This is a genomic window from Noviherbaspirillum malthae (assembly GCF_015352985.1).
Lineage (GTDB): Bacteria > Pseudomonadota > Gammaproteobacteria > Burkholderiales > Burkholderiaceae_D > Noviherbaspirillum > Noviherbaspirillum malthae.
Genome location: NZ_JACYXF010000042.1, coordinates 1 through 51,401 on the forward strand (window position 1 = coordinate 1; position 51,401 = coordinate 51,401).

Here is a 51,401-nt window from a genome sequence, read left to right on the forward strand (position 1 = left end):
ATGCCCATGAGCATGAGCTTGGCAGCCGACAGGACGATGAAGGTGATGACGAACAGGATCAGGCCGAGCGCAAACAGCGACGACACGTGCAGCGTCGATTCGGCTTCGGCGAACTCGTTGGCCAGCGTGGAAGCGATGCTGTTGCCGGCGGCAAACAGCGACCAGGACAGCTTGTGGGCATTGCCGATGACAAACGTCACCGCCATGGTTTCGCCGAGCGCGCGGCCCAGGCCGAGCATGACGCCGCCGACGACGCCGGTCTTGGTATAGGGCAGCACGATCTTGCGCACCACTTCCCAGCGGGTGCAGCCCAGGCCGTAGGCCGATTCCTTGAGGACAGCCGGGACGATCTCGAAGACGTCGCGCATGACCGAGGCGATGAAGGGGATGATCATGACGGCCAGAATCAGCCCGGCGGTGAGGATGCCGATGCCCATCATGGGGCCCTGGAACAGGTGGCCGATAAGGGGCAGCTGGCCGAGGGTGCTCTTCAAGAAGGGCTGGACGTGGTCGCCGAAGAGCGGGGCGAAGACGAACAGGCCCCACATGCCGTAGATGATGCTGGGCACGCCGGCGAGCAGTTCGACGGCGGTACCGAGCGGACGGCGCAGCGAGGCGGGGCAGATCTCGGTGAGGAAGAGCGCGATGCCGAAGCTGATGGGAAAGGCGATGAGCAGCGCGATGAGCGACGTGGCCAAGGTGCCGACGATGGCGATGAGGGCGCCGTACTGGTCGTTGACCGGGTCCCATTCGACGGTGGTGACGAAGGTCGGGCCGAACTCCTTGAGCGCCGGCCAGGCGCCGATGATCAGGGAAACGATGATGCCGACCAGGACGATCAACACGCTCAATGCAAACAGAAGCGTGATCTTGTGAAAGAAAAAATCCTGGAGACGTTGCCGGCGCATTGTCGATGCGAGCGGGACATGTGTGGCGACCTTGTTTGCCGCAGCGCTGGCCATTCCGGACCTGGCATGTGCGACGGTAGTGGACTCAATGCTCATGACGATCGCCTTGGACTGGACTCTGGGTAATTCGCTGGAAGGCTTCAACGATACCCGGCAAATATGACTTGGCGATGACGTTGCCGGCCATGCCGTCACGGATACTGCCTGCGACGGCAAGCCCTGTAATTGAATTGAAATATTTCCTGAATAAAATTCATGTCTTTGCAATGGCAGGATTTTCCGGACATCGTCTTGGTCGAGGCATTCACATCGTCAGCCGCAAGAATCAAAGCGTTCCTGTTCAGCACGAAAGGGCTGGCGGTCTTCGTATTGATTGTCACCATGCTGTTCCTGGCAGCGATCTGGATCATCACCTTTGCGCTGATCGATAATGAAAGGCGCGTCGCCGTCGAACGCTCAGCGGTCGAAAGCGAAAACATTGCCTCCATCGTGGCGGCCAGCCTGGACGAGGTTCTGGGACGCGCGCTGCTCTATGCGCAGCTCGGCGCACCCCGCGCGACAGGCGAGCGCCTGTCGCCTCCTTCGTCCCCTCTCAGCCCTCTCGCGTTCGGTGACAGGGCATATCTGCGGATCGCATTCTTCGCTCCTGACGGCAGTCTTTCCTATTCGTCATCGAAACGTACGACCGAACCGGAGCTGGCCGCTTTCACGCAGCGCAGTCTTGGCGGCATGGCCTCTCCGGAAAAAGACCTGATCCTGATCGAAGCGCAGGCTGTCGCCAATCAGCACGCCGCGTGGCGGGTTCCCCTGGCAGTACCCCAATGGGAGGACGGCAAGCTGACCGGCGTCATGGCCGCATTCATCGACCTCGGCTATTTCCTGCAGCTTTACAAGGATGTCGACATCGGCAGCCATTCCAGCATCGAGATCATTCATCATAACGGCGCGCAGATAGCGGAATTGCGCAATGCCATGCTCTCTTCCGGCCTGCAATATCCAACTGCCGACCACGGCGCCATGCTGGCTTCACCCGAAGAGAAGGGAGCGGTCAGCATGCTTCACCCCGCCACTGGCCAGATGGTCACGGGCGTCTTTCGCAAGCTGACGCGGGAGCCGCTGCTGATCACTGTCACGCGGGAGCAGTCGGCGATTCTCGCGGACCTGGACTCCCGTCATCGCAACTATCTGGCACGCGCGGGACTGATGTCGCTCGGGCTGGTGCTTTCCGCGGCGGCGCTGGCGGTGCTCGCGCGGCGGCAGCGCTTTCTGTACACGGATCTGACCCGGTCCGAGCAGCAGAAGCAGGAACTGATCGAGCAGCTTCAGGAAGAGAAAGACCGCGCCTATGCGCTGGCATCGCAGGACTATCTCACCGGGCTTGCCAACCGCAGGATGTTTCATGAACTCGCATCGGCCGAGCTGGCGCGGGCCAAGCGCAGCCGCAAGGCCTATGCGCTGCTGTTTCTCGACCTGGACAAGTTCAAGGCCATCAACGACACGCTGGGACATGGAATCGGCGATCTGCTGCTGCAGACGGTGGCCGAACGGCTGCGGCATTCGCTGCGCGCCTATGATCTGGTCGCGCGGCTTGGCGGAGATGAATTCGTCATCCTGGTGTCCGAACTGGAATCCGAGGAGCAGGTGACGCGCATCGCCTCGAAGCTCATCGAAGTCATTTCCGCTCCTTATCCGAATCTTGCCGGCCATGATCTCGAAGTCGGCACCAGCATCGGCATCGCGCTCTGTCCGCGCGACGGGCACGACATCGAAACGCTGCTCTCGCACGCGGATGCGGCGATGTACAGCGCCAAGCACATCGGCCGCGGAACCTACCGCTATTACGACGCATCGCTCAATATTTCGTCGGCCCGGCAGCTTGAACTTGCATCACGCTTTCGCCGTGCCATCACGGACGGCGAATTCCGCCTGCACTTCCAGGCCAGGGTGGAGCTGGAGCATTACCGGCTGGTGGGGCTGGAAGCGCTCGTTCGGTGGGCGCATCCGGAGCACGGCCTGATCTACCCCGGCGAATTCATCCCGCTGGCAGAGGAAAGCGACGTCATCATCGCGCTGGGCAACTGGGTCATCGATGCCGCCTGCCGGCAGATCGGTGCCTGGCGCGATGCAGGACTGCCGGTGGTGCCGGTGGCCGTCAACATGTCGGCCAGACAGCTGAACGACCCTGCGCTGGCGGAACAGATCATCGCCACGCTGGACAGGCATGCGGTTCCGGCCGACCTGTTCGAAATAGAAGTGACCGAAAGCGCCTTTGTCGACAACATGGACATCGCGCAGAGCATGCTGGAGCGGCTGGCCCGGCATGGCGTCAAGGTGTCGCTGGATGACTACGGCACCGGTTTCTCCGGCCTGACCTACTTGAAAAAGCTGCCGATCACGGCAGTCAAGATAGACAGGTCCTTCGTGCGCGACATCCGCAACGACACCAACGATGCAATGATCGTTTCCTCCACCATATCGCTGGCGCACAACCTCAAGCTGCAGGTGGTTGCGGAAGGCGTAGAGACGAAGGAACAGGTCGTCCATCTGAAAACCGCCGGATGCGACCAGGTACAGGGTTTTTATTTTCAGCGACCTTCGGCCGCCGATACCATCGAGCCATTATTGAGACGCGGTCATTTTGAAATTCTATAAATCCATGCTGCACAGCATTCTTCGTGCATGGGGCCCCGGCCTGCGTGTACTTGCGCTGCTGGTGCCAATTATGCCGCTGGGGCCGATGCTCGGCATCGCCGAGGTTTGGGCTGCCGCTTGCGAACGGCCGGCGCGGATCGTCTATTCCATGGTGCCCGAGTCGGAACCCAGGGAAGCGCTGGCTGCCTTCACGCCCATCCTGAACGACTTGCGCGAGAGCCTCGGCATTCCCGTCGACACCGCCGTTCCCTCATCCTATGCCGCCGTCGTGGAGGGTCTTATGTCCGGCGCCATCCATGTCGCTCGCCTCGGACCGGCGTCATATATCGCCGCGCGCAAGGCCGATCCCGGCCTGAAGGCATTTGCGACCTTCTCCCGGAAGGCAGGCGCGTTCGGAGGCGAAGGTCCGTTCTATCATTCGCTGCTGATCGTCAGGAGCGGCGGCAGGTTCTCCGCACTGCGATCGCTGCAGGGAATGCGGGTCGCACTGGTCGATCCCGACAGCACCTCGGGCGCAAGACTGCCGCGCCGATTGCTGCCGAAGACGACCGGCATTTCTCTTGACCGGTATTTCAGGCGCGTGAGCTATGCGGGCGACCATGCGCAGGCCGCGCTCGCCGTACTGAAACAGGAAACGGATGCCGCCTTCGTTTCCAGCACCCAGCTATCGGCGCTGGTCGAAGCGGGTAAGGCGTCGGCTCAGGATTTTCGCGTGCTGTGGCGTTCCCCTCCCATCCCCATGGATCCCTTCGTCTATCGGGACGGACTATGCGAGGACATCAAGGCCAAGATACGTAACGTCTTTTACCGCCGCGACGGCAGGCTGCCAGATGCCGGGTTGAAGAGCATGGATGCGACCCGCATCCTGCTGCTCGGCGACGAGGCTTTTGACATCCTGCGCGACGTGCTTTGACACGCCGTGCAGCCGGCCTCCAGGTTTCAGATCAGTCCTTAGAAACCAACTGCCGCTCCCCGAAAGAACGTATCGGCCAGATTCCGCAGCACCGCCGCGCTGTGCGTGCCTTCGATGGCGGCGTGCGCCGCCTGCAGATAGTCCTGCACCTTGCGCTGCGCGCTGCGCACGCCGATGCGGGCGACGATGTTGGTGCCGTCGTCATCGACGTCCTTGATGTCGTCGAACATTTGAAAGGCCAAGCCGAGGTTGGTGGTAAAGCGCATCACCTTCTCTTCCTGTTCAGGCGTCGCATGGCTGACCAGGCAGCCTGCTTTTGCCGCGGCCTGGAACAGGATGCCGGTCTTGAGCTGGTGCATGTCGGCGACGGCGGCGGGGCTGGGAATGCCGCCCTTGGCCTTCAGGTCGATATACTGGCCCAGTGACAAGCCGTTGGGCCCGACCGTGGCACACAACAGCTGGATCAGCTGGAGCCTGAGGTCGCCGGCGAGCTTCTCGTGCGAAGCAATGATGCACTGGCTCTGGGTCAGCAGCGATACGGCCGCCAGTATCGTGAGGCTTTCTCCGTATTCGACATGGGTGCACAGCCGGCTGCGCCGCTCGCGGTCGTCGTCCATGCAGGGCAGATCGTCCAGGATCAGGGATGCGCAGTGAATCATCTCGATAGAGCACGCCACCTGCATTGCATCCTCATGCGCACCGCCCAGGTAATCCGCCACTGCCAGGGTCAGCAGGGGCCGGATACGCTTGCCGGGGGCGAGCACGCTATAACGCATTGCGGCATTGACCGGAGAAGAATGCGTCGAGGCAAGCAGTTCGTCCAGACGGGAATTGACCAGCGAACGGGATTCGGCCACCCAGTCCTGCTCGGCGCTGACAGGAAGGTCGTTGGCTAACATAGATACGGGAACTGCTTGTCAGTGATGGGCATACCGTTCTCCTCCTGTCTGTGTTTCCCTGTGCGGATTAATCGGTTTAGCGGCTTAGCGGCTGTAATCCCCGGCGTCGCCAAGATCGTTCGGGTCGTTGCGGCGCGCATCCCGGTTCTTCTCGACGTCGACATGCGCCGGATCGGTGAAGCCGGTGGCATTGCCGGTGCCTGTGCCGCGTCCGGTCGACTCCTGTTTCGGAGGCAATACCGAATTGTTCCCGATGTTCAGGGGGTGCTTTGCATCGTGCTTATGCTGGCCTTGCTGGCGGTCACTGTTTTGCATCTCGATTTCCTCATGATCGTGCCGGAAGGCAGCGCGGAATCAGGCATGCTTGCCGGCTTTGTTACGATTCGCGCCCGCATGCATTCCATTCAGCAAATAAGAAGTGGCATGCTGCGGAGCCCGCGCTTCGCAGTTAGACATCTAAGATCAAAAAGGTTTGTTGTTCAAGACAAATCATGAACAAATTTGGAGGGCAGAGATTGACGGCCGTCAGGTTTATTTATAAGTAACTCCCACACGATTGCTGAGGCTTCACTATAATCCACGCTGAACCGCACCTGCGATCCACAAGGGTCGACCAGCCCAGCCCCGCTGCTCCGACCCGACGCCGCGAAAAACGGCCATGCCGGATCCGTTCAATCAGTAGAAGAACAATGTATTGTGAATCTTGCAATGTTTCATGGCGACATTGCACGATTGTGGTCTATCCATCAAAATCGCTTTCACTTATTGCAAGACAACACTGCTGATGACGACTGACGACCGTACGAAGCTTATCTCCCGGCTTTTGGCCTTGGATGCGTCGGCACAGGGATCCCCGGATGCCATCGCGGACCGTGCCGTCTGGCTCTGGGAAAGATTGGCTAATCGATTAATACCGCTTATCGGGCAGATGGGGTTCGAATCCCTGTATGCTCGCGCTGTTCATTTTTCGCAATCCGAATGCCGCAGCATCTCCATTTACACACTTGGACAAGAAACTGGCTTTCTTCAGAAACTCAGGGAGGACCTTCTGTGTCTGGAGTATGACATTGCCGCACAATGCGTGACGGTTTTGCTGACCAGGTTCATCGAACTCGTGGCGGCGATGATTGGCGAAGCATTGACGGGACATATCCTGCAGTCCGCCTGGGATGAACACAGCGCCCGGTGCGGCACGAGGGGAGTTTCAGAATGACAAAAAAAGTAACGCTTGAAAAACTGCCTACCGGCGTTCCGGGACTGGACACCTTGCTGGCCGGCGGAATCCCCAAGTACTCGTTCAACGTGATCACCGGCAGCCCTGGCAGCGGCAAGACGACGCTGGCTCATCAGATCATGTTCGCGCTGGCCAATCCGAAGCGAAAGGCCCTGTTCTTTACCGTCATGGGCGAGCCGCCGCTGAAGATGCTGCGCTACCAGCAGCAATACAGCTTCTTCGACCCCGGCAAGGTCGGCCCCTCCATCCGTTATCTGAATCTGGCGGAAGACCTGCAGAAGGAAGGCTTCGACGGGGTGCTGGACCGCATCCTCAAGGAAGTGCGCGACTTCGAGCCGGAACTGATCTTCGTCGACTCCTTCAAGTCCGTCGTGCAAGCGACCAAGGACACCGTACAGAGTACGGCCAGTCTGCAGTATTTCGTGCAGCGCCTCGGCATTCACCTGGCCAGTTGGCAGGCAACCACCTTCCTGCTCGGCGAGTACGCCGAAGCGGCGCAGGAAGAGAATCCGATCTTCACCGTTGCGGACAGCATCATTCACCTGAGCCAGGAGTTCGAAGAGGATGAAATGGTGCGCAAGATCGGCGTGATCAAGATGCGCGGCACCGCCCACCAGACCGGCCTGCACCGGTTCCGGATCACGGACCACGGTCTGCAGGTGTTTCCTCGCCTGCTCGGCGGCATTGTTGCCAGCAGACACAATGCGCCGCGTGCAAAAAGCCTCGGCCAGCGGCTGTCCACCGGATGCACCGGCCTGGACGACATGCTCGACGGCGGACTGCCCGCAGGCTATTCCACCATCGTCCTGGGTCCGCCGGGCTGCGGCAAGACGATGCTGGGCACGTCTTTCCTCGGGGCCGGCGCCCGCATCGGGGAACACGGCATTATCGTGTCGTTCGAACACAGCTTGTCGCATTCGGTCAATACGCAGCTCGACGCCCTGATCGAGCAAGGCAGCGTCACCGAAGTACGCCTGACGGCGCATGACCTGACCGTCGAGGAATTGATCAGCGCCCTTCTCGATGCGGTGGATCGCACCGGGGCCAGGCGCATCGTCATCGACTCGCTGTCGGCGCTGGAACTGGTGATCGCGCCCCAGTACCGGCCGCAGATGCTGGAGTCGCTGTACCGGATGCTGACGCACCTGCATGCGCGCGCCATTACCGTCATGATGATCAGGCATGTTGTGAACATGACGCAGCCCGTGTTCTCGCAGGGAGACTTCATCGTCGACGCCATCATCGCCATGCGCTATGCCGAGATCGATTACAAGCTGGTCAAGCTCATCTCGGTTCCCAAGCTGCGCGCCAGCCGGCACAGCGCCGAGGTGCGCAGCTTCAAGACCACCGCGGATGGAATCGAGCTGGTCGATTCGATCTGATGCTGACGGTGCAGCCAATGCAAGGGATTCAAGAAAAAGGACGCCGCATCGTGACGCATCGTGATCGTGATACACCATGAAAAATGAATCGAATCCCGGTCTGCAGGATGACGTACGGGTCAGGCAGGCGATAGACAGCGTCGTGCAAGCCGTTCGCGGCGGTGGAAGCGGAAGCGAGGAAATACAGTCCCTTCTCGTGCTGGTGTCCCAATTGCGGGAGGCGAACCAGAACCTGGTGCTGGCCGCGGTGAAGGCGCAGGTCCAGCGGGAAACGGCCGAAGCGCGCAACCGGCAGCAGAACGAATTCCTGGCCATGCTTGCGCATGAACTGCGCAATCCGATCGCCCCCATCGGCAATGCCGCCAGCCTCCTCGAAAAGATCACGGCGGCCCATCCGCTTCTGCCGAAGATACAGGGCGTCATCAGCCGGCAGGTGAGCCACATGGCGCGCCTGATCGACGATCTGCTCGATGCATCCCGCATCACCAGCGGCAAGGTCAGCCTGGAAAAATCCAGTATCGCGGTCAATGAAGTGCTGAATCGCGCGCTTGAAGTCGTGCGTGCCACCATCGACCAGCGGCGCCAGCAGCTCATGGCCGAACCGCTCGACACCGAGGTGATGGTCGAAGGCGATCTGATCCGCCTGTCACAGGCACTGAGCAACATCCTCGTCAATGCCTCCAAGTTCACGCCGGAAGCGGGCGAAGTCAGCGTGAGCATGAAACAGCAGGGCGATGCCATCCATATCCTGGTGCGGGACAACGGCATCGGCATCGAGCCCGAACTGCTGCCGCATGTCTTCGAACTGTTCCGCCAGGGACCGAGGACGCTGGCCCGCAGCGAAGGCGGGCTCGGCATCGGGCTGTCCGTGGCGAAGGCGCTGGTGGAAATGCACGGCGGCAGGATCAACGTTCACAGCATGGGACGCAACCTGGGCAGCGAATTTACGATCGTGCTGCCCGTCGCACAGTCGGGACCGCCAGGAACGGCCGGCGCGGAGCCGGCTCCTCTCACGGCATCTTCCGCCTGCCGCCGCATCCTTCTCATCGAAGACAATCCCGACACGGGCGCCACGCTGCAGCTGCTGCTCGAACTCAGCGGCCATCAGGTCACCGTCGCGCTCGACGGACTGAGCGGCGTGTCACTGGCGAAAGACGGCAGCTACGATGTCGTCATCTGCGATATCGGACTGCCCGGCCTTAACGGCTACGGCGTCATCACCCAGATCAGGCAGCATCTGGAAAGACGCCAGCCGTATGCGATCGCCGTTTCCGGCTATGGGCAGCCGGAAGACCGGGCCCGCGCCATCAATGCCGGCTTCGACGAGTATCTGGTCAAGCCGGTGAAGACGGAGACGGTGCTGGGACTGATTGCTGCGCAAGACGCAGTGTGATTCCGCAGACCATCGAGCAGCGGGACCAGCGCGGAATGACTTGCCGCAACAGGCTGATGGAAGTATGCACTTCGGCTGCGTGCTGGTTACGATTTGTTTCCTGAGGAAAACATTTATTCCCTCAACTGCTATACTCGGCGACAAATCGCACGGATAACCTCCTTCGTCGCCTCGCTGATTTCCAACAATCAAAAAAGCCCAAACCAAGCTGCGGGAAATCTGTCACACCAATTATTGTTTTGAGAATTCAGGGGATGTCTTTGACCGGAGACCTGTCAGCGAGTGAGCAAGCCTTGCAGCTCATCGAGCAGGTTGCAGATATCGCGTTCATCATTACTGATGCCGAAGGAGTCATTACCAGCTGCTCGGCCGGTGCGGAACAGCTTACGGGCTGGACTCGGGGCGAGATCGTCGGTCAGCCTGCCGCCGTGATATTTTCACCCGAAGACCGGGCTGCCGGCATTCCCGGCAAGGAAATGGAAACCGCACGGCGCAACGGCGCCGCCGCCGATGTCCGCTGGCTTGTCGCCAGGAACGGAGATCGCTTCCTTGCCGAGTGCAAGCTGACGCCGCTGAGGACGCCCGACGGTCATATTGCAGGCTATGCGAATACCCTGCGCGATATCACCTCGGCAGGCAGGCTGCAGGAAAGCGAAGCGAAATTCCGGGCGATGGTCAATGCCACGCCGCACATGGTGTGGTCCTCATTGCCTGACGGGACCGGGGACTACTTCAACGAACGCATGACGGCGTTCACCGGCATGCCCGAGGAGCGGCTGTACGGTCACGGATGGGCCGACCTCGTGCATCCTGATGACCGGGCATCCGCCATCAGCGCCTGGATGGCTGCATTGCAAAAGGGAGAGTCGCTGTCCATCGAATTCCGCTTCCGCCATGTTTCGGGCGAGTACCGATGGGTACTCTGCCGCGGCGAGCCGGTCAAGGATTGCGCCGGGAACATCATCAGATGGATAGGCACCAATACCGATATCCATGCCCGGAAGACCGCACAAGCCAGGCTGGCCGAAAGCGAGGAGCGTTTCCGCATACTGGCCACAACGACGGCGCAGGTCGTCTGGATTTGCGATGCCAAAGGCGAAGTTGTGCTCGACTCCGCTTCCTGGCGAGCCTTCACCGGCCAGACGGAAGCACGGTTGAGAGACCTGGGTTGGATCGACGCCTTGCATCCCGATGATCGGGAAAGGACGATGGAAGCCTGGACCCGGGCGACTCGTGAACGGAGCCTCTATGAACTCGAATGCCGCGTGCGCCATGCCAGCGGCGAGTACCGCTGGATGCTGAATCGCGCCGTCCCCCTGCTGGACAGCGACGGCTCGGTCCGGGAATGGGTGGGAACCTGCACCGACGTGACGGACAAGAAGCAGACGGAAACCGCGCTGAAGGAAACGCGGAGACGCCTGGACGCGACGCTCGTCGCCAGCGAGGTCGGCACTTTTGCTTGGAACATTCAATCCGACCAGGTGTTCGCCGATGCGAGCCTGATGCCGCTGCTCGGGGTGACGGAGCAGGACATCCAGGGAGGCCGCGCCGAAGCCTACCTGAAGGCCATTCATCCCGACGATGTGAACGCGGTCAGGAAAGCCCTTGAAGGCGTCGTCACCTCGGGCAAGACATATCAGGCCGTCTATCGTGTCGTGCTGGCTCCGCACGGCGAGCAGCGCTTCGTACACGCACGCGGCAAGGTGGAGTTTTCAGCCGACGGCAAGCCGTCATGGCTGACGGGAATCGTCATCGACGTGACGGCATTGAAAGCGGCCGAAGTCGAACTGCGCCAGAAGGAACAGCAGTACCGTGCCCTGTTCAACTCCATCGAAGAAGGCTTCTACATCGTCGAAATGGTCTTTGATGAATCGGGCCGGGCCGTCAATCACCGCTACCTGGAAGCCAATGCCAGCGTTGCGCGCATTACCGGAATCCAACATGCCGCCGGCAAGCTGGCGACCGACCTGATTCCGGAATACGACCCGGCATGGCGCGAGCTGTTCCTCAACGTGCTGGAAACCGGAGAACCGGGGCAAGCGCTGGTCGAAGTGTCAAGGTGGGGGAAGTGGCTGGACTTCTCCGTGACCCGGCTTGGCGAGCGCGCCGAGAACAAGCTGGCCGTCCTCGTGCGCGACATCACCGAGCGCAAGCGGCATGAGGATGCGCTGCGCTTTCGCGAAGAACGCTACCGCGCGCTGTTCAATTCGATTGACGAAGGCTTCTACATCATTGAACTGATCCGAGATGACGCGGGCAAGGCGGTCGACTACCGCTTTCTCGAAGCCAATCCCGCTGCGGAACGGCATAACGGGCTGCGCAATCCGGTCGGCAAGAGGCTCAGTGAAGTCCTTCCGTCGCCCAAGCTGGAGTGGGTCGCGCGTTATGACAATGTTGTCAGGACGGGCGAGCCCGAGCGGTTCAGCGACTATTCGCCGTCACTCGGGCGCTGGTTCGACATTTCCGTGTCGCGGCTCGGCGATGCGTCCAGCCGGCAGGCGGCCATCCTGTTCAACGATGTCACCGAGCGCAAGCACAACGAGGAAAAGCTGCATCGGCTCGCCGCCGATCTGCGCCAGGCCAACCAGCGGCAGAACGACTTCCTGGCGACGCTGGCCCATGAGTTGCGCAATCCGCTGGCGCCCATCCGAACAGGGCTTGACCTGATCCATGCCGGCATGGAGGTATCGCCGCCGGTGGCGAAGGTCCATGAAATGATGGACAGGCAGGTCAATCATCTGGTCTATCTGATCGATGACCTGCTCGACCTGGCACGCGTCAACAGCGGCAAGATCGTATTGAAGAAGTCGCGCAGCCCGCTCAAGGAAATTGTTCGGCATGCGATCGAAGCCAGCATGCCCATGATCAATGCGAAGGGCCATCATCTTGAAACTGAGATCGTGGAGGAACCCATCTGGGTCGATGCGGACATCAACCGTCTGCGGCAGGTGATCGGCAACCTGCTGACGAATGCGGCCAAGTACACGCCGCACGGCGGCAATATCATGCTGTCCCTGCAGCGAAGAGACAGTGAAGCGCTCATCAGCGTGTCGGACAACGGCATCGGCATCGCGGCGGAAGATATCCCGCATCTCTTCGACATGTTTTCGCAGATAGGACGCGGACTCGGCCATGCCGAGGGCGGGCTGGGCATCGGGCTGAACCTGGTCAAGCGGCTGACCGAAAAGCACGGCGGGTCGGTATCCGTATCCAGCCCCGGTCTCAACCAGGGCAGTACCTTCACCATCCGCCTTCCTGTCGCGCAGCGCGGCACCGATGGGATGGCGGCAGAGACCTCGCAGGAGAACATGCCTGCGGCAAGTGCCTCGCTGCGTGTCCTCGTGGTGGACGACAACATCGATGCCGCCCAGCTGCTGAAGGAACTGCTTGCGGTGAACGGCCACACCGTGCGGCTGGCGCATGACGGCGCGGAGGCCCTGGAAGCCGCGCGGCAGTTCATGCCGGACCTGGTCCTGATGGATATCGGCATGCCGAAAATGAACGGTTACGAGGCGGCGAGTGCGATGCGCGAGGAGCCGGGCCTGCAGCACGCCGTGCTGGTCGCGGTGACCGGATTGGGTATGCAGGCCGACGAAGCAAGATGCCTGTCCGCCGGTTTCAACCATCACCTTGCGAAGCCGGTCAGTCTTGCCAGACTGGCTGAATTGATCGCACAGGTTCAATGACTGCGCTTGTCATGTTGCGTCTTGATCGGGGGACGCGAGACGCACGACAATGACGGACGAAACCCTTCCTGCGAATTCGCCCTAAGCAAAAGATACCCGGGGCGCGACCGGCTGGGTCTCCGACGGCGGCAGCGGCCTCGAAACGAAGTATCCCTGGATCTCGTCGCACTGCAGCGACTTGAGCACCCTGGCCTGTTCGACCGACTCCACGCCTTCGGCCACCACTTTCATGCCCAGCGAATGCGCCATCGTGATGATGGCGGTATAGAACACCTTGCCTTCCCTGGATTGTTCAAGCTGCGCGGTGAAGGCCCGGTCGACCTTGAGGACGTCGAAGTCCATGCGCTGCAATTGCGACAGCGATGAATAGCCGGTGCCGAAATCGTCGACCAGAAGGGTAATGCCCATGTCGCGTATGGAGCGGATGGCCGCCGATACGCTTTCGCTGTCGCCCATCATCGACGATTCCGTCAATTCCACTTCGATCAGGGCAGGATCGATGCCGTGCCGTGCGATGCAGCCGGCCAGCGCCTGCGCCGGATTGGCATTCTGAAAATGGAGCGCGGAGACATTGACCGACACCGGCACCACCTGCCTGCCGTTCCTGGCCCAGAAGGCGAGCTGCGCGCAGACCTTGTCGATGACCTGTTCTCCCAGCCTTGCAATCAATCCGGCATCTTCGGCCAGCGGAATGAATTCGTTCGGCTCGATCAGTCCGCGGATCGGATGGTGCCAGCGCACCAGCGCCTCCATGCTGGTGGTGACGCCGCTGCTGGTGGAAACGCGCGGCTGGTAGTGAATCACCATCTGGTCGTGCTCGAGCGCATGCCGCAGCTCCATCTCCCGCTGGTGGCGCGAGCGCAGGCGCTCCGAGAAGTCCGCATCGAAGAAGCAGTAATTTCTTTTGCCTGACGTCTTGACCGAATACATCGCCATGTCGGCATTGTTGAGCAGCAGGGTGGCATCGGTGCCGTCCTTCGGGAAGACGCTGATGCCGATCGACACGCCGACGCCATACACGCCCTTGGAAATTCGGAAGGAGGAACGGAATGCGGCGAGAATCCGTTCGGCCACCTGGGCGGCATCGTCCGCGTCTTCCAGCGATTCGAGGATGACCAGGAATTCGTCGCCGCCGATGCGCGCGACCCTGTCCTGCGGGCGCACCGCGTCTTCCAGGCGCCGCGCCACGTTGCGCAGGATGTCGTCGCCGGCGTCATGGCCCATGGTGTCGTTGACGGTCTTGAAGCCGTCGAGATCAAGGAACAGCAAGGCCAGCATCGTTTTCTCACGCCCGGCGCGCTCGACTGCTTCAGGCAGGAAGGCATTGAGCCAGTGCCGGTTCGGCAGACCCGTGAGCGCGTCCTCGTTGCCGCGCTTCTCCAGTTCCGCCACGTGCGCCTTCATCTCGCTGATATCGCGCATGGTGATCGCCAGATCGTCATCCGGGCGCGACACGCGGATGTTGAGCCACTGCGGGCCCCTCAGGCGCAGATCATGCAGGTCGACCTCGCCTTCATAGAAGCGATGCTTCATGGCCTTGGCCATCATCTTCATCGTACGCTCGGCCGCCTCGCCCTGGTAGAGCGCCGACAGCCTGGCACCCAGCAAGACGCTGCGGCGAACATCGAGCAGCCGGGCCGCCCTGTCGTTGCAGTCGATGATCCGGAAATCTATCAGCCGCATCTGCTTATCGTAAATCGGCCGGGCGATGACGAAACCCTCGTTGCCCACTTCGGTCGCGGTACGATAGGTGGCCTGGACCGTCTCCACCTGATGCTTACGCCAAGCCAGGTGCAGCGACACGCCCATCGCAACCAGGGTAACGACGGCCAGCAGCGCGGTTCCTGCGGCGGCATTCCGGATGACGTCCCTGCGCCATTCCCGGTACGGCGCCAGCACCGCCTCCTGGTCCAGCCCGGCCATCGTGATCATTCCGTAATCGACGGTCGCCTGCCAGCCGACATACCGGCTGCGGCCGTCGACGAACCATGCGCTGCCGTCAAGGTGCCGTCCGTCCTTCCAGTCCTTCAGGGCGGGCTGCCTCAGCAAGGCTTGGCTCTTTTCGCCCGGCAGGAAAATGGTTTCTCCAATGCGCGCAAGCCTGACCCGTTCATCCGCGCTAAGGATGGCGAAGAAGCCGTACGTCTTCAGCGTGGTCTCGTCATAGGCGGAGGTGAAGTAGTCGGGAGTGACCGACACCAGGACGATGCCGTTGAAGCTGCCGTCCTCTGCGGACAGCCGGCGGGAAAACGGGACGACCGGAGTGCGCGAAAAGTTGCCGATGCGTGCCGTGCCGATATAGAACAGGTCTGCAGTCTCCAGATGCGCACGGAAGTAGGGTTCTTCCGCGATATTGACGCGCGCTGCCGAGGGAATGGTGCTGCTCACCAGATTACCGTTGCGGTCGATCAGGCTGATGAAAAAGCCGGATTCCATCGATTGCAGGCGCGGATGGCGGAACCTGGAAGGCTGGAAATTTCCGTTGGAGGTTTCCGATCCGTACTTGATAAAGAGCGTGAGCTGGTCCACCGCCTCAAGCGCCCGGAACAAATGGTTCGCATATGCCCTGCTGAGGATGCCGGCTTCATTGATTGCGTTGGCTTCGGCACTGGCTTGCTCTCTTTCAAGGTAGCCCAGCAGCACGCTCCATCCAATCAGCGCAAGAACGAGAGACTTGATCGGCCAGAACAGCAGCAGCCATCGTTTCCGCTTCATGAACCGCAGGTCGCCGAACGCGTCCCTGAGGCGCGCGGCGGATGTCTCGAACCGACCGGAAGATGCCATGGGCAGAACTCCATCGACACTGGACCAGAGGGTCTTACCTTACACCAGCGCCGGTCCTGCACCATTCCGGATCAGCGACTTTGCTTGATTTTCCACAGAGCGCGATTTTCCCGCAGGCGACGCGGCTGCGCAGGAACATGTCATGCATGCCTTGCTCTAATCAATTCGAATTTCTTTTGGTCACGCCTATGTCTTCGCAGCTCGGTCTGGTATGCATTACCCATTCGCAGGATGTGCGCTATCGCACCATCACCCGCAAGCGCCTGCTGCAGCACACCCATGATGTGCAGCAGAAATTACTGGAAGAAATCTATCGCGACAATCTGCAGCGTCTCGATACCGGCCTGCGTTATTGCGTGCAGGAAGGCATACGGCTCTACCGCATGCCGTCTTCGCTGTTCCCCTTCTCGGACGAGGACGTCGGCCGCGAGGTGCTTGCAAGATTGGCCGGTGTGGTGGGCCGCGTCGGCGACTGGGCAACCCGGAACGGCATCCGCCTCGTCATGCATCCGGACCAGTTCGTGGTGCTCAATTCCGATTCGGCCAACGTGGTGGCGAACAGCATCAAGATCCTGCAGATGCATGCCGACATCATGGATTTGCTGAACCAGCCGCGCTCGCCCTGGGCGCTGCTCGAAATCCATGGCGGCAAGTCGGCGCGCGGCCAGGCGCTGATCGACTGCATAGGCCGGCTGCCGGAAGCGATTCGTTCGCGCCTCGGCCTGGAGAATGATGAATATGCCTACGGGGCGCAGGAAATCTACGAGATCTGCAAGGCGAGCGGCGTGCCGATGGTGTTCGATGCGCATCACCATGTGATCAATGAAGGCCTGTCGAGTTACGAAGATCCGAGCGTCGAGGAAATGCTGCTCAAGGCGCGCGAAACCTGGCACGACCCGGCGCAGCAGCTGGTGCATATCTCGAACGGCCGCACCGCTTTCAACGACCGCAATCACTCCGATCTGATCGAAGTGCTGCCGTCCTCCTATGCGCAGGTGCCCTGGATCGAGATCGAGGCCAAGTTCAAGGAACTTGCGATTCAGAAGATCCGGCAGTCGGGTGTAGCGCGGCTTTAGAAAGACATGGAGAATCGCCGGTCTTCCAGTGCGGCCGAAGAAGGCCGCACTGTCCGAATATCACCGCAGTGAAATCACGTGCCCGAGCATTTATTGCTGTGCCAGGGGAATGGCGATGCCGATGACGGCATCCTCACCTGAGAAGCTGCCGCGATAAGTTGCCTTTCCCGTGGGCAGACTGATGCTGTACAACGATACGTTGCCATTTGCTTCCTTGAGCGAGGCAAGCCCTCGTACATCGACGGTGACGCCATCCCGAACCGTGCTGTAGATATCGAATCCGGCGGTTGCCGATACATCCTTGCCCAGCTTGCCGGTCGATGCCAGCGTTCCGTCATTGGGCGGTGATTGCAACGCGACCTGGTCCAGGCTGGTATCGATGACATAGAGGGTGGTGGCAGTCGACGGGTCGAGATCGTTGTTCGTGTAGGCGGCCGCGGTAACGCCGGAAGCATTGGGACCGGTGCCGTTGAGCGGTGTGGCCGGCGGGTAATCGAGCGGATCATCGACCAGCGTCACGCCTGCGGCATTGATGTTGTGCCTCAGGTTCTGGCCGGTATCGCTAACGATCCGCAGGCGATCCGCCGCCGGATTGAAGTCGACTCCGAAAGAATTCCCTTCCAATGCCACCGTGACCTGACTGACCTTGGTCGCGGCGGCATTGCCGGTGTCCAGCATATACACGCCTCCCGACTTGCTCACTCCATACAGCTTTCCGTCCTGCACGCGATAGTCGATGCCGACCAGCGTATCCCCCGCCATCAGGCCGTTCACCGCACCGATGGCGCGCGCCTTGTCAGGCTTGTTTTCATTGAAGGAAATGAGCCGCTGATCTTCAGTCAGGCCGATAACCTCCAGAAAGCGGGGCTTCTGGTCATTGCCGCCTTCATTGGCAGCCGCTTGTTTGCCTGCTTCGTTTGCAGCATGTGCGGAAAGCATGGTTGCAATGAATGCCGCGGCAGCTGCCGGACGCAGAAAACGTTTCATGATGTCTTCCTTTGTAAAGTCGGCGCACGCTTGTCAATCGCGTCTCGTCGATCCTGTTGAGGTGAATTGCATGCCAGCCGATGCATGAACCGCGACTGCCGTCCGGAGTCATTCGCAGGCATGTGCCGGCGAGACTGCTTCAGTCCGAACGATCCGCGGAAACGATCGACATCCTTACTACCCGCGGGAAGACAGATTGGATGCAGGGGGAAGAAAAAATTTTTATCCGACGAAGGAGGATTGCGCCGATGAAGTTGCAATCACAGCGGAACCGCTTTTCCAAGAGCAAGGATTGCGCCGGTCGGCCGGTCGAGCGGTGATCCTGATTCCGGCTCCAGCGTCACTTCGAACAGCTGATTTGTGCTGATACCTGGAAGTTTGCTTAACGGCACGATGGCATGCTGGTCAGTCCCGAGCAAGCCCAGAGACGTGGGTCCGGCTGCGCCTTCCGGCTTCGTCCAGAATTGCAGTGCCTTACCCGGTGGCACGGAAACTGTCGCCAGCGGACGCAGACGCGCCGCCTCCTTGTCGACTTCCACGATCCAGGAGGCGCCTGTGCTCTCATTCTGTAGCACCGCGACATAGTCAGGCGGGCGCGATGCGGGTACAGTAATGAGCAAACTGAACGCAAGCAGGGCGGAAGCCATCGCGCCGGCGAAACTGCTTGCGCGCCAGAACGGCAGGCTGTGCCATAGGCTGAATGTTCGGCGTACCTGTGTCTTGCGGGGCAAATCGCTTTCGATACGCTGCCAGAGGCCGTCGGAAGGCGCGATTTCGCTCTCGGGCGGGGACAAGGTCAGCAGACGGTCATTCCAATCGCCGACAGCCGCCGCCAGCGCGGGATTGCGTTGCAATTCTCTTTCGAAAGTCGACCTTTCCTCAGCCGACATCAGGCCCAGCGCATATTCGCCGGCCAGCACGTGCATTTCATCTCGATCGGCGAAGTTCATCCCAGGCACTCCTTCAGCAGGAGCAGCGCACGTCGCGTCCAGGCTTTCACGGTACCCAACGGGCGCTGCAGATGCGCGGCGATCTGGGCGTGCGTATATCCGTCGACATACGCCAGCAGAATGCACCTGCGCTTGTCTTCATCGAGATGTCCCAGGCAACGATGCAGTGCGGAAGCGGCACGATGCTGCGCCAGCGTTTCCAGGGGGCCCGCACTGTCTTCGTCTTCTCTGTCTGCCATTGCTTCAGGCGTGGCGACTTCGCGCTCCGCATTGCGTATCGCATTGAGCGCGCGATGCCGCACAATGCTGTAGATCCAGCCGCGTGCCGAGCCCAGCGACTTGTCGAAAGTGGATGCCTTGTGCCAGATCTGCAGAAAAGCGTCATGCAGCACTTCGTCGGCGATCTCGCGCCGGCGGACAATGCGCAAGGCGACACCCATCAGCCAGCGTGCCTCATGTTCATAAAGACGGCGCAGCGCGTCCCGTTCGCCGCGTGCGCATGCCAGCAACTGTGCTTCGTAATCAAAGGTCTCGGTCAGCATCCAGTTGCCCGTTGGGATTCTTCTTGTGTAATTGCCGGCATTCCATTCAATACACGTGGCGAGGCATTATAGGACTGTGCTTTTGAGAATGACGCTTGTTGGATTTCATTGTTTAAGCAAAATCATTATGGCCTGGAGTCGCGGACGGATATTGCACGCTTCTTGCTGCAAATTTAAGGGGCTTGTCCATATTCCCTTACGGCCTTGCGTTTTTTACCGTACGTCGTGCCATCTTCATCGTCGCGTCCGGCCATCGGCATTCTGGCAAGCACACTTAGTAATCAGTGGTGATGGTCAGGTGATGCGGCATCGCACCGCAGGCACCGCGGTTCTGCCACAGGACGTTGACCATGGCCGGCTCGGAGACGCCCAGATGCCGTGCCATCATCTGCATGCCCAGCACGGTTGCCGCGCGAATCGCACCCTCCTCCTCGCTGCCGCGCAGAAGCAGGACATGGCTGTCGATCTTCGCGGCCAGCTCCGCCGAAAACCGCAAGGCCTTGATGGAACGCATGACGCGCGGCATCTGGTAGTTGGCGGCGACGCATACGTCGCAATCAACGGCGCGGCCCTGTTCGCCCAGATAGCTGGCGAACCACATGACCGCAAGCTGCGCTCGCATGAGATAGGGGTCCTGGCCGAAGGAAACGGGAAAACGTTGTGCAAGGCGCTGCGCGTCGCCGGCACCGAGCGAGCCGGCGGCAGCCGAGGCCATCAATTCCGCGGCGGCCTGTTCCAGGCGGTTCTCCGCCAGCACTTCGCGCAGGAAGTGAGCCCTGCGCTTGGGCAGCGGAATATCGCCGAAGAGTTCGCTGACCGCTTCCGGCTCGCCGGAACCGAGCCGCCGGCGCAGGCCCGCGGGCGTCGCCTCCTCGCCCCAGGCATGCGCGAATGCCGCCTTCAGGCCGTTGGTTCCGCCTTCGCCGCGCCAGTCGTAGCGCGACATGCCTTGCGGTGTCGGGGTCCAGAACATGAAGTTCAGGCTGTTCAATGCAATGCTGTACGCTGCCGCCCCGGCAGCTGTTCTGCCCGCGCGATGGCCGGACAGCCCGACGGACATGTGGGTGAAACGGTCCGCGCGCGCCGGCAGGCGCTCGATCGCCTCGGCATCGATGGCGACGAGTTCGGGCCGGTAGTCGAGCCTGGCCCGGGCAATGAGGCGGTCCTTCGCGCTGTGGTGGTCTGTCATCCTGCTCCGCAAACGTCAATGAAACATCAATGAAACATTAACCGGCAGAATGCCCGGGACTGCGCGCTGCGGTTTTTCTACAGCTTTGCCTCTGCCTTCAGCTGCCTCACCGCCCCGACCAGGGCGACAAAGGCCTTGGTGCAGGGCGTGCCATTGGCCAGCATTCCCTGCGCCTGTTCGTACTCGCCGAGGTTGATCTGCCGTACCACCTTTTCCAGCTCCGCATGGAAGGCCGCATGTGCGTCCAGGCAGGGCTGGTATTGCTTGAGGAAGCGGAAGCGGCGTTCACCCTCGCCGTGTAGCCAGTTGCCGAGCATGCAGGCATCGAGCTTGGCAACGCCCTTGACATCCAGTTCATGCTTGCCGGTGATGGCGGCAAGCAGCTTGGGCTTCATCTCCGCATCTTTTGCCAGTGCCTCTTCGAGATTCACGTCATCCTCCGTTTGGAACACGCCAGCGCGGGTCAAGCCTACTGGGCGAGAGCAACTTCGAACAGCGCATCCGATGCGTCCATTCCCTGGGCGAATGCCGGCGTACGGGTCGCACCATCCTTGTCATCGCTGCCGATTTCGAACCATTTGCCGCCGCTGAGCTTCCACTCCTCGTATTCATAGGTGGGCCGGGCATCGAACGCATACCAGCAGCCGCTGGCATCCATCGCCATGAAGCGTGCGGTGAAGTCGCTGGGGAAGTCGATACCGGTCAGGCCGAGTTCGGCCGCGGTCTTGACCGGGATAGTGCCGGTCTGGATATCTTCTGAAGCCATAACGCTGTCTTTCATTCCTGATAAAACCAATAGCACTCCCATCATGCCATGGCCATGCTCGCCTGCCGAGATGCAGGAACGCAGGAGGCGCATGCATGGTTTCTGATGGGCAATTCCGATAATGGCAGATTTGGCGCGCGGATTCAATGCGGGATTGCGCATATTGCGCGGATTGTTGCGAACCGCCGGGCGACCTGCGCAGCGGCGGGCCGAAAGGAGACGATGCGGTTTTACTTTTCGCTCGGCGTCCTGACGCGATCGCCAAGCACGTCCTGCACGTACAACATGGTGATCAGCACTGCAGCGACGGCAGCAAGCGGCGTGGCCAGCGCGACGCCCGCCATGCCGAGCAGCGCGCCGAGCAGCACCTGCATGGCGATGGTCAGTGCCGGCGGCAGGGATACGGTTCTTTTTTCGATCAGAGGCATTAGCAGATAGCCTTCTACAAGCTGGACGACGAGGAACAGCAGAGCGACATAGCCGGCTTGCACGGTATCCTGCGTCAGCGCGATCAGCACCGCCGGTATGCCGGCCATGATGGGGCCGACATAGGGAATGAAATCGAGCAGCCCGGCGATGATGCCGAGCACCAGCGCAAGCGGAATGTCGAGCAGCGCCAGTCCGGCCGTCGTGGCCACGCCCACCGCCAGCATGGAGACCGCCTTGCCGGCCAGCCACTGGCCGAGCGTGCGCCCGAGTTCATCGAACACCTCGCGCACGCGTGCCCGCTTGCGCTGCGGCACCAAGGTCACGATGCCGTTGATGTAGATGCCCGGCTGATAAGCGAGATAAACGCCGACGAATGCAATGATGGCGATATTGCCCACCACGCCGAGCAGACCGGAAAAGAAGAGACCTGCCTGCGGCAGCGCAGACGCCAGCTTGCCGGCCATTTCGTCTGGCGGCGGCAAACCACCCATCAGCTGCTCCAGCATGGGGTATTCGGACAGGCGCTTCTGCAGATCCTGCAGCGCTTTCGGAACAGTCTCTGCCAGCTCCCCTGCCTGCTGCGATACCTGCGGCGCCATCAGCCAGCTCGCGCCAGCAAGGACCACGACCAGCAGGGTAACAACCAGGCTGAGAGCCAGCCAGTGCGGAAGATGCAGCCATTGCCGGACGCGGCGGCTCATGTCGTACAGCAGGATGGCGAAAAGTATGCAGGCAAACACCAGCATCAGGACATCGGCGGCATACCAGACGATGCCCGCAACCGCCACGAACAGCAGGCTGACCGTATCGAACAGCACGGTGCGGTGCATGAAGTGCCGGTCTTCGCGGCGGCTCTGCTTCTGTCCGGCCTGCTGTGCCTGCGGTACATGCGGTGCGGGCGCTCTGGACTCGTCGACGGATTCGGCGATGATGTGCTCCTTGCGTGACGGGGTTCATGGTGAACCCTTCCTGCAAGTTTGGACATCGGGCCTTGCAATTGTTTCTGGCCGCAAAGGCAGGCTTTGCATTTGCTCAATGCAATCCCATGCCAGGGGGAATCGGGTGTCTGACGTGCGCTTAATGACAGTCCGGCACGTCCTGGTCGAGATAGACCTCGAAGGCGATATGCTTGACCGCCTTGGCGACGAGATGATCGGGATAACGGTTGGCAGACCATTCCCTGGCGATGCGCGTCAGCGCCGCCGCCGATTTCGCATCGCTCTTCTGCACGATGAACGCCAGCCGCGCGCGCGGCGCCGCGACAGGAAGGCGCGCGGAAAACTTTTTCCATTCCGGCAGCCTGATCAGTTCTTCCAGCATGGTGTTGTCATGCACGGCGGCATCGCAGTCGCCGGTGCGCACGGCCAGCAGCGAATCCGCCGGGGCGCGCTTGACGACTTCAACGGCGCCGTATTGCGCGGCAAGCGTGCCGACATAGAGTCCGCCTTCGGACAGGCAAACCTTGCGTCCCTTGAGCTGCGGCCAGCTCTTGATGTCGGTATCGGTGCGCATGATGGCCATCGGCCCGACCGCGTAGTCGAGCGGAATGACGGTGGCCGACTTGTGCACCGGCGCATCGTCCCGCACGGCGGCGAGCACGACATGCGCCTTGCCGGCGTCGAGCGCCACACCGGCGTCTTCCGGGGCAACGCGTACCGCGGATGCGAGCAGGCGCAGGCGCTTGCCCAGCTCCTGCACCAGCGCGTTGTCGATGGCGTCGGGCGTGCGGAATTTCATTCCGCCCTTGTATTCCGGGTCCACGTAACGGACGCCGGCAACGAGCTGCTTGCGCTGCGCCGCCTCGTCCAGCCCGCCGCCGGCATGCACCGCCTGCGGCAGCACGCACGCCGCCAGCACCAGCGATGTGCCGGACAGAATGCGCGAGGCGTTCATCAGGGGGCGGGATGCGGACATGGCAGGCATTTGAAGTTTGGCAAACTCACACGTACTGGTAGCGCAGGACGCGATGCTTCAGGTTTTCGAGCAGCAGCTGGTCGATCAGCGGCGCGAGGATGGCAATGGCCAGGATATTGGTCATCACGCCGACCATGTCGGCGGTCTCGCCTGCATACGACAGAGAGCGGCCGAGGCCCTTGCCGAAGCCGACCAGCATCTCGGCCGAGATCAGAGCGCGCCATGCATTGCCGAACGCCAGCTGGGCGCCGGTGATCAGCTCCGGCATCACCGCCGGCAGGTAGACCCGCTTGAGCAGGTCCCAGCGCGATGCACCCATTACGCGCGCCGCCGACACATGCACATGCTGCACGCTCTCGGTGGCGTTCATCACCGACAGCGCGGCCGGGAAGAAGGCGGCGATGGCGACGACCACGATGATGGGCAGGCTGCCGAAGCCCATCACGATGAGCAGCAGCGGCACCCAGGCAATCGAGGGAATCGACTGCAGGATGATGATGGCCGACTTCAGCACTTCGCGGAAGAAGAACAGTACCGCGCCGATCAGGCCGAATCCGATACCCAGAAGCAGCGCCGAACCGTAGCCCACCCCGAGACGGGCCAGGCTGCCCCAGAGCGCCGCGCGGAAATTTTCCTGTTGGATGTCCTGCCACAGCCGCACGATGACCGTCGGCACGTCGGGCATCAGGAAATCAGGCAGGAACCATGCGGCGACCTGCCAACCGAACAGGATGAAAATGACCGCAAGTACGAAAGCGACTTTCTTGCGGTAACCGGAGAGGCGTGTTCTGTTGCTCATTATTGCTTTGAATGAAGATGGCCGGAAGATCCGGCCATCGTTGCGGGTACGTCTTTATCGGTAGGTCTTTATCGAACCATCGTTGCCGGACCTGCCGGCAAAGCGCAAGGCTCAGAATCAGAGCTTGCGGTCCTTCTGCCAGCTCAGGTCGAGCACGCTGTTGACGTCGAAGGGCTTGCCGTCACGCGTCTTCAGGGAACCCTGTTCCTGCAGGATGTTGGCGATTTCCTGCATGCGCGCCTGTTCCTTCTGGGTCAGCACCGGGCTGAAAGTCTGGCTCTTGATCGCATCGGTGATCACCACCTCGCGTGCAATCTCGCCCTTCTTCAATGTCTTGAGCGTCGGTTCGGAAATGAAGTAGCCGGCGATCAGCTTGGCGGCGTCGGTGGGCTTCTTCTGCAGCAGGTCGATGGCTTCGCGCTGCGCATCGAGCGATTTCCAGACCGCGTCCTTGCGCTTCTTGAGGGTTTCGCCGGAAGTGATCACCACCATGCAGGGGAAAGGCCAGACTTCGCCGATCTCGTAGATCTGCTTGACCGGCGCGATCAGCTGCGCAATGCTGGCCTGCGGCTCGAACAGGAACGCCGCGTCGACGCGCTTGCCGACCAGCGACTGCACCGCCACCTGCGGGCTCACGCCCATCACGTTCACGTCATCGGCCTTGAGGCCGGCATCCCTCAGCACCACGCCCTTGAGCACGGTGTCGGCGGTACTGCCTTCGGCCTGCGATGCCAGGGTCTTGCCCTTGAGATCGGCCACCTTGGCGATGCCCACGTCTTCGCGGGCCAGGATCGCGTGGTAGCCGTGCTGCGCGCCGCCAACCACTTTCAGGTCAGCACCCTTGGAAGCCCAGGCGACGGCATTGGTGAAGCCGAGCACGCCGGAGTCCAACTGGCCGCCGACGATGGCCTTGATCAGGTCGGTGCCCGACTTGAACTCGACCAGTTCCACGTCCAAGCCCTGCTTCTTGTAATAGCCCGCTTCCTGCGCGACGATGGCCTGTGCATCGTCCATCACCCGCAGATAGCCGACCTTGAATTTTTCCGCGGCCTGCGCCTGGCTTGCCAGTGCAAACGCAACCAGGGTTGCGCCGATCATTTTTGTCATTTTCATACTTCTGCTCCTTCAAGTAACTTGGCCACATCGTCCTGTTCGGCGTGAATGCCGAGCAGGCCCAGGATTTGACGGCGCATCGCGGCGAACTCCGAGAGGTCGTGCGTCTTTTCGTGATGCGCCAGGTTGAATTCCTTCAGCACCGTTGCCGGGCGGTTGCTGAACACCAGGATGCGGTCGGCCAGGAACAGCGCCTCGTCGACATCATGGGTGACCAGCAGCACGGTCGGCCGCGCCTCGCGGATCAGGTCGCGCAGCGAATCCTGCAGGGTCATGCGGGTCAGCGCATCGAGCGCGCCGAAAGGCTCGTCGAGCAGCAGGACCTTGGGATGCGAGATAAAGGCGCGGGCCAGCGCGGCGCGCTGGCGCATGCCGCCGGACACCTGGTGCGGATAGTAATCCTCGAAGCTCTTCAGATTGACTTTCTCGAGCCACTGGAACGCCTGTTCGCGCGCCGCCTTCTTGTCGACTTTCTGGAGTTCCAGCGCCAGCGCCACGTTCTGCGCCAGCGTCAGCCACGGATAGAGGGCATTCTCCTGGAACATCAGCGTACGTTCGGGATGCGGGCCGCGCACCGGCTGACCGTTCGCAAGGATATTGCCGCCGCTGGGCTTCTCCAGTCCGGCGGCGATGTGCAGGAGCGTCGACTTGCCGCAACCCGAGGGACCAACCAGCGCAACCAGCTGGCCCTCCTCGAATTCGCGGCTGAAATTTTCGATCACATGCAGACTGCCGTACTGCTTGGAAATATTGTCAAAGGTGAGCTTCATCGGGATACTTTTCAGATTCGAACCGCCAAACGTGCATAGACAAATATCAACTGCTTAAGGTCCGAAGCATTTTGCACATCCTGCAAATTATGCGAATGCGCATTTTAATTGGTTTTTTCTATAGCGTACTTTATTGGCCGGAACGCAATGGAGCAACAATTTTTAACTCCTTTGCTTATGCGGTGACGGCATAAGTTATTTCACTTTGGCTCCGTGGTCAAAACGACAACGCGAGAGGGGGAAATTTGCGACCTAGCTCAATACACTGTCCGCAGATTGCAGTAAGGTCTGCAACTAAATGTCGACTGGGATGCTCTATGTAGCCTGATTCATAAGGTATTGGACTCGATGACACTGGCCGGCTTCATTCAGCAATATGGATATCTTGCCCTTGCGCTCGGCGCCTTCCTCGAAGGCGAGACCGTTGTCATCGCGGCTGGGCTGGCCGCTTATCACGGCCATCTCGCAATGCCGCTCGTCATTGCCATTGCGGCAACGGCAAGCTTTCTCGGCGACCAGCCTTATTTCTATGCCGGCCGTCTCTATGGCGCGTCCTTGCTGACCCGGTTTCCATCCCTGTGCAACCGCAAGGCACGCATCGACGACCTGATAGCGCGCCATCATGTCCTGCTGGTGCCCTCGCTCCGCTTCCTGTACGGTCTGCGCATCGTCGGTCTTGTCATGATCGGCATGAGCGGTATCGGCGTCATTCCCTTCCAGCTGCTCAACATTCTCAGCGCCGTCGTCTGGGCCATCGCCTTTGCCCTTGTCGGTTATGCGGCCGGCTATGGCATTCACCTCCTCGGCGCCAGCTCGGATGTCACGCAGATCATCGTGGTGACAACGGTGCTTCTCAGCTGCACCATCGGCTATCTGATCGTGCAGCGCCGCAAGAACGATCCCGACCGCTGAGCATTCTCCACAGAGTCGGCCTTTGCCGCGCCCATGAACGCGGTCTTTTCAGATCGCGCTTCTTCATTACTGCCGCTCTCTCGTCTCTGCCGCTTTCGTGAGTTAACGCATGGCATGGCCATTGCTTGATTGCAATAACGATCTGCCGGACATGGGTTCCGTCCCATTCCGGTGCAGATCGGCCTTGCCAATTCATTCAGATTCATCCAAGCAGCGACATGAAAAAAAATAATTCAAGCATACCCATCGGGCGGCAGATCGGCCTCGCCTTCGCACTCGTTCTAGTACTCATGGCAGGCACTACCGCCCTGTCGGTCTGGCGTTTCAGCGACGTGGCAGGCAAGACCAATGACATGATGCGGGCGCCGCTGGCCAAGGAACGCCTGGTGAGCGACTGGTACCGCAACATCCATACCGGCGTGCGGCGCACCGCAGCGGTGGCGGTCAGCACCGATTCGGCGGTGAGCGACTTCTTCGCCAAGGAGATCGCGCAGGGCACGGCGGCCAGCGACGAGCTGCAGAAACGTATCGAACGGATGCTTGTCTCGCCGAAGGAAAAGGCGCTGTTCGAGGACATCGCGGCGCGGCGGAAGGTCTATGCGGCGGCGCGGGAGGAAATCGAACGGGCCAAGGCCAACGCCAGCCTGTTCGAAGCCACGACGCTGCTCGAAAAGACCTTCATCCCGGCATCCAGCCAGTATCTGGATGCCGTCAACGCCCTGCTTGAAGAACAGCGCAAGGGTATTGATGCCAGCGCCGCCGAGATCAATGCCATTTCGGACATGAGCCGCACGCTCCTGATCGGCGCCGGACTGCTTGCACTGATCGCGGGCATTGCCGGCGCGACGCTGATCGTGCGCAGCCTGCTGCGCCGTCTCGGCGGCGAACCGGCTTATGCGGTGGAGATCGCAACCCAGATTGCAGCCGGCAATCTTGCGATGCCGATCGAAACGCGCGCCGGCGACCAGACCAGCCTGATCCATGCGATGGAAACCATGCGCGACAGCCTCGCCAAGATCGTGCGCGAAGTGCGCCAGGGCACCGATACCATGGCCACCGCATCGTCGCAGATCGCTGCCGGCAACCGCGATCTGTCATCGCGCACCGAGGAGCAGGCGGCTTCGCTGGAGGAGACCGCCTCCTCGATGGAAGAGCTGACATCCACCGTCAGGCAGAATGCCGACAATGCGCGCCAGGCCAATGCGCTTGCCGCCACGGCATCGGAGATCGCCGGCCAGGGCGGCGGCGTGGTGAGCGAGGTGGTGCGGACCATGGGCTCGATCAATGCGTCTTCGAAGAGAATCGTCGACATCATCGGCGTCATCGACGGCATTGCCTTCCAGACCAACATCCTGGCGCTCAATGCGGCGGTGGAAGCCGCCCGCGCCGGCGAGCAGGGACGCGGCTTCGCGGTCGTCGCCGCAGAAGTGCGCAGCCTGGCGAAACGTTCGGCGGATGCGGCCAAGGAAATCAAGTCGCTGATCGACAGTTCGGTCGAGAACGTAGAATCGGGGACGAAGCTGGTTGACCGCGCGGGCGCCACCATGCAGCAGATCGTCGAAAGCGTGCGGCGGGTGACGGACATCATGGGCGAGATTGCTGCTGCAAGCCAGGAACAGAGTTCCGGCATCGAGCAGATCAACCAGGCCATCAGCCAGATGGACCAGACCACGCAGCAAAACGCGGCCCTGGTTGAACAGGCTACGGCGGCGGCGGGAGCCATGCAGGAGCAGGGGCGTACGCTGGCACAGTCAGTCGGCTTCTTCACGCTCGACGGCATGCCGGCCGCAGCGCCGCAGGCGGCTGTGCCGACAGCTGCGGCGCCTGTACGGATGCCGGCACAGACATCGGCTCAGATAGCCTCACCTGCAGCCGCCCTGCCGGCGCCGGTGAAACGGCGAGCGCTGCCAACTGGGGAAGGCGACGGCTGGGAAGAGTTTTAACCGGACGGCACCAAGCCCGACATGCGGCGGGCTTGGCGCGGACTAAGCCGCCGGCTGGCTTACCTTGTCGAGAAAGCCGATCACAGTACTGATGCGCCCATCAGCAATCGTCGCCACATCGGAGCCATGCGCCACCGGCGCCTGGCCCGGCGCGGCGAGCGTCCATGAAAAGCGCACCACGTCATGATGGCCGTCGGGCGTACCCGCCAGCGTGAAACGCATGCCGGGAAACTGGACCTGCGCGCCGGCGATCATCGCATCGATGCCCGCATGCCCGGCCCCGCTCATCAGCGGGTCCTGATAAGACGCCTCCCTGCCGAAAGCCTGCTCCACGAGAGCACGGCGGCGCGGTGCATCGGTTTCATTCCAGGCTGCGAGATATTGTTCTGCAATTTCATGAGGTGATTTCATCGCTGGCTCCTTGAAGATGTTTGATGACGACGAAGCCATTCTGCAGCGATGCGGGCACCAAGGCGATTACATCGCAGGTAAAGCGGCCGGCAGCCATCGAGAGACTGCGCGCTCAGGAGGTCGCCTGCACGCAATGCTGCCCAGCGCCATGCCAGGCAACGCTTTGCCGGCTCGCCAACGTGCGAGCGTATGACCTTGTCAGGCTTGCTGTGCATGGGCCTGTCCGGCGCAGGACAGGTCCAGCGATGCGGCAATCAGTGTCAGTTTCAGCTTCATGACATCTCCTTCGGCAGTTCGCTTGAAGCGACGGCCGGGTGTAATACCAATCCCAAGGCATAACATGCCATGAGACCGATGGATTTTTCCGCCTGCCCGCGTTGCGCTCGTCATCCATAGCCCCGCTATGGATTCCTCCCGCGCCTTGCCAGTCGAAAAAATCCATCGGTCTCATGGCATGTTATGCCTTGGGATTGGTATAAGGCTGCGTGTCATCTTCAGGAGCACAAGGGCTTTCATCCGTGCAGGTCACGCGCACTACGCAACGGCAGGGCCACCAATTCGTTGTCACAAACTTTTGTCTATATCAGAATCGTTGCAAATGTTATTGCAACTGGCTAATTTTTAGGCCTTACATCGCTTCGACGAAGGAATCAGAGGAAAGATAAAGAATTTTGTCCAAGACAAAACATCATTTTCCTTTGACAAACCTCAAGTGCGATATCGTGCGCTTTCCTATTATTCGGCCATGGCAGAGGCCATCGAAGTCCCGCCCCACCGTTCAAGGAGAATCACATGAGACGCGCAACCTACCTGTTCGCAGTCATGGCGACTGCATTTCTTACCGCCTGCGGCGGCGGCGATGACGACTTGCCGGCCACAACGACCGCGACCGCGGCAGCCACCACCATCGACAAGGTAGCCCAGGATCGCGGCTTCACCGCCCTGCTTGCCGCGGCCACCAAGGCCGAACTGGGGTCGACACTGTCCGATACCAATGCACAGCTCACCGTGCTGGCGCCCACCGACGCCGCTTTCAACAATCTTGCCACCACGCTCGGATTCGCCAACGCCAACGCGATGGTCAGCGCACTGCCGGCGGCGGCATTGAAAAACATCCTCACCTATCACGTCCTTCCCGGCAACAAGCCGGCGTCGCAACTGACCGCCGCCGCCCAATCCAGCCAGCCGACGCTGTACACCTTCGAAGGGCAGCCGGCGCTGGTCACGGTCAGCACCGCGGGCGGCGTCAAGGTAGGGGATGCGGTCCTGACCAATGCCAATGTGGTTGCCACCGATGTTGCCGCCAGCAACGGCGTGATCCACGCGATCGACAAGGTGCTGGTGCCGCCGGGCGTATTGAATATCGTGCAGATGGCGCAGCTCAATCCCGAGCTGTCATCGCTGGTGTCCGCCGTCACGCGCGCCAACCTGCAGGGCACGCTGACGGGCGCCGGACCATTCACCGTGTTCGCACCGACCAATGCCGCCTTCGCCGCCGCGCCGTCCGGCCTGAGCACGCAGCAGCTTTCCACCGTGCTGACCTACCATGTGCTCGGTTCGCAGGTGCTGGCCTCGCAGATCCCCTTCAACACGCCGGTTGCCACTGTGGCGGGCCAGGCGATCACCTTCAATGCCGGCACGCCGCCGACGATCACCGACACCACCTCGACTCCGGCGCGCATCACCGCCACCAATGTACGCGCCAGCAACGGCGTGATTCACCTGGTCGACAAGGTGCTGATACCGAGGTTGTAAGTTTCGTTCAGCCGCTGCAGCAAGGCTGCCATGGCGATCAATATGTCGCCATGGCGAAGCACTTCAGTCAAGCGTCTTCATATTCCGAAAACAAGGCTTCCTGCCTGGCCTCGGCGGCGACGTGCAGCAGCCACACCGGCTTGAGTTCATGCGCAGGATGATGAGCGCGATGCTTGGAGAACCAGAACACATCCGACAATTCCTCATCATCATGCGATGACGCGATGACGAGTTTGTCTTCGGGCACGTCTTCATAGTCGAAGGCTTCCAGGCAGGCATCCTCGACCGATTCCTTCCACGCTTCGCTTTCCCTGCCCCAGGCCATCAGATAGCGGCAGCCCTTCTCGACCAGCCAGCGGCAAACTTCCCACCGCCACATCTCGGAGACTTCGTCGTCGATGATGAGAATGGCCTTGAACGGCGGCTTGTTTTCCAGCGGCGGCAATTCGCCGTCGGGCTGCAGGTGGAGATAATGCAGGGCAGTGTTGTGCATGTCACTTGACTCGTGCGATTCATCGGATGGATTGGGGCGAGATTGTACCGCCTTCGCTTGGCGGGCTGCTCCCGCTGTGCTCTTCGCAGCGCCGCTCGCGCTCTTCCCTTTCCCTTCGGATCTGATGCGCGTAGCGCCTTGCTGCCGGGGGGATCGGCTGCCAGTCGAACTGGCGGCCGATGGTGATATGGAAATCAGGTTCGGGCGGCAAGCCCAGTTCTGCCCGTATCTGCTGGAAAACATCGCTGTAGACCGGCAGCGACCAGAAACCGAAATGCCGGCGCAGTTCCACGTCGTACTCGACGTCAATGTCAACGCCCTCATACTTGCCCCAATACTGCATATTCGGCACATGCTCCTCGTGCCGGACGATGGTTACATGCGTGCCGAAGATGGGGCGGTTCAGCCGCAGCGCCTGGCCGTACCGGCGCTCGACGAACCACTGGTACAGCAAGTCCAGGTCGTCGTCGGGCAGGGTCGCCACCAGCGAGCGCTTGTCGTAGGGCTTGCTGGAGCGTCTCGGCGGCAGGTCGTAGGCGAGGCGTCCGCGCACGGTCAGGCGTTGCATCTGCGGTAGTTGGAAAAAGGATTGCATTCCGCTTCGACAAATTGTCGTGCAGGACATTCACGGCACGGATGTTTCGATAGGTCATCGCCGCAAGTGCTTTCGCCTTCGAGGAGCGGCGATAATCAACCGGATCGCATCCGCTCTTCAAGCCGATGCAATGACCTGTCCATGACCCGGGGAGGAAAGCATGAACTATGGATATACACCGTTCTGGAATTTTCAGGCTCCCGCAGGCGACGTGCTTCAGCGCATCACGACGCCCTGGTTCTCGCCGTCGCTTACCGTCAACTATGCCGGCAACCCCGCGATCGAGGAACGGGTGGTGACCCAGGTTGCCAGCTATGGCAAACAGCTGGGCTGGCTCACGGAAATCGTGCTGGCGCTTGCCGACGGCGAGGACATCAACGAGGAAACGAAAAGGAAGCTGCGTTCCGCCTGCGAGCAGATCCAGAAGATCAAGCGCGATATGCGGCAATCCGCTTATCTTGAAGCCAGCGATGCCCTCGACCGCCTGCAGAAGGAGCATCCGCATTCCTACAGGGAATTGATGGAAAGGCGCAGGGCCGTTTAAGCATGCTTGGTTAATGCATCAGACCGGACCGCGGCCGGTGCTGCCTCGATCTGCCTCTCCAAGGCAGTGCAACAGCGCCGTCCGCAGCATGTCCGAGGTATAAGGCTTGGCAATGGCATGCACCCGCAGTTCCCGCAGCCGCTCCGGCGCCACCATGTAACCGCTGGCCAGCAGGATCGGCAGATCGGGCCGCCGCTCGGCGATCTTCCTCGACATGTCGATGCCGTCCATGGACCCTGGCATGAGCACATCGGAAAACACGAGATCGTAGTCTTGCAGGTTCGCTTGCAAAGCCGCATCGGCATTGATCGCTCTATCCACCTTGCAGCCGAAGGCATTGAGCATTGCCTGCGCGATCTCGCCGACGGCCTCGTCGTCTTCCACGCAGAGTATGCGCAGGCCGCGCAGCCGTGTTGCGCCGTCAGCCGCATCGTCTTGCTGCTCGGCCTTCGGGCTTTCGGCTGCGCCGCGCGGCAGCAGGATCGATACTTCGGTACCGTGCTCGCTGGTTCTGATCCATGCGGCGCCGCCCGACTGCTTGGCGAAGCCATAGACCTGGCTCAGGCCCAGGCCGCTGCCCTCTCCGATGCGCTTGGTGGTAAAAAACGGCTCGAAGGCCTGGGCTGCGACTTCCGTCGGCATGCCGGGACCGTCGTCGCTGACGCTGATCCAGACGAAATCACCGGACAGATCGGCAATCTCTGGAATGTCCGGCGTCGGCAGCCTGGCGTTCTGCGCGGCGAGCGTGACATTGCCGCCGGCCGGCAGGACATCCTTGGCATTGATCATCAGATTGAGCATGGCCACTTCGAGCTGCGTCACGTCCGCACGGACATGCCACAAGTCCGATTGCAGCCGCAGTTCGAGTCTGTTCTTCTCACGCAGCGACTGCCGAAGCAGGTCCTTCATCTCCGTCAGGTGCCGGGCCACATCCAGCGCATTGTCGGACAGCACCTGGCGGCGGCCGAATGCCAGCAGCTGCTGCGTCAGCTTGCTGCCGCGTTCCGTCGCACGCAGAATGGTCCCGATAAGCCTTTCGCCGCGATCGGCATTGTCGCCGGCATGGGGCAGCATCTCGCATGCGCCGGAGATGACCTGCAGAAGATTGTTGAAATCGTGCGCAATGCCGCCTGCCAGGCGCCCGATCGCTTCCAGCCGCCGCGCTTCGTTCAGCGCGCCTTCGATGCGCTTGCGCTCATCGGTTTCAAGCTGCAGCGCATGCGTGCGCTCCCGAACCTTTTGCTCCAGGTCGACATTGCTCGCTTCCAGCTTGTGCATCTGGTCGCGCACCACGTACTGCCATGCACGGGCGCGGCAGGCCGCCTCCAGCGCAATCATCAATGCGTCGCCGGATAGCGGTCGGTCCAGCACCGTCACATTGCCGAATTGCCGAAAAAGCCGCCAGCGTGCCGGTGCGCCGGCCCGGCCATGGCCTCCGCTCAAAATGATGACCGGCACATCCGACCATGCGGGCTGCGCGGTCAGGCAGGACAAGATCGTGTCGGTTGCCTCCCGCAGCGACTCTTCGGTGACGACGATGGCAGCGGTGGAATCGTCGAAGAGACTGCAGAGTTCATTGCCCGACCGGCAGACGAATGCCTGTGCGCCGGTACGTTCGATGATCTCCGCCAAGGTCTGGGCATCGCGTCCGAAGGACGCGAAAACGACAATAACCGCCTGCTCCATGTAGACGGTCGGATTGCTCATGCCGCCGTCTGCCCCGGATACATCAGGGTCCTTGGAGTCATGCCGATTTTCCCTTGCTTACGCGCGGCGTGCCCGTAAGCACGCCTTCGAAATCATGCAATTGCGGCCCTACCTGCACGCCGGAATCCGCAAGCGTGTATTCGCGGATGGTCGTCTCGTGCCAGCCCGGCCGCTTCTTCACGACTGATATGGCTTTATGGACTTCGCCTTCCGCTTCATAGAAGCGCAGCAGGATGACGGTATCGGTAATGAACGAGATATCCAGCGGGTCCCGCACGTTCTCCAGCAGCCCGGCCTGCCCCACCACCATCAGGCATAGCACTCCCATGTTGCCCAGATACGAAAGCAGTTCATGCATCTGCAGCATCAGGGCCTGCTCTTCATGCATCGTTTCAAGATAGGAATTCAAACTGTCGATGACCACGACACTGACGTTATGGTCTTCTACCTGCCGCCTGACTTTCCAGATGAATTCGCCCGGCGAAATGCGTGACGGGTTGATGCGCTCCCAATGCACGGAGTCGCGCTTGATGGCATCGGCAATCGACATGGAAAGGCCGGTGGCGCGCTCCAGCAATGTTTCGGACGATTCGTCGAATGAAAAATAGGCGACGCGCTCGTTCCGTTTTGCCGCTGCATTGGCATACTGCAGGGCCAGCGACGATTTCCCCACGCCGGAGGGACCGAGTATCAGCACCGAGTTGCCGCATACCAGGCCGCCGCCCAGCAATTGATCCAGTTCCGGCACGTCGCTCGACATTGGCTCGGTGGACCTCTCGCGATGATGTTCGTCGGCGATCAGGCTGGGAAACACCAGGACTTCGTCCTTGACGATTGCAAAATCGTGCCAGCCGCTTTGAAAATCGGCGCCGCGCATCTTGATGACCCGCATCGAACGGCGCACGGAACCGAATGCGCGTTCGCGCTGTTCCAGCAGCACCACGCCGTGCACGGTGCTTTCGAGGTCGTATCCGCGCGGCTCGATGGTCAGGTCGTCAAGCAGCAAGGTGGTTGCCTGGTACTGCAGCAGGAACTGTTTCAGCGCAATAATTTGCCGGCGATAGCGCATGGGCTCTTCGGCCAGCAGGCGAAGTTCCGATACGGAGTCGACGACGATACGATCAGGCGCATGCTTTTCGATGCAATCGGTGATCAGCTTGATGGTCTTGCCGAGTTCCACTTCGGCAGGAAACAGCACGCTTTGCTGGCGCTCCAGGTCGACTTCAACCGGAATGATTTCCGCAATATCGATGCCGTCCAGCGACCAGCCGTGGCTTTGCGCCGTTGCCCGCAGTTCACGTTCGGTTTCCGACAGCGCGATGTACAGGCACTTCTCGCCGCGCTGTGCTCCATCTATCAGGAAGCGCAGCGAGATGGTCGTCTTGCCGGTGCCCGGCTTACCTTCAAGCAAATGAATACGGTGTTTTAACAATCCCCCTCGGAGCACCACATCGAACTCTGGTATTCCGGTAAGTAACTTTTGCTGATTTTCCAATTCCGGATCCTATGCAATTTTCAAGATCGGGTACGCAGCCTTGAAAGCCGCGGGTTGATCCCGTTCCACAGTACGTTTGCTGCCAATCATTCCTGTGCCTCGGGCGAGCAGCAAATAGCGGGCCAGCCTTTTGATGATGGCAAAGACGCCCTCCTCCTGGTGGCCAAACCCGCATCGGTCATGTCGCTCATGCCTGTCTTGTGAGCCAATGTTGGGAGAATGTAACGTCATATTCGATCTGTATGGTTGCGAACACATCAATATGTTCCTGCCCGAGTATCGCAAATCGCAAGGAAAAGTTCGCGGCATTGGTCCGGAGGCATCGGAACTCATGCCTGTCGTTTTAGAGATGGCCAAGCACTTTTTACCAAAACGCAAAAATGAATTCACTTTTGCCTTCACCTATCGCTTTTAATAACAAATACACTGGCTGCATTTCCAATAGCACACTGCGCAGCCATGCCTATTCAAGCGATTCTCTTCGACGCCTACGGCACGCTGTTCGACGTTTACTCGATCAGCGATTTGGCGGAAAAGCTGTTTCGCGGCAAGGGCGAGGCGCTGGCCAGTCTCTGGCGGGCCAAGCAGATCGAGTACACCCAGCTGCGCACGCTGTGTTCCATGTACAAGCCGTTCTGGGAAATCACCCAGGATGCATTGGTCTTTTCCTGCAAGAAGCTTGATCTCGACCTGACGCTGGACGCACAGCATGCATTGATGTCGCAATACGCAAAGCTGCAGCCCTTTCCCGAGTGCGTGTCCGTCCTTGAACAGTTGAAAGAGGACGGCTTCAAGCTGGCCATTCTTTCCAACGGCAATCCGCAGATGCTGGAAACCGTGGTCAAGGCGGCCGGGATGGAACCGCTGTTCAATCACCTGCTCTCAGTCGACAGCGTCAGGAAATACAAGACCGCGCCCGAGGTTTACCAGATGGGACCGGACATTTTCGGCGTAGCGCCAAAGAACATGCTGTTCGTCTCCAGCAACGGCTGGGATGTCTGCGGCGCAAGCTGGTTCGGCTACAGGACCTTCTGGGTCAACCGCACCGGAGCGCCGATGGAGGAACTGGGCGTCACGCCCAGCCGGGAGGGCCGCACGCTGGATGACCTGCCGGCCTTCGTCAGGCAGGAAGCCGGCCATGGATAAGGATTCAAAGGCCGAGGATTCAAGCGCCGCATCGCCCGTAACCGATTGTCTTATCACGTATCGCCATTACAACCATAAACAACCACAAGAGGTCTCTCACCATGACTAATCGCACTCCTTGCCATCGGCTCCAGGTTGCCGACGTTCTGTACCGCTTCATCGAAGACAAGGTGCTGCCCGGCACCGGCATCGACAGCGCTGCATTCTGGAAGGGCTTTGACGCCATCGCCCACGACCTGGCCCCGAAAAACGCCGCGCTGCTGGCAGAGCGCGATCGCCTGCAGACCGAGCTGGACAAATGGCACAAGGCCAACCCCGGTCCGATCAAGAACATGGAGGCCTACCGTGCCCACCTGGAGTCCATCGGCTACCTGGTGCCGCAGCCGCAGGATGTGCAGTCCACGACCACCAACGTCGACGCCGAACTGGCCCTGCAGGCCGGCCCGCAGCTGGTGGTGCCGATCCTCAATGCCCGCTACGCGCTCAATGCCGCGAATGCGCGCTGGGGTTCGCTCTACGATGCGCTGTACGGCACCGACGCCATTCCCGAAAGCGACGGCGCGACCAAGGCCGGCCCCAACGGTACGGGCTACAACCCGATCCGCGGTGCCAAGGTGGTTGCCTTCGCCCGCGGCTTCCTCGACCAGGCAGCTCCGCTGGCCAGCGGCTCGCATCGCGAAGTCACGGCCTATCAGGTCGTCGACGGCAAGCTGAGCGCGAAGCTGCAGAACGGCAGCACCACCGGTCTGGCCGACGAGAGCAAGTTCATCGGCTACCAGGGCCAGGCCAGCGAACCGACTTCGGTGCTGCTGATCAACAACGGCCTGCACATCGACATCCAGATCGACCGCGGCACGCGCATCGGCAAGGATGATCCGGCAGGCGTGGCCGACGTCGTGATCGAATCCGCGCTGTCGACCATTCTCGACCTAGAAGATTCGGTTGCCGCCGTCGATGCGCAGGACAAGGTGCTGGCCTACAGCAACTGGCTCGGCATCCTGCAGGCCTCGCTGTCGGAAAGCGTCACCAAGGGCGACAAGACCTTCACCCGCAGCCTGAACGGCGACCGCCAGTACACCGCCGGCGTCGGCGCCGCCAATGCCAAGGACGGCGTGGTGACCCTGCACGGCCGTTCGCTGCTCTTCCTGCGCAATGTCGGCCACCTGATGACCAACCCGGCGATCCTGCTGGAAAACGGCCAGGAAATCCCGGAAGGCATCATGGATGCGGTGGTCACCACCACCATCGCGCTGCACGACTTGAAGCGCAAGGCCGGCCAGACCATCGGCAACTCGCGCACCGGCTCGGTCTACATCGTCAAGCCGAAGATGCACGGCCCCGCGGAAGTCGCCTTCGCAAGCGAGCTGTTCGGCCGCGTCGAAGGCATGCTCGGCCTGGCGGCCAACACCGTCAAGCTCGGTATCATGGATGAAGAGCGCCGCACCAGCGTCAACCTGAAGGCCTGCATCAACGAAGCGCGCGCCCGCGTGGCCTTCATCAACACCGGCTTCCTCGACCGCACCGGCGACGAGATGCATACCGCAATGCATGCCGGCCCGATGCTGCGCAAGGGCGACATGAAGACCAGCGCCTGGCTGTCCGCCTACGAGCGCAGCAACGTGCTGGTGGGCCTGTCCTGCGGCCTGCGCGGACGCGCGCAGATCGGCAAGGGCATGTGGGCGATGCCCGACCTGATGGCCGCGATGCTGGAACAGAAGATCGCGCATCCCAAGGCCGGCGCCAACACTGCATGGGTGCCCTCGCCTACCGCCGCAACCCTGCATGCGCTGCACTACCACCAGATCAGCGTGGCCAATGTGCAGAAGGAACTGGAGAAGATCGACGCCAATGCCGAAACTGCGCGCCTGCTGAACGACTTGCTGACGATTCCGGTCGCCGCCGAAGCCAAGTGGTCCGCCGCCGACATCCAGCAGGAGCTGGACAACAATGCGCAAGGCATTCTCGGCTACGTGGTGCGCTGGGTCGACCAGGGCGTGGGCTGCTCCAAGGTGCCCGACATCCACAACGTCGGGCTGATGGAAGACCGCGCCACGCTGCGCATCTCCAGCCAGCACATCGCCAACTGGCTGCTGCACGGCATCGTCACCAAAGAACAGGTCGAGGAAACCCTGCAGCGCATGGCCAAGGTGGTGGACGCTCAGAACGACAACGATCCGTTCTACAAGCCGATGGCGCCGAACTTCGAGGCTTCCTATGCCTACCGCGCCGCACGCGATCTGGTGCTGAAGGGCCTCGAGCAGCCGAGCGGCTACACCGAGCCGCTGCTGCATGCATGGCGTTTGCGTGTGAAGGCTGAGATGCCTCGGTAAGCAGGCAGGATTGACGGCCTCGGCTTGTCAGGACGACGCGCTCTTGACGGCAGCAGGCTGAGGCCATCGGTATCCTTGCTGCCTTGGTTTATTGAAAGGCCCCTGTCAGCTTCCGCAGACAGGGGCCTTTGTTTTTCATGTCGTCATGAAACTGAAGAATTCGGCGACATGTGCGGGCATTTCAGTGCTCGCAACTAACGTCATTCAAGGATGTAAAAGCAGCCATTACCTGGTTTCGGTTGACGGGCCTATATCGACCCAAACCGGGAGTACCCACCTTCCGGAAGCAGCCCGTCGTTGGATCGTCGCCGCAAACTTAGAAACATCTACAGAGATTAGGGCGGTCATAAACATGCCTTCACACGCCCTGACCGTATGCCACTCACTCGCGGTTTGCTAGACTCTGTCGAATCCATATGAAAGCTACAGCCATTTCATGCTGTAGCGCAGAAAGTTTGCTGCAGCCCGGTATGTACCAATGCTTCAAACCGCTCAGCAACCAATGGCCGGCTAAAGAAAAAGCCCTGGTAGAACTGGCAGCCGTTTTTAGCGAGAAATTCGCAATGCGCTTCCGTCTCGACTCCTTCTGCCATGACTTCGAGGCCGATGCTTCTTCCCAGCATGATGATCGCATTGACAATAACAGCGGCATTGTGATCGTTCAGCGCATCGCTCACGAATGAACGGTCAATTTTCAGTTGATCAAGCGGAAGTCGCTTTAGATACGCCAATGAGGAATAGCCGGTTCCGAAATCATCCAGCGAAAAGCCGACCCCCTTGATCTTTAGCGCCGCCATCTTGTCAATGGTGCCTTCGACGTCGTCTACTAATAGGGTTTCGGTCAGCTCGATTTTGAGACGATGTGGGTTGGCGCCGGTGATTTCCAGCGTTCTCAGCACGTCTTCGACAAAATCGGGACAGTGCAATTGACTTGCGCTGACGTTCACCGCAAGAGTGAGATGAGCGGTTTCTTCCTTGCGCGCCCACATCGCCAACCGGCGACATGCGCATTCCAATACCCAGCGGCCGAGCGGAAGAATCAGCCCCGTTTCTTCAGCCACGGGAATGAATTCGGCGGGAGAAATCATCCCGCGCTCCGGATGCTGCCATCGGACCAGCGCTTCCGCGCCTGTCACCCTGCCTTCCGAGTTCACTTGCGGCTGGTAATGCAACACCAGCTGCTCGTCTTGCAACGCTTGGCGAAGGTCCGCTTCGAGCGCAGCCTTTGCCATGACCGCGGCCTGCATTTCGGGATCGAAAAAGCGCAGGGTATTGCGCCCTTCTCCCTTGGCCCGGTACATGGCAAGATCAGCCCGCCTCAGCACTTCATTGGGGCTTTCGTCCTGGTATTCGAAAAGGGTGATTCCCATGCTGGCGCTGCCGAAATACTTGACCGGGCCGAGGGCGTACGGCTCTTTGAGCGCCGACAGAATCTTTTCACCGACGAGCTTCGCATGCGATGCCGCCGCGCATGGAACAGTGCTCAGATCTTCCAGGATGATCACGAACTCGTCACCGCCCAAGCGAGCCACGGTATCGCTGGCGCGCACGCATGACAACAATCGGCCGGCAACCTGCTGCAGCAGGAGATCTCCCTTGTCGTGACCGAAAGTGTCGTTGAGGGTTTTGTAATTATCCAGATCCATGAAAAGCAGTGCTCCGCCACTGGAATTCCGGCGGCTCCGTGCTAAAGCATGGCTCAATCGCTCCATGAGAAGGCGGCGGTTGGGCAGTTGGGTCAATGAATCATAGAACGCCAGATGCTCAATCTTGCTTTCGGCGGCCTTGCGTTCCGTAATGTCCCGGAACGTGACCACGCTTCCCATGATGCGCCCTTCATCGAGGATCGGATAGCTTGTGTATTCGACCGGAAACGATGTGCCGTCGCTGCGCCAGAAGACTTCATCTTTTTCATAGGATCCCTCGCCGGAATGATAAGCTCGAAAAATGGGGCAGTGTTCGGCAGGATAAGCAGACCCATCTGCATGCCGGTAATGGACGAGCTCATGCATGTCTTTGCCAAGCACATCCTGCACTTCATATCCCAGCATTTGAGCCGCAGCGCGATTGATGAAGGTGCATAGCCCATGGCTATTTATGCCCCAGATACCTTCGCCTGTTGACTCCAGCAGGAGATTTTTCTCCTTCGATAACCGGTCGCGTTCAATTTCAGCCTGCTTGAGTTCTGACAGGTCTGTCATGCTGCCGACCATGCGCGATACATTGCCTTCCGAATCTCGAAGCACATACCCCCGGTCCAGGACAAAGGCATAGGATCCATCGCGCCGGGAGAACCTGTATTCATCCATCCAGTATTCGGTACCGCCTTCAAGGGTGCTGCGCACGCGATGCAATACTCGCTGACGGTCCTCAGGATGGATACGATCACGCCACCAATCTATGCCGGTCCCAATCTCTTCTCGCGGGCAGCCAGACAGCAACTCGACGTTTTCGTTCCACCATGTCTCATGCGACCTCGCATTCCAATCCCAGACTGCATCAGAGGTCGCCTTCATGACGATATTGAAGCGCTCCTCGCTCGCACGCAGAGCTTCTTCGCGGCGCCGGCGTTCGGAGATGTCCGTAAAATAGATGGCCAAGCCTTCTGCAGAAGGGGAAACCCGCAATTCTCCCCATTTGTCGAGCGGCGGATAATAGGCTTCAAACGAGATCGCACGGTTTTCCTGTACGGCGCGGCGATACTGGATCTCGAAAATACTGCCAGCTGCTGCCGCAAATTCTTCCCAAATCACCTTGTCCAGCAGTTCAGTGCGCGGTCTCTGAAGAAAGTGTTCCGCATTCTTGTTCACATAAATGAACCGCCACTCAAGATCAAGCATATAAAACGCATCGGATATGCTTTCGAGCATGGTGATCAGTCGACTATCCAGAGGCGCGGCCAATTGTGTTGAGCCTCCGATGCTTTCGAGTTCCGGAACAGCCCCAGCCAATTCGTGCCTCTCAGTTCTCGCGCCTGCATTCGATGCTATCTTCGAGCGGGTTGTATACCGATCCAATTTTTTGCCGCGCTTTAGGGTTTTCTCAGGATTGGATACATATTTCATGGCTTGTATTTAGATCCATTACGGTAGTCCAAACAGTTTGGAAATATTACCGCATGGAAACCCAACGATGAGGGAAAAATCCGATGCTCGGCTAGCCCCGCGTTGCGTTTTGGTATGAAGAAGGTGGATAAAGCTGGTTTCGCACAACCTTCTTGGCAAGAACTATTCTTGATAAAAGGCGTTTTCAAATAAGCATTGCACCTTGGGCATGAACGTGGCTACCCTGCAACCTCAAGCGCTTCGCTGATGTCGATGGAAATGCCAACGTGCCCCGCATATTCACCCTCGGAGGTAAACCAGGGCAGCGCATTGGTTTCCAGCCAGCGCCATTCCCCATCCTTTCTTTTGACGCGCACCCGGTGCAGCAGGCGCCCATGCTGGCGGATCGCCTTGTCGAGCGCGGCCACATAGGATGGCAGATCCTGGGGGTGAACCACCTTATGCCACGCGGCGCCCATGAGATCCTTCAGCGGCACGCCCAGCATCTCCCGGAAACGCGGGTTCAGATAAACCGCGTTCCCATTGACGTCCACCTGCCAGATCAGGCCGGGGGAGGCCTCGGCCAGCGCGCGGAACCGGGTTTCGCTCTCGCGCAAGGCCTCCTCGGTGCTCCTGCGCTCGGTAATGTCTTGCACGATGATCGCCATCCTGTCCTCACTCATCGGAAAAAAGCGGATCAGATACCAGCGGCCAAAAGGCGCATAGTAGTTTTCCACCTCGGCCGACACCCGATCGCGTGCGGCCCGCCGAAAGGCCAGGCCCGATTCATCGTCGCGTGCTTCGCGAAACGCTTCGGTGAGATATTGTTTGCCGATCAGGCTGTCGGCGTTGATCCCTTGCTCGGCAAGCATCTTCCATGCGGCTGCGTTGAAATAGACGAACCGGGACTCGGCATCCAGCGTCATCAGTCCATCGATGGTGCTGTTCAATACCGTCACGTAATATTCTTGCTGTTCCCTCAGCGCTGCCTCGGTGTACAGGCGCTCGATGATGCTGACCGCCTGGCGCGCATAAAGATCGAGCATGCGCAGTTCACGGTCCAGGGGATAGTGAGGCTCGCGGAAATGCGTGGAAAGGACGCCCAGCAATTTTCCACCACGCCCGAACAGGGGCGTGGATTGCCAGGCCCGGATGCCTACCGAATCGAGAAGCGACCTGTCTGCCGCAAATCGGGGGTCCAGGTAGCCATCCTGAACGATGGTACGCTTGCCATGCTTGGCGGCCCCGCCGCTTGCGGTACTGTCGTTGCATTTCACGGAACGGAAATGCGCCAGGAACTCCACGCTGAGTCCTTGTTGCGTGACGATTTCCAGAGTCTGCGTGTGCGGCCTGTAAAGCTGTATCGTGCCCATTGCCGTGCCGAACATGGAAATCGCTGCGCTCAGCACTTCCTTGAGCGCGAGTTCAAAATCCTGAACGTCCAGCAGGCGGGTGCCGAGAAGCTGCAACCGGCTCATTGCCTGCAACTCCGCGCTCAGCCGCGCTTCGGCTCCCTGCAGGGCTTCCTGCGCACGCTTGCGGTCGGTAATGTCATTGGCGTACAGCAGAATACCGCCATCCTCCACCGGCGATGCGCCCATCTCGGTCCATGCCTGTGAATGCACATCGTAGTACTCGAAGCGTGCCGCCATTCGGCTTGCCATGGCGCGGCGGTATTCCAGCTCGACCAGGGTTCCCTGCAGCGTGGGAAAGGCTTCCCAATAGTTTCTGTTGACCAGACAGGTTCGTGGCAGGCGGGCTCGCTTTTCTGCCGCGCTGTTAAGGTAAGTGATCCGCCATTCGGAATCGACCGCCATGAGTCCCTCGCTCAAGCCTTCAAGGATGGTCAAGGGCACCGCACGCAGTTGTTCATCGCTGCGCCGCGTTTCATGCCGGGATCGCGTCAGAGCGATCATCCCTCTGGCCTTGCTTGACAGCTCGCGCCCGTTGAAGGGCTTGGCAAGCCAGTCGTCGGCGCCGGCGCGCATGCCTTCCTCATCAGCGCTGTCGTTCGGCCTGGAAAACAGCAGGATGAACGCTATCGTCGAGGTAGAGGCGTGGGCGCGCAGAGCACCAAGCAGATCGAAGCCGTCCGGCTCCGGCCTGGCCAGTCCGCTTAGCACCAGTTCCGGCCGGTGTTCCAGGGCAGCCTGCAATGCCAGAGGGCCACTGGGGGCCGAGATGACCTTGTATTCCTTGCCGAACAACTGTTCCAGGTAGGCTCGCATGCCGGCATGGGATTCCGCCACCAGCACCTTGGCCTTCGGCTCGTCGTTGGCAGCAGGATGCAAAGCCTCCGCCATTGCCTCCTCGGTCGGTGGACTTGGGAATTCATAGGGTTGTGCCGGCAACGCAGACAGGGCGGGCCGGTCCCACTCGGCAAATGCGCTGGCGCGGTTGCCGGGCAAGTGTCGGAACGGGTGATGGTTCAAGCGATCGAGGCAGGGCCGCAGCGTGGCCTCGACATCCGCTGCCGTGGCAAACTGCCGGTGACGCAATTCACGCACGATCCAGCGTTCAAGAAATTTGACCTGCAATACGGCCTGCGACTGATGTCTGGCATCCTGCAGCATCGACGGCAACACCGAGGTGCCATAATGGCGGGCGAAGCTGCGCACCATATCATCATCGCGCGGGGCATCGATGGGCACCATTCCGTTCGAGCCATCGGATATGATGAGCCGCGGCACGCCCTCATAGAAATGCAAGGCGCGGACAGCGCAACGGATCCACTCATGCATCGTTTCTGCGGAGGCGACGCAGGCGAAGGCAAGCCTGGAAGCGCCCATTGTGGCCAGGAAAATATACGCACAGCCGCCTTCGGTCAGCGGAATGGCCGATACGGCGAAATTACCGAACATCTTTTCGCCGCCTCGAAACACCTGCCGCAAGGAGCGGCCGAGCCGCAAGACGAAGGAATGGTAATGCTGGCAGAACTGGGTATAGCGGTAGATTTTCTGTTCAGCATAATCGGCCTTGTACCGCTCCCATTCGCTCAGAAGGGTATTGCCGCTGCGGCATAAACGAAGATGGAGGCGGCCGTAGTCAGGCCGTACATAGGGGAACGGCTGTTGCCGGCGCACATGCAGGCACTGCCTGAGTTCGGGTTCGCTCATCAGTCGCGCCGCCGACCAATCGAGCCCGACGTTCTTCGCCAATCCGACGTATTTCCCCACCACGCCTTTCGAAAGGTCCAGCGATTGCGCAATTTGCTCGTGCGAAAGCCGCACGTCCATTTTCAGGCGCAGGATATCCTTGATCTTGTCAGTAGAAATTGCAGGGCTGCGCATGTTCGCCTCAGGCAGAGAAACGACCTTTATGAAAAGGTGGAAGACGGGAGATCATGTACAGTGATTTTAGCCTTGCCAATCATGCAATGTATGTCCGGTTCATTACCTTCGATTCATCGCGAGGCAAAGATACCGATTACTGAATGCACAGTCGCGGCCCTGAGCAGAGCGGACACAACAGTGCAAAAAGAGTGGTCACGTAAGGCCGACAATTAGGAGCTTTTGCAGAGGCCCAAAAGCGAGATGCATGAGCGAAGCACAATGCAATATTCTTTGGAAGAACGCAAAGAACGAAGAGTTTCTCTGTCGGTACACCAAACGTGCACATTACGGGAAGTGGTTGGGTCTCATTTCAGAAGAGACGGATGTACCAACTCTCACGTCGAAGCCACTCCTTCTCATTCCAGTCCCCAGGCTTGGGAACGAGAGAAGCCGCAATCACATAGGCATGATTCATGGATTCGTGCATGCGAAAACGCTGCCGCCAAACCGGTATCAATGCAAGGACCACGGCAGCAACTGCGCCCGGCGCCGTCATCATTTTCCAAAACTTATGCATGTCATCCCTTCAGAAAGAGATCATGGAATGAAAGAACGCCCTATCCTCTTTTCCGCGCCCATGATCCGGGCCTTGCTCGACGGCCGCAAAACGCAGACGCGGCGCATCCTGAAACCACAGCCGCAAGCCGGAACGGAAGAAGTCCTTGAGAACCATGGAAATGTCTTTCAACCATGGAGCGACACCGAAAGCCGCCTCTTGCCTGATCAGAACTGGAGATGCCCCTACGGCGTCCCGGGCGACCGGCTTTGGGTGAAGGAAAGTATCGTGCGCGGATACGGCAATGACATGCAGATGTCGCGTTACTCGGCCGATGGTTTGCCGACCGTCGCTGACGCCTGGCCCTGGCAGCGAAATCACCTGGCATCAATCCATTGCCCGCGTCGCCTGTCCCGCATTCTCCTGGAAGTGAATGGCGTGCGGGTGGAACGACTGCAAGACATCAGTGAAACTGATGCGGCTGCCGAAGGCGTCAACGGCATCAGCAGCCTGATTCCGACCAGCCGGGACGCCTACCGGCAACTGTGGAAAGACCTTAACGGTGCCGGCAGCTGGGACTCCAATCCATGGATCTGGGTGGTGAGCTTCAAGAGGATCAACAAATGAGCAGTACCGATATCGTTGACACTCCATCTTTGCGATTTCGACACCGTTGCGCAACCTCTCGAGCACACGCCCCGCACCGCTCGATGGCGTATCGTCCGCACACCGGATTATCGAAGGCAATCCGCTTACCTTCCGCTTCAGGCAACCTTGTATTTCCCGATGCGGCTTCCAGGAAAGCCCTCGCGATCAGTACGCAATGAGTGAACAAGCAGCCTTTCTTCAACCGAAATCAATGGCGAGCGTCAAGCGCATCTTCACTTGAGCTTCAGAGGGCGATCCTGTTCTCAATTTTCATTGAGCACGTTCTAATCGCATGGCAGCAGGCGTCATCATCGGCACACTTGCATGGCGCTTCGGCGCGCACGCGGAGCAATGGTCCGCCAAGCTCGGGAATACGCCGAAAGATCTGACGGCAGGATCATGGAGACAACGGTGATCCGGGACAGCCTGGCATCCGTACCAGGCCAAGGCACTGTTTGGGCCGCAAGGCCGCGCTGGCCGACGCCGACGAGAAGCAGCAAGGCTTCGACATCGTAGTGAGCCGGCCGGACGTAACCCCGATGATGCGGCGTCATCGCCGGCGTCCGTTTGCCGGCTGCATCGTCACCATGTCGCGTTGCTCGACGTCCTTCCACACTTCGATGCCGTTCGCCCTCGGTTTCATTTTCGGATTCGCCATTGGTGATTTCTGGTACCCGATCCCCGAGACAGTGCCTATCAATATTCAGAGGCAGGACACTTACCACATGGTGGCTCATTTCCAGCATGTGCCGTGTGCACGCTCAAGTTTTGTCTATGGCAGGAAGCGGCACTCCTTACTAGCTGGCGATGTCCGATATTATTCGAAGCCGCTCGAACTGAAGACGGCATATGCCGACGGGCGGCGGCACAGGATAGCGAAACGGACGGTCACACAACGCCGAAATCATCCACCGCCCGACTATGCCTGCGTGCAGATTTCGACAGCTCCTGCATCTCATATTTTCTGGTGCGGCAAGGGGCGCGCAGCCACCGTATCAAAGCGCACCGCATTCAGTCTTTTGATTGAACTTACGTACACAAAGCCATTCTCAGCCGTTGAATGGGTCCGCGATGTCGCATGCATTCACATGTGATGACGAGACTGCGGATCATCGGACCGTACGATGAAGACTATCGTCATATCCTGCGAAGAAGCAGTCATGGCTGGCCCTGTGATATCGAACATGCCGGCTCAGGCTTTGCTACGGAAAGCGTCCTGCTGCGGTGAATGTCTTCTCGTCAGAAAAATTCTGACCTGGGACACGAAGCCGCCGTAGCTCATGATGAAAGATTTCTGGCTATGGGCCCGTACGGGCTGTTGCACCTGTGAACGGCTTGCCGATGGCACGGTGCAATGGGTAAGGACATCGGCGGGCGAATCGAAGGCAGCGCGGCGTGTTCGAAAGGAGCGGCTGCAAGGCTCGCCATGTTGTTGCGAGCAGCTGCCGTCACTACTTCTTGGTTAGGAGAATCTTATGCTGGCAATGAATTACAGAGGCCCCTACAGGGTACGCGCAGAACAAAAGCCCGATCCGCAAATCGAGCACCCGAACGACGCGATCGTACGCGTCTCGCGCGCATGCATCTGCGGATCGGATCTGCATCTTTATCATGGCCTGGTCCCCGACACCAGGGTCGGCATGATCTTTGGCCACGAGTTCACCGGCATCGTGGAAGAGGTCGGCCCGTCGGTCCGGAACGTGAAGGTGGGCGACCATGTGCTCGTGCCTTTCAATATCTTTTGCGGTTCATGCTTCTTCTGCCAGCGCGAGCTGTACAGCAACTGCCATAACACCAACCCCGAGGCAACCGCAGTCGGCGGCATCTATGGCTACTCGCACACGACGGGGGGGTATGACGGCGGCCAGGCCGAGTATGTCCGCGTGCCGTTGGCAGACATCAATCCGACGATCATTCCCAAGGACATTCATCCCGATGATGCCGTTCTGTTGACCGATGCCTGCCCGACCGGCTACCAGGCCGCGGAAATGGGCGACATCGCTCAGGGCGACACCGTCGTCGTTTTCGGCGCCGGTCCTGTCGGCATCTTTGCCGCGAAGTCGGCTTGGCTCATGGGCGCGGGACGTGTCATCGTGGTCGACCATGTGGAATACCGGCTGGAATTCGTCAAGAATTTCGCGCAATGCGAGGTGGTCAACTTCAGGGAAGTCGATGACATGGCCATCCATATCAAGAAGATGACCGACTGGCTGGGCGCCGACGTCTGCATCGATGCAGTAGGCTGCGAAGCCGCCGGCAGCGCTATACAGCGGCTCACAGGCAGATACCTGAAATGGCAGGCCGGTACCAGCACGGCGCTGCACTGGGCGATCAATTCCGTGCGCAAGGGCGGCACGGTTTCCATCGTCGGCGTGTATGGGCCTCCATACAACGTCGTGCCGATCGGGAATGCGCTGAACAAAGGCATCACCATGCGCATGAATCAGGCCAGCGTGAAGCGCCACCTGCCGCGCCTGTTCGAGCATATCCGCGCGGGCAACCTGGAACCGAGGAAGATCATCACGCATCGGGTGCCGCTCGAGGAAGTGTCCGACGCTTATCACATCTTCTCCAGCAAGCTGGATAACTGCATCAAGACCATCCTGGTCCCGCCCAGAGCGCCCCACCTGGCAACGGTGCACTGAACGGCCTAATCCATCCATTGCAAGGAGTGAAGCGAAATGGACATACAAACTCGCCCGACCAATCTGCGCGACCACAGCGGGACAAAAGCGCAGCATCGGCACGAACGCGACGACAGTAAAAAGTCGGCTGACGATTTTTCCCACATCAAGGGCTGGGGAGCCGATCTCGATCCCAACAACCGGCCGGCTTATCCGATGGAGAGGACCCCGCCGCGGCTGGAAGGGCTGCATTGGCACGATGTCGAAGACCAGCCGCTGAGAATGAAGGTTTATCACTCGGTCGAACGGCCTGGCATCACGCCGGTGTTCGGGACCAGCACGCCGCCCAGCGGCATCAGCGGGAAGATACGGGATGTCGCGTATGGATTCAGCGAGAACGACGTTCGCCACTGGCTGCTATTGCTGTTTGCTGATCGGGTCAACGTCGTGGAAGGCATAGGGCAGGATCTCATGGGCGGCCGCGTTCCCAACGTCTTCGCCGAAATGGGCATCAATGCCGAATGGCGCTACAACCGCGCGGGGCTCATCCGCACGGCGGCGGTAGCATCCGCGGTGATCGGCGTCGGCTATATTCTGCTCAAGCGACGGAACGCGCACACATACCGGTTTTGAACCCGCATTGGAGGACGTTATGCCTGAACTGAATGCGCTTGCGGGCCGCCGCATCGCCGTACTGGCAGTCGACGGTTTTGAGAAGGTCGAACTCGCCGTTCCGGTCGCCGCCCTCAAGATGGAGGGAGCGGATGTCGACATCATATCGCTGCATCCCGGGCGGATCCGCGGCGTCAATCTGCACGAACCGGCGAGCAAGGTGCACGTCGACAAAACCCTGGACCAGGCCAGTCCGGCGGAATACAACGGGCTGCTGATACCGGGCGGATTCATCAACCCGGACCTGTTGCGCCAGTCCGCCGAGGCGCGCGACTTCGTGCGCGTGTTCGACCGGCAGCGCAAGCCGATCGCAACCCTTTGCCATGGGCCCTGGCTGTTGGCCTCCGCGGGACTTACCTCGAGAAGGACAATGACATCCTGGCCGGGTATACGGGATGACATGGTGAACGCAGGCGCCACCTGGCTGGACCGGGAAGTGGTGAGGGACGGCAATTGGGTAACCAGCCGCGGACCGCAGGACATGGTGCCGTTCGTGAGTGCGATGACCGAATTGTTTTCCGGCGCCGCAGGTGCTCAGAGTGTCGAGCAAGCCACCCGTTCGGATCCGCAGCGCGAGGAGCCGCCGGCGCTGGTGGTCAATTCCGTGCGCTGGCTGCCGCGCCCGTCATTCCGGACCATATTGGGAGTGGCGTTGATCGGCATGGGATTGGCGGCGACAGGCCGGCGGCGGCCTGACTATCGGATGAGCCAGGCGCCGGAACGTCATCGGCTGGGCCATGCCTAGAGCCTGTTATGAACTAAAGAAGATGGACATGGTTTTGCTAAGCATGAGACAGACGAAGGCGACATAGTGAAGCCCCGCCAATGTCTGTGCCATGCGTTCATAATCGCGTGCCAATCTTCGGAA

The 51,401-nt window shown here is 60.2% G+C and carries 41 protein-coding genes and 1 pseudogene; 19 read left to right on the plus strand and 23 right to left on the minus strand.

Annotation, left to right across the window (positions count from 1 at the left end; translation table 11 throughout):
- Window positions 1-962: phosphate ABC transporter permease subunit PstC (gene pstC / locus IGW03_RS26900; RefSeq protein WP_194725660.1), on the minus strand; the 962-nt coding region annotated here is incomplete at its 3' end.
- A 201-nt stretch (window positions 963-1,163) separates the two neighbouring features.
- On the opposite strand from pstC, the gene IGW03_RS26905 reads away from it, so the two are divergent.
- Together IGW03_RS26905 and IGW03_RS26910 are read left to right on the plus strand one after the other, a co-directional pair.
- A complete protein-coding gene (locus IGW03_RS26905) occupies window positions 1,164-3,560 on the plus strand; it encodes a putative bifunctional diguanylate cyclase/phosphodiesterase (RefSeq protein WP_228536118.1) in 2,397 nt (798 codons plus the stop codon).
- Window positions 3,547-4,473, plus strand: a complete 927-nt coding sequence (locus tag IGW03_RS26910; protein ID WP_194725627.1) for a phosphate/phosphite/phosphonate ABC transporter substrate-binding protein — start codon at window positions 3,547-3,549, stop codon at window positions 4,471-4,473. Before IGW03_RS26905 ends, IGW03_RS26910 begins: the two co-directional genes overlap by 14 nt.
- Before the next feature lie 38 nt (window positions 4,474-4,511).
- Here the strand turns inward: IGW03_RS26910 and IGW03_RS26915 are convergent, their stop codons facing one another.
- Window positions 4,512-5,372, minus strand: a complete 861-nt coding sequence (locus tag IGW03_RS26915) for a polyprenyl synthetase family protein (RefSeq protein WP_194725628.1) — start codon at window positions 5,370-5,372, stop codon at window positions 4,512-4,514.
- An 84-nt stretch (window positions 5,373-5,456) separates the two neighbouring features.
- A complete protein-coding gene (locus tag IGW03_RS26920) occupies window positions 5,457-5,687 on the minus strand; it encodes a hypothetical protein (protein ID WP_194725629.1) in 231 nt (76 codons plus the stop codon).
- A 400-nt stretch (window positions 5,688-6,087) separates the two neighbouring features.
- On the opposite strand from IGW03_RS26920, the gene IGW03_RS26925 reads away from it, so the two are divergent.
- The 4 genes from IGW03_RS26925 (at window position 6,088) to IGW03_RS26940 (ending at window position 13,067) form a co-directional block, all read left to right on the plus strand.
- On the plus strand, window positions 6,088-6,585 hold the full coding sequence (locus IGW03_RS26925) for a hypothetical protein (RefSeq protein WP_194725630.1): 498 nt from the start codon (window positions 6,088-6,090) through the stop codon (window positions 6,583-6,585).
- Window positions 6,582-7,988 (plus strand): DUF7125 family protein, encoded by a 1,407-nt coding sequence (locus tag IGW03_RS26930; RefSeq protein WP_228536119.1) that lies wholly within the window; start codon window positions 6,582-6,584, stop codon window positions 7,986-7,988. Before IGW03_RS26925 ends, IGW03_RS26930 begins: the two co-directional genes overlap by 4 nt.
- 76 nt (window positions 7,989-8,064) lie before the next feature.
- The gene (locus tag IGW03_RS26935; protein ID WP_194725631.1) at window positions 8,065-9,381 is read left to right on the plus strand and encodes a hybrid sensor histidine kinase/response regulator; all 1,317 of its coding nucleotides are present in this window, start codon (window positions 8,065-8,067) and stop codon (window positions 9,379-9,381) included.
- A 254-nt stretch (window positions 9,382-9,635) separates the two neighbouring features.
- The gene (locus tag IGW03_RS26940) at window positions 9,636-13,067 is read left to right on the plus strand and encodes a PAS domain S-box protein (RefSeq protein WP_194725632.1); all 3,432 of its coding nucleotides are present in this window, start codon (window positions 9,636-9,638) and stop codon (window positions 13,065-13,067) included.
- 81 nt (window positions 13,068-13,148) lie between these two features.
- On the opposite strand, the gene IGW03_RS26945 is transcribed toward IGW03_RS26940, so the two are convergent.
- Window positions 13,149-15,851: a bifunctional diguanylate cyclase/phosphodiesterase gene (locus IGW03_RS26945; RefSeq protein ID WP_194725633.1), complete on the minus strand. Its 2,703-nt coding sequence runs from the start codon at window positions 15,849-15,851 to the stop codon at window positions 13,149-13,151.
- A gap of 188 nt (window positions 15,852-16,039) precedes the next feature.
- Here IGW03_RS26945 and uvsE point away from each other — a divergent pair, with 188 nt between their 5' ends.
- Window positions 16,040-16,927 carry a UV DNA damage repair endonuclease UvsE gene (gene uvsE, locus IGW03_RS26950; protein ID WP_194725634.1) on the plus strand — a complete coding sequence of 296 codons (888 nt, stop codon included), beginning with the start codon at window positions 16,040-16,042 and terminating at the stop codon, window positions 16,925-16,927.
- 90 nt (window positions 16,928-17,017) lie between these two features.
- Here the strand turns inward: uvsE and IGW03_RS26955 are convergent, their stop codons facing one another.
- The 11 genes from IGW03_RS26955 to IGW03_RS27005 form a co-directional block, all read right to left on the minus strand.
- Window positions 17,018-17,914 (minus strand): DUF4394 domain-containing protein, encoded by an 897-nt coding sequence (locus IGW03_RS26955; RefSeq protein WP_228536120.1) that lies wholly within the window; start codon window positions 17,912-17,914, stop codon window positions 17,018-17,020.
- 260 nt (window positions 17,915-18,174) lie between these two features.
- Complete coding sequence (locus tag IGW03_RS26960; protein ID WP_194725635.1) at window positions 18,175-18,864, minus strand: anti-sigma factor; 690 nt, start codon at window positions 18,862-18,864, stop codon at window positions 18,175-18,177.
- Window positions 18,861-19,406, minus strand: a complete 546-nt coding sequence (locus tag IGW03_RS26965; protein WP_194725636.1) for a sigma-70 family RNA polymerase sigma factor — start codon at window positions 19,404-19,406, stop codon at window positions 18,861-18,863. Before IGW03_RS26965 ends, IGW03_RS26960 begins: the two co-directional genes overlap by 4 nt.
- Window positions 19,407-19,680: 274 nt before the next feature.
- Entirely contained in the window at window positions 19,681-20,595 is a 915-nt protein-coding gene (locus IGW03_RS26970; RefSeq protein WP_194725637.1) for a queuosine salvage family protein, read from the minus strand.
- 77 nt (window positions 20,596-20,672) lie between these two features.
- Entirely contained in the window at window positions 20,673-21,026 is a 354-nt protein-coding gene (locus IGW03_RS26975) for a CZB domain-containing protein (RefSeq protein WP_194725638.1), read from the minus strand.
- Window positions 21,027-21,064: 38 nt separating this feature from the next.
- The gene (locus IGW03_RS26980; RefSeq protein WP_194725639.1) at window positions 21,065-21,361 is read right to left on the minus strand and encodes a hypothetical protein; all 297 of its coding nucleotides are present in this window, start codon (window positions 21,359-21,361) and stop codon (window positions 21,065-21,067) included.
- A 230-nt stretch (window positions 21,362-21,591) separates the two neighbouring features.
- Window positions 21,592-22,620: an AI-2E family transporter gene (locus IGW03_RS26985; RefSeq protein ID WP_194725640.1), complete on the minus strand. Its 1,029-nt coding sequence runs from the start codon at window positions 22,618-22,620 to the stop codon at window positions 21,592-21,594.
- Between the two features lie 247 nt (window positions 22,621-22,867).
- On the minus strand, window positions 22,868-23,704 hold the full coding sequence (locus IGW03_RS26990) for a type 2 periplasmic-binding domain-containing protein (protein ID WP_228536121.1): 837 nt from the start codon (window positions 23,702-23,704) through the stop codon (window positions 22,868-22,870).
- A 25-nt stretch (window positions 23,705-23,729) separates the two neighbouring features.
- Complete coding sequence (locus IGW03_RS26995) at window positions 23,730-24,503, minus strand: ABC transporter permease (RefSeq protein WP_194725641.1); 774 nt, start codon at window positions 24,501-24,503, stop codon at window positions 23,730-23,732.
- A gap of 117 nt (window positions 24,504-24,620) precedes the next feature.
- Window positions 24,621-25,616 (minus strand): ABC transporter substrate-binding protein, encoded by a 996-nt coding sequence (locus IGW03_RS27000; protein ID WP_194725642.1) that lies wholly within the window; start codon window positions 25,614-25,616, stop codon window positions 24,621-24,623.
- Window positions 25,613-26,386 (minus strand): ABC transporter ATP-binding protein, encoded by a 774-nt coding sequence (locus IGW03_RS27005; protein WP_194725643.1) that lies wholly within the window; start codon window positions 26,384-26,386, stop codon window positions 25,613-25,615. Before IGW03_RS27005 ends, IGW03_RS27000 begins: the two co-directional genes overlap by 4 nt.
- 348 nt (window positions 26,387-26,734) lie before the next feature.
- On the opposite strand from IGW03_RS27005, the gene IGW03_RS27010 reads away from it, so the two are divergent.
- Entirely contained in the window at window positions 26,735-27,298 is a 564-nt protein-coding gene (locus IGW03_RS27010; protein WP_228536124.1) for a DedA family protein, read from the plus strand.
- Window positions 27,299-27,516: 218 nt separating this feature from the next.
- Window positions 27,517-29,241 (plus strand): methyl-accepting chemotaxis protein, encoded by a 1,725-nt coding sequence (locus IGW03_RS27015; RefSeq protein ID WP_194725645.1) that lies wholly within the window; start codon window positions 27,517-27,519, stop codon window positions 29,239-29,241.
- A gap of 42 nt (window positions 29,242-29,283) precedes the next feature.
- On the opposite strand, the gene IGW03_RS27020 is transcribed toward IGW03_RS27015, so the two are convergent.
- Window positions 29,284-29,652 carry a nuclear transport factor 2 family protein gene (locus IGW03_RS27020; RefSeq protein WP_194725646.1) on the minus strand — a complete coding sequence of 123 codons (369 nt, stop codon included), beginning with the start codon at window positions 29,650-29,652 and terminating at the stop codon, window positions 29,284-29,286.
- Window positions 29,653-30,444: 792 nt separating this feature from the next.
- On the opposite strand from IGW03_RS27020, the gene IGW03_RS27025 reads away from it, so the two are divergent.
- A complete protein-coding gene (locus IGW03_RS27025; protein ID WP_228536122.1) occupies window positions 30,445-31,407 on the plus strand; it encodes a fasciclin domain-containing protein in 963 nt (320 codons plus the stop codon).
- Window positions 31,408-31,474: 67 nt separating this feature from the next.
- Here IGW03_RS27025 and IGW03_RS27030 read toward each other — a convergent pair whose 3' ends face one another.
- Both IGW03_RS27030 and IGW03_RS27035 read right to left on the minus strand, forming a co-directional pair.
- Window positions 31,475-31,900, minus strand: coding sequence for a DUF7684 family protein (locus IGW03_RS27030; RefSeq protein WP_194725647.1), 426 nt, complete (start codon window positions 31,898-31,900; stop codon window positions 31,475-31,477).
- A gap of 19 nt (window positions 31,901-31,919) precedes the next feature.
- Entirely contained in the window at window positions 31,920-32,495 is a 576-nt protein-coding gene (locus IGW03_RS27035) for a hypothetical protein (RefSeq protein WP_194725648.1), read from the minus strand.
- A 160-nt stretch (window positions 32,496-32,655) separates the two neighbouring features.
- On the opposite strand from IGW03_RS27035, the gene IGW03_RS27040 reads away from it, so the two are divergent.
- Window positions 32,656-33,039, plus strand: a complete 384-nt coding sequence (locus IGW03_RS27040; RefSeq protein WP_194725649.1) for a hypothetical protein — start codon at window positions 32,656-32,658, stop codon at window positions 33,037-33,039.
- 18 nt (window positions 33,040-33,057) lie between these two features.
- On the opposite strand, the gene IGW03_RS27045 is transcribed toward IGW03_RS27040, so the two are convergent.
- A complete protein-coding gene (locus tag IGW03_RS27045; RefSeq protein ID WP_194725650.1) occupies window positions 33,058-34,746 on the minus strand; it encodes a response regulator in 1,689 nt (562 codons plus the stop codon).
- Window positions 34,747-34,783: 37 nt separating this feature from the next.
- The gene (locus IGW03_RS27050) at window positions 34,784-36,241 is read right to left on the minus strand and encodes an ATPase domain-containing protein (RefSeq protein WP_194725651.1); all 1,458 of its coding nucleotides are present in this window, start codon (window positions 36,239-36,241) and stop codon (window positions 34,784-34,786) included.
- Between the two features lie 262 nt (window positions 36,242-36,503).
- Between IGW03_RS27050 and IGW03_RS27055 the strand changes: the two genes are divergently transcribed.
- From IGW03_RS27055 to IGW03_RS27065, 3 genes are all read left to right on the plus strand, one after another.
- Complete coding sequence (locus IGW03_RS27055) at window positions 36,504-36,656, plus strand: hypothetical protein (RefSeq protein WP_194725652.1); 153 nt, start codon at window positions 36,504-36,506, stop codon at window positions 36,654-36,656.
- Between the two features lie 44 nt (window positions 36,657-36,700).
- Window positions 36,701-37,387 (plus strand): haloacid dehalogenase type II, encoded by a 687-nt coding sequence (locus IGW03_RS27060; RefSeq protein ID WP_194725653.1) that lies wholly within the window; start codon window positions 36,701-36,703, stop codon window positions 37,385-37,387.
- 101 nt (window positions 37,388-37,488) lie between these two features.
- Window positions 37,489-39,717, plus strand: a complete 2,229-nt coding sequence (locus IGW03_RS27065) for a malate synthase G (RefSeq protein WP_194725654.1) — start codon at window positions 37,489-37,491, stop codon at window positions 39,715-39,717.
- 434 nt (window positions 39,718-40,151) lie between these two features.
- On the opposite strand, the gene IGW03_RS27070 is transcribed toward IGW03_RS27065, so the two are convergent.
- Together IGW03_RS27070 and IGW03_RS27075 are read right to left on the minus strand one after the other, a co-directional pair.
- Complete coding sequence (locus tag IGW03_RS27070; protein WP_194725655.1) at window positions 40,152-42,782, minus strand: sensor domain-containing protein; 2,631 nt, start codon at window positions 42,780-42,782, stop codon at window positions 40,152-40,154.
- Window positions 42,783-43,000: 218 nt separating this feature from the next.
- Entirely contained in the window at window positions 43,001-46,051 is a 3,051-nt protein-coding gene (locus IGW03_RS27075) for a PAS domain S-box protein (protein WP_194725656.1), read from the minus strand.
- 247 nt (window positions 46,052-46,298) lie between these two features.
- On the opposite strand from IGW03_RS27075, the gene IGW03_RS38955 reads away from it, so the two are divergent.
- From IGW03_RS38955 to IGW03_RS27100, 5 genes are all read left to right on the plus strand, one after another.
- Complete coding sequence (locus IGW03_RS38955) at window positions 46,299-47,216, plus strand: hypothetical protein (protein ID WP_323745033.1); 918 nt, start codon at window positions 46,299-46,301, stop codon at window positions 47,214-47,216.
- Between the two features lie 476 nt (window positions 47,217-47,692).
- Window positions 47,693-48,331 (plus strand): hypothetical protein, encoded by a 639-nt coding sequence (locus IGW03_RS27085; protein WP_194725657.1) that lies wholly within the window; start codon window positions 47,693-47,695, stop codon window positions 48,329-48,331.
- 381 nt (window positions 48,332-48,712) lie between these two features.
- The gene (locus IGW03_RS27090) at window positions 48,713-49,882 is read left to right on the plus strand and encodes a zinc-dependent alcohol dehydrogenase (protein ID WP_194725658.1); all 1,170 of its coding nucleotides are present in this window, start codon (window positions 48,713-48,715) and stop codon (window positions 49,880-49,882) included.
- A gap of 36 nt (window positions 49,883-49,918) precedes the next feature.
- On the plus strand, window positions 49,919-50,494 hold the full coding sequence (locus IGW03_RS27095) for a hypothetical protein (protein WP_228536123.1): 576 nt from the start codon (window positions 49,919-49,921) through the stop codon (window positions 50,492-50,494).
- A gap of 19 nt (window positions 50,495-50,513) precedes the next feature.
- The gene (locus IGW03_RS27100) at window positions 50,514-51,278 is read left to right on the plus strand and encodes a type 1 glutamine amidotransferase domain-containing protein (protein WP_194725659.1); all 765 of its coding nucleotides are present in this window, start codon (window positions 50,514-50,516) and stop codon (window positions 51,276-51,278) included.
- Between the two features lie 6 nt (window positions 51,279-51,284).
- Here IGW03_RS27100 and IGW03_RS27105 read toward each other — a convergent pair.
- Window positions 51,285-51,401 (minus strand): annotated as a pseudogene (locus tag IGW03_RS27105) (IS5/IS1182 family transposase); the annotation flags it as partial.

Coding starts and splice junctions, on each gene's coding strand:
- IGW03_RS26905 (WP_228536118.1), top strand. CDS start 1,164: ATGTCTTTGCAATGGCAGGATTTTCCGGACATCGTCTTGGTCGAGGCA.
- IGW03_RS26915 (WP_194725628.1), bottom strand. CDS start 5,372: ATGTTAGCCAACGACCTTCCTGTCAGCGCCGAGCAGGACTGGGTGGCC.
- IGW03_RS26920 (WP_194725629.1), bottom strand. CDS start 5,687: ATGCAAAACAGTGACCGCCAGCAAGGCCAGCATAAGCACGATGCAAAG.
- IGW03_RS26925 (WP_194725630.1), top strand. CDS start 6,088: ATGGCGACATTGCACGATTGTGGTCTATCCATCAAAATCGCTTTCACT.
- IGW03_RS26930 (WP_228536119.1), top strand. CDS start 6,582: ATGACAAAAAAAGTAACGCTTGAAAAACTGCCTACCGGCGTTCCGGGA.
- IGW03_RS26935 (WP_194725631.1), top strand. CDS start 8,065: ATGAAAAATGAATCGAATCCCGGTCTGCAGGATGACGTACGGGTCAGG.
- IGW03_RS26940 (WP_194725632.1), top strand. CDS start 9,636: ATGTCTTTGACCGGAGACCTGTCAGCGAGTGAGCAAGCCTTGCAGCTC.
- IGW03_RS26945 (WP_194725633.1), bottom strand. CDS start 15,851: ATGGCATCTTCCGGTCGGTTCGAGACATCCGCCGCGCGCCTCAGGGAC.
- uvsE (WP_194725634.1), top strand. CDS start 16,040: ATGTCTTCGCAGCTCGGTCTGGTATGCATTACCCATTCGCAGGATGTG.
- IGW03_RS26955 (WP_228536120.1), bottom strand. CDS start 17,914: ATGAAACGTTTTCTGCGTCCGGCAGCTGCCGCGGCATTCATTGCAACC.
- IGW03_RS26960 (WP_194725635.1), bottom strand. CDS start 18,864: ATGAACTTCGCCGATCGAGATGAAATGCACGTGCTGGCCGGCGAATAT.
- IGW03_RS26965 (WP_194725636.1), bottom strand. CDS start 19,406: ATGCTGACCGAGACCTTTGATTACGAAGCACAGTTGCTGGCATGCGCA.
- IGW03_RS26970 (WP_194725637.1), bottom strand. CDS start 20,595: ATGACAGACCACCACAGCGCGAAGGACCGCCTCATTGCCCGGGCCAGG.
- IGW03_RS26980 (WP_194725639.1), bottom strand. CDS start 21,361: ATGGCTTCAGAAGATATCCAGACCGGCACTATCCCGGTCAAGACCGCG.
- IGW03_RS26985 (WP_194725640.1), bottom strand. CDS start 22,620: ATGCACCGCACCGTGCTGTTCGATACGGTCAGCCTGCTGTTCGTGGCG.
- IGW03_RS26990 (WP_228536121.1), bottom strand. CDS start 23,704: ATGTCCGCATCCCGCCCCCTGATGAACGCCTCGCGCATTCTGTCCGGC.
- IGW03_RS26995 (WP_194725641.1), bottom strand. CDS start 24,503: ATGAGCAACAGAACACGCCTCTCCGGTTACCGCAAGAAAGTCGCTTTC.
- IGW03_RS27000 (WP_194725642.1), bottom strand. CDS start 25,616: ATGAAAATGACAAAAATGATCGGCGCAACCCTGGTTGCGTTTGCACTG.
- IGW03_RS27005 (WP_194725643.1), bottom strand. CDS start 26,386: ATGAAGCTCACCTTTGACAATATTTCCAAGCAGTACGGCAGTCTGCAT.
- IGW03_RS27010 (WP_228536124.1), top strand. CDS start 26,735: ATGACACTGGCCGGCTTCATTCAGCAATATGGATATCTTGCCCTTGCG.
- IGW03_RS27015 (WP_194725645.1), top strand. CDS start 27,517: ATGAAAAAAAATAATTCAAGCATACCCATCGGGCGGCAGATCGGCCTC.
- IGW03_RS27020 (WP_194725646.1), bottom strand. CDS start 29,652: ATGAAATCACCTCATGAAATTGCAGAACAATATCTCGCAGCCTGGAAT.
- IGW03_RS27025 (WP_228536122.1), top strand. CDS start 30,445: ATGAGACGCGCAACCTACCTGTTCGCAGTCATGGCGACTGCATTTCTT.
- IGW03_RS27030 (WP_194725647.1), bottom strand. CDS start 31,900: ATGCACAACACTGCCCTGCATTATCTCCACCTGCAGCCCGACGGCGAA.
- IGW03_RS27035 (WP_194725648.1), bottom strand. CDS start 32,495: ATGCAATCCTTTTTCCAACTACCGCAGATGCAACGCCTGACCGTGCGC.
- IGW03_RS27040 (WP_194725649.1), top strand. CDS start 32,656: ATGAACTATGGATATACACCGTTCTGGAATTTTCAGGCTCCCGCAGGC.
- IGW03_RS27045 (WP_194725650.1), bottom strand. CDS start 34,746: ATGAGCAATCCGACCGTCTACATGGAGCAGGCGGTTATTGTCGTTTTC.
- IGW03_RS27055 (WP_194725652.1), top strand. CDS start 36,504: ATGTTCCTGCCCGAGTATCGCAAATCGCAAGGAAAAGTTCGCGGCATT.
- IGW03_RS27060 (WP_194725653.1), top strand. CDS start 36,701: ATGCCTATTCAAGCGATTCTCTTCGACGCCTACGGCACGCTGTTCGAC.
- IGW03_RS27065 (WP_194725654.1), top strand. CDS start 37,489: ATGACTAATCGCACTCCTTGCCATCGGCTCCAGGTTGCCGACGTTCTG.
- IGW03_RS27070 (WP_194725655.1), bottom strand. CDS start 42,782: ATGAAATATGTATCCAATCCTGAGAAAACCCTAAAGCGCGGCAAAAAA.
- IGW03_RS27075 (WP_194725656.1), bottom strand. CDS start 46,051: ATGCGCAGCCCTGCAATTTCTACTGACAAGATCAAGGATATCCTGCGC.
- IGW03_RS38955 (WP_323745033.1), top strand. CDS start 46,299: ATGAGCGAAGCACAATGCAATATTCTTTGGAAGAACGCAAAGAACGAA.
- IGW03_RS27090 (WP_194725658.1), top strand. CDS start 48,713: ATGCTGGCAATGAATTACAGAGGCCCCTACAGGGTACGCGCAGAACAA.
- IGW03_RS27095 (WP_228536123.1), top strand. CDS start 49,919: ATGGACATACAAACTCGCCCGACCAATCTGCGCGACCACAGCGGGACA.
- IGW03_RS27100 (WP_194725659.1), top strand. CDS start 50,514: ATGCCTGAACTGAATGCGCTTGCGGGCCGCCGCATCGCCGTACTGGCA.